Annotated in this window: 47 protein-coding genes (2 of these 47 only partly in view); 26 read left to right on the plus strand and 21 right to left on the minus strand. The window is 69.6% G+C overall.

Annotation, left to right across the window (positions count from 1 at the left end):
- Window positions 1-64: the 5' portion of a LysR family transcriptional regulator gene (locus LOZ83_RS00280; RefSeq protein WP_236787695.1), read on the minus strand. Its footprint begins 878 nt before the window's first position; only the first 64 of its 942 coding nucleotides appear in the window; its start codon is at window positions 62-64; its stop codon lies off the left edge, out of view.
- Window positions 65-160: 96 nt separating this feature from the next.
- Here LOZ83_RS00280 and LOZ83_RS00285 point away from each other — a divergent pair, with 96 nt between their 5' ends.
- Genes LOZ83_RS00285 through LOZ83_RS00315 form a run of 7 tightly spaced genes read left to right on the plus strand, consistent with a single transcriptional unit; the run spans window position 161 to window position 6973 of the window.
- The gene (locus LOZ83_RS00285) at window positions 161-1105 is read left to right on the plus strand and encodes a 3-carboxyethylcatechol 2,3-dioxygenase (RefSeq protein WP_236787697.1); all 945 of its coding nucleotides are present in this window, start codon (window positions 161-163) and stop codon (window positions 1103-1105) included.
- Window positions 1102-2001 carry an alpha/beta fold hydrolase gene (locus LOZ83_RS00290; protein ID WP_236787699.1) on the plus strand — a complete coding sequence of 300 codons (900 nt, stop codon included), beginning with the start codon at window positions 1102-1104 and terminating at the stop codon, window positions 1999-2001. Before LOZ83_RS00285 ends, LOZ83_RS00290 begins: the two co-directional genes overlap by 4 nt.
- Window positions 1998-3434, plus strand: a complete 1437-nt coding sequence (locus LOZ83_RS00295) for an aldehyde dehydrogenase family protein (protein WP_236787701.1) — start codon at window positions 1998-2000, stop codon at window positions 3432-3434. Before LOZ83_RS00290 ends, LOZ83_RS00295 begins: the two co-directional genes overlap by 4 nt.
- Window positions 3435-3448: 14 nt before the next feature.
- Window positions 3449-4378 (plus strand): 3-hydroxyacyl-CoA dehydrogenase NAD-binding domain-containing protein, encoded by a 930-nt coding sequence (locus tag LOZ83_RS00300; RefSeq protein WP_236787703.1) that lies wholly within the window; start codon window positions 3449-3451, stop codon window positions 4376-4378.
- Window positions 4379-4380: 2 nt separating this feature from the next.
- Window positions 4381-6078, plus strand: a complete 1698-nt coding sequence (locus tag LOZ83_RS00305; protein WP_236787704.1) for an AMP-binding protein — start codon at window positions 4381-4383, stop codon at window positions 6076-6078.
- Window positions 6075-6560 (plus strand): MaoC/PaaZ C-terminal domain-containing protein, encoded by a 486-nt coding sequence (locus tag LOZ83_RS00310; protein ID WP_236787705.1) that lies wholly within the window; start codon window positions 6075-6077, stop codon window positions 6558-6560. Before LOZ83_RS00305 ends, LOZ83_RS00310 begins: the two co-directional genes overlap by 4 nt.
- Window positions 6557-6973 (plus strand): PaaI family thioesterase, encoded by a 417-nt coding sequence (locus LOZ83_RS00315; RefSeq protein WP_236787706.1) that lies wholly within the window; start codon window positions 6557-6559, stop codon window positions 6971-6973. The genes LOZ83_RS00310 and LOZ83_RS00315 overlap by 4 nt, the downstream gene beginning before the upstream one ends.
- A 65-nt stretch (window positions 6974-7038) precedes the next feature.
- Here LOZ83_RS00315 and LOZ83_RS00320 read toward each other — a convergent pair whose 3' ends face one another.
- Window positions 7039-7542: a MarR family winged helix-turn-helix transcriptional regulator gene (locus tag LOZ83_RS00320; RefSeq protein ID WP_236787707.1), complete on the minus strand. Its 504-nt coding sequence runs from the start codon at window positions 7540-7542 to the stop codon at window positions 7039-7041.
- Window positions 7539-8921, minus strand: coding sequence for an MFS transporter (locus LOZ83_RS00325; RefSeq protein ID WP_236789389.1), 1383 nt, complete (start codon window positions 8919-8921; stop codon window positions 7539-7541). Before LOZ83_RS00325 ends, LOZ83_RS00320 begins: the two co-directional genes overlap by 4 nt.
- Before the next feature lie 344 nt (window positions 8922-9265).
- Between LOZ83_RS00325 and LOZ83_RS00330 the strand changes: the two genes are divergently transcribed.
- Both LOZ83_RS00330 and LOZ83_RS00335 read left to right on the plus strand, forming a co-directional pair.
- Window positions 9266-10459 (plus strand): RNA polymerase subunit sigma-70, encoded by a 1194-nt coding sequence (locus LOZ83_RS00330; RefSeq protein ID WP_236787708.1) that lies wholly within the window; start codon window positions 9266-9268, stop codon window positions 10457-10459.
- A 61-nt stretch (window positions 10460-10520) separates the two neighbouring features.
- On the plus strand, window positions 10521-11009 hold the full coding sequence (locus LOZ83_RS00335) for an SRPBCC domain-containing protein (RefSeq protein WP_236787709.1): 489 nt from the start codon (window positions 10521-10523) through the stop codon (window positions 11007-11009).
- An 18-nt stretch (window positions 11010-11027) separates the two neighbouring features.
- On the opposite strand, the gene LOZ83_RS00340 is transcribed toward LOZ83_RS00335, so the two are convergent.
- Together LOZ83_RS00340 and LOZ83_RS00345 are read right to left on the minus strand one after the other, a co-directional pair.
- A complete protein-coding gene (locus tag LOZ83_RS00340; RefSeq protein ID WP_236787711.1) occupies window positions 11028-11741 on the minus strand; it encodes an ankyrin repeat domain-containing protein in 714 nt (237 codons plus the stop codon).
- Window positions 11735-12514, minus strand: a complete 780-nt coding sequence (locus tag LOZ83_RS00345; RefSeq protein WP_374202602.1) for a hypothetical protein — start codon at window positions 12512-12514, stop codon at window positions 11735-11737. Before LOZ83_RS00345 ends, LOZ83_RS00340 begins: the two co-directional genes overlap by 7 nt.
- Before the next feature lie 376 nt (window positions 12515-12890).
- Between LOZ83_RS00345 and LOZ83_RS00350 the strand changes: the two genes are divergently transcribed.
- From LOZ83_RS00350 to LOZ83_RS00395, 10 genes are all read left to right on the plus strand, one after another.
- Window positions 12891-14519, plus strand: coding sequence for a hypothetical protein (locus tag LOZ83_RS00350; RefSeq protein ID WP_236787715.1), 1629 nt, complete (start codon window positions 12891-12893; stop codon window positions 14517-14519).
- 370 nt (window positions 14520-14889) lie between these two features.
- Window positions 14890-16665: a glycosyltransferase family 2 protein gene (locus tag LOZ83_RS00355; protein ID WP_236787717.1), complete on the plus strand. Its 1776-nt coding sequence runs from the start codon at window positions 14890-14892 to the stop codon at window positions 16663-16665.
- Window positions 16662-18596 (plus strand): galactose oxidase-like domain-containing protein, encoded by a 1935-nt coding sequence (locus LOZ83_RS00360; RefSeq protein ID WP_236787719.1) that lies wholly within the window; start codon window positions 16662-16664, stop codon window positions 18594-18596. The genes LOZ83_RS00355 and LOZ83_RS00360 overlap by 4 nt, the downstream gene beginning before the upstream one ends.
- 5 nt (window positions 18597-18601) lie before the next feature.
- A complete protein-coding gene (locus LOZ83_RS00365; protein ID WP_236787721.1) occupies window positions 18602-19573 on the plus strand; it encodes a glycoside hydrolase family 6 protein in 972 nt (323 codons plus the stop codon).
- 155 nt (window positions 19574-19728) lie between these two features.
- On the plus strand, window positions 19729-20892 hold the full coding sequence (locus LOZ83_RS00370) for an exo-alpha-sialidase (RefSeq protein WP_236787723.1): 1164 nt from the start codon (window positions 19729-19731) through the stop codon (window positions 20890-20892).
- Window positions 20893-21025: 133 nt separating this feature from the next.
- Window positions 21026-21832, plus strand: coding sequence for a ZIP family metal transporter (locus LOZ83_RS00375; RefSeq protein ID WP_236787724.1), 807 nt, complete (start codon window positions 21026-21028; stop codon window positions 21830-21832).
- Between the two features lie 692 nt (window positions 21833-22524).
- Window positions 22525-23457, plus strand: coding sequence for an ABC transporter ATP-binding protein (locus LOZ83_RS00380; protein WP_236787725.1), 933 nt, complete (start codon window positions 22525-22527; stop codon window positions 23455-23457).
- Window positions 23454-24809 (plus strand): ABC transporter permease, encoded by a 1356-nt coding sequence (locus LOZ83_RS00385; protein WP_236787726.1) that lies wholly within the window; start codon window positions 23454-23456, stop codon window positions 24807-24809. The genes LOZ83_RS00380 and LOZ83_RS00385 overlap by 4 nt, the downstream gene beginning before the upstream one ends.
- A 4-nt stretch (window positions 24810-24813) precedes the next feature.
- Window positions 24814-27573 (plus strand): bifunctional YncE family protein/alkaline phosphatase family protein, encoded by a 2760-nt coding sequence (locus LOZ83_RS00390; protein ID WP_236787727.1) that lies wholly within the window; start codon window positions 24814-24816, stop codon window positions 27571-27573.
- Between the two features lie 164 nt (window positions 27574-27737).
- Window positions 27738-28244, plus strand: a complete 507-nt coding sequence (locus tag LOZ83_RS00395; protein ID WP_236787728.1) for a hypothetical protein — start codon at window positions 27738-27740, stop codon at window positions 28242-28244.
- A gap of 54 nt (window positions 28245-28298) precedes the next feature.
- On the opposite strand, the gene LOZ83_RS00400 is transcribed toward LOZ83_RS00395, so the two are convergent.
- The 5 genes from LOZ83_RS00400 to LOZ83_RS00420 all read right to left on the minus strand — a co-directional run bounded on the left by LOZ83_RS00400 (window position 28299) and on the right by LOZ83_RS00420 (window position 33984).
- On the minus strand, window positions 28299-29237 hold the full coding sequence (locus LOZ83_RS00400) for a tetratricopeptide repeat protein (RefSeq protein WP_236787730.1): 939 nt from the start codon (window positions 29235-29237) through the stop codon (window positions 28299-28301).
- A gap of 89 nt (window positions 29238-29326) precedes the next feature.
- Complete coding sequence (locus tag LOZ83_RS00405; protein ID WP_236787732.1) at window positions 29327-30625, minus strand: amidohydrolase family protein; 1299 nt, start codon at window positions 30623-30625, stop codon at window positions 29327-29329.
- Window positions 30626-30689: 64 nt separating this feature from the next.
- On the minus strand, window positions 30690-31904 hold the full coding sequence (locus tag LOZ83_RS00410) for a cytochrome P450 (protein ID WP_236787734.1): 1215 nt from the start codon (window positions 31902-31904) through the stop codon (window positions 30690-30692).
- 129 nt (window positions 31905-32033) lie between these two features.
- Window positions 32034-32921 (minus strand): hypothetical protein, encoded by an 888-nt coding sequence (locus LOZ83_RS00415; protein WP_236787735.1) that lies wholly within the window; start codon window positions 32919-32921, stop codon window positions 32034-32036.
- Window positions 32908-33984, minus strand: a complete 1077-nt coding sequence (locus LOZ83_RS00420) for a zinc-binding dehydrogenase (RefSeq protein ID WP_236787736.1) — start codon at window positions 33982-33984, stop codon at window positions 32908-32910. Before LOZ83_RS00420 ends, LOZ83_RS00415 begins: the two co-directional genes overlap by 14 nt.
- Before the next feature lie 241 nt (window positions 33985-34225).
- On the opposite strand from LOZ83_RS00420, the gene LOZ83_RS00425 reads away from it, so the two are divergent.
- The 3 genes from LOZ83_RS00425 (at window position 34226) to LOZ83_RS00435 (ending at window position 39422) form a co-directional block, all read left to right on the plus strand.
- Window positions 34226-36841: an AAA family ATPase gene (locus tag LOZ83_RS00425; protein ID WP_236787737.1), complete on the plus strand. Its 2616-nt coding sequence runs from the start codon at window positions 34226-34228 to the stop codon at window positions 36839-36841.
- 503 nt (window positions 36842-37344) lie between these two features.
- Window positions 37345-37986 (plus strand): TetR/AcrR family transcriptional regulator, encoded by a 642-nt coding sequence (locus tag LOZ83_RS00430; protein WP_236787738.1) that lies wholly within the window; start codon window positions 37345-37347, stop codon window positions 37984-37986.
- A 167-nt stretch (window positions 37987-38153) separates the two neighbouring features.
- Window positions 38154-39422: a bifunctional 3,4-dihydroxy-2-butanone-4-phosphate synthase/GTP cyclohydrolase II gene (locus tag LOZ83_RS00435; RefSeq protein WP_255822243.1), complete on the plus strand. Its 1269-nt coding sequence runs from the start codon at window positions 38154-38156 to the stop codon at window positions 39420-39422.
- A 755-nt stretch (window positions 39423-40177) separates the two neighbouring features.
- Here the strand turns inward: LOZ83_RS00435 and LOZ83_RS00440 are convergent.
- The 3 genes from LOZ83_RS00440 to LOZ83_RS00450 are packed head-to-tail and all read right to left on the minus strand — an operon-like array spanning window position 40178 to window position 43652.
- Complete coding sequence (locus tag LOZ83_RS00440) at window positions 40178-41008, minus strand: mycofactocin-coupled SDR family oxidoreductase (RefSeq protein ID WP_236787739.1); 831 nt, start codon at window positions 41006-41008, stop codon at window positions 40178-40180.
- 12 nt (window positions 41009-41020) lie between these two features.
- Entirely contained in the window at window positions 41021-42499 is a 1479-nt protein-coding gene (locus tag LOZ83_RS00445) for an aldehyde dehydrogenase family protein (protein ID WP_236787740.1), read from the minus strand.
- A 19-nt stretch (window positions 42500-42518) separates the two neighbouring features.
- The gene (locus LOZ83_RS00450) at window positions 42519-43652 is read right to left on the minus strand and encodes a substrate-binding domain-containing protein (protein ID WP_236787743.1); all 1134 of its coding nucleotides are present in this window, start codon (window positions 43650-43652) and stop codon (window positions 42519-42521) included.
- Window positions 43653-43875: 223 nt separating this feature from the next.
- Between LOZ83_RS00450 and LOZ83_RS00455 the strand changes: the two genes are divergently transcribed.
- Entirely contained in the window at window positions 43876-45087 is a 1212-nt protein-coding gene (locus LOZ83_RS00455) for an amidohydrolase family protein (protein ID WP_236787745.1), read from the plus strand.
- A 52-nt stretch (window positions 45088-45139) separates the two neighbouring features.
- Here LOZ83_RS00455 and LOZ83_RS00460 read toward each other — a convergent pair whose 3' ends face one another.
- The 4 genes from LOZ83_RS00460 to LOZ83_RS00475 form a co-directional block, all read right to left on the minus strand.
- Window positions 45140-45952: an SDR family NAD(P)-dependent oxidoreductase gene (locus LOZ83_RS00460; RefSeq protein WP_236787747.1), complete on the minus strand. Its 813-nt coding sequence runs from the start codon at window positions 45950-45952 to the stop codon at window positions 45140-45142.
- Between the two features lie 32 nt (window positions 45953-45984).
- Entirely contained in the window at window positions 45985-47004 is a 1020-nt protein-coding gene (locus tag LOZ83_RS00465) for an ABC transporter permease (RefSeq protein WP_236787749.1), read from the minus strand.
- Entirely contained in the window at window positions 47001-48578 is a 1578-nt protein-coding gene (locus LOZ83_RS00470; protein ID WP_236787750.1) for a sugar ABC transporter ATP-binding protein, read from the minus strand. Before LOZ83_RS00470 ends, LOZ83_RS00465 begins: the two co-directional genes overlap by 4 nt.
- A 249-nt stretch (window positions 48579-48827) precedes the next feature.
- Window positions 48828-50216 (minus strand): amidohydrolase family protein, encoded by a 1389-nt coding sequence (locus LOZ83_RS00475; RefSeq protein ID WP_236787751.1) that lies wholly within the window; start codon window positions 50214-50216, stop codon window positions 48828-48830.
- Window positions 50217-50309: 93 nt separating this feature from the next.
- Here LOZ83_RS00475 and LOZ83_RS00480 point away from each other — a divergent pair, with 93 nt between their 5' ends.
- Window positions 50310-51197 (plus strand): SDR family NAD(P)-dependent oxidoreductase, encoded by an 888-nt coding sequence (locus tag LOZ83_RS00480; protein ID WP_236787752.1) that lies wholly within the window; start codon window positions 50310-50312, stop codon window positions 51195-51197.
- A 5-nt stretch (window positions 51198-51202) separates the two neighbouring features.
- Complete coding sequence (locus LOZ83_RS00485) at window positions 51203-51694, plus strand: nuclear transport factor 2 family protein (protein WP_236787753.1); 492 nt, start codon at window positions 51203-51205, stop codon at window positions 51692-51694.
- 15 nt (window positions 51695-51709) lie between these two features.
- Here LOZ83_RS00485 and LOZ83_RS00490 read toward each other — a convergent pair whose 3' ends face one another.
- Window positions 51710-52531 carry an SDR family oxidoreductase gene (locus tag LOZ83_RS00490; protein WP_236787754.1) on the minus strand — a complete coding sequence of 274 codons (822 nt, stop codon included), beginning with the start codon at window positions 52529-52531 and terminating at the stop codon, window positions 51710-51712.
- A 2-nt stretch (window positions 52532-52533) separates the two neighbouring features.
- Window positions 52534-53910 carry an MmgE/PrpD family protein gene (locus LOZ83_RS00495; protein WP_236787755.1) on the minus strand — a complete coding sequence of 459 codons (1377 nt, stop codon included), beginning with the start codon at window positions 53908-53910 and terminating at the stop codon, window positions 52534-52536.
- Between the two features lie 116 nt (window positions 53911-54026).
- Between LOZ83_RS00495 and LOZ83_RS00500 the strand changes: the two genes are divergently transcribed.
- Window positions 54027-56603 (plus strand): CoA transferase, encoded by a 2577-nt coding sequence (locus LOZ83_RS00500; RefSeq protein ID WP_236787757.1) that lies wholly within the window; start codon window positions 54027-54029, stop codon window positions 56601-56603.
- Between the two features lie 94 nt (window positions 56604-56697).
- On the opposite strand, the gene LOZ83_RS00505 is transcribed toward LOZ83_RS00500, so the two are convergent.
- Both LOZ83_RS00505 and LOZ83_RS00510 read right to left on the minus strand, forming a co-directional pair.
- Window positions 56698-57093 carry a Zn-ribbon domain-containing OB-fold protein gene (locus LOZ83_RS00505; RefSeq protein ID WP_236787759.1) on the minus strand — a complete coding sequence of 132 codons (396 nt, stop codon included), beginning with the start codon at window positions 57091-57093 and terminating at the stop codon, window positions 56698-56700.
- Window positions 57090-57671: the 3' portion of a thiolase family protein gene (locus LOZ83_RS00510; RefSeq protein WP_236787761.1), read on the minus strand. The gene runs 570 nt beyond the window's last position; the window shows 582 of its 1152 coding nt (coding positions 571-1152); the start codon falls outside the window, past its right edge; the stop codon is at window positions 57090-57092. Before LOZ83_RS00510 ends, LOZ83_RS00505 begins: the two co-directional genes overlap by 4 nt.

Consider the following 57671-nt stretch of genomic DNA (forward strand, 5'->3'; position numbering starts at 1 on the left):
CGCTGCAGAAGACCTCGAGCTTGTGCAGGGAGATCCGGTTGTCCGGCGTCGTCGACGAACTCATAGAAGAAATGCTAAGTCCTGATGCCGAACTTTCACATAGACCTATATGAGCGGGTGGTCGTAGCGTCGGTTCATCCGCACCGCCGAGGAGGTCCTCATGCCGCTGGCCGTTGTCACGGCGTCGCACTCGCCGCTCATGCACACCGTGTCGCCACGCGGCGACGCGCGGGCCGCGGTCGATTCGGCGTTCGCGCAGGCCCGCGCATTCGCCGCGGAATTCCGGCCCGATCTGGTCGTCGTGGTCGCGCCGGACCACTACAACGGCATGTTCTACGACCTGATGCCACCGTTCTGCGTCGGCACCGCGGCCGAAGCCGTCGGCGACTACGGCACCAGCCAAGGATCGCTCGCGGTCGACCGCGAAGCCGCCCGGCAGGTGGTCCAGGAGGTCCTGGCGGCGGGCATCGACCTGGCGATGTCCGAGCGGATGGTCGTCGACCACGGCTTCGCCCAGCCCCTGGAGCTGCTGTTCGGAGCCATCGACGCGGTGCCGACGGTGCCCGTCTTCATCAACTCCGTGGCGGTGCCGTTCGGCCCCGTGCGACGGACCCGCCTGCTCGGCGAAGCACTGGGCCGTGCGCTGGTCGGGCTCGACCGTCGAGTGTTGCTGGTCGGCTCGGGTGGCCTGTCGCACGATCCACCACTGCCCACGCTGGAGGACGCACCACCCGAGGTCGCCGCCCGGTTGATCGCCGGCAGGCATCCGACGCCGCAGGAGCGGGCCGAGCGCGAGGCCCGGGTTCGCACCGCCGGGCTGGCCGTCGCGGCCGGTGAGCCGGGGCCGCGACTGAACCCGGATTGGGACCACGCATTCCTGGACCTGCTGGCCGAGGGGCGGCTCATCGCCACCGAAACCTGGACGAACGACTGGATCACCGCCGAAGCCGGCAACTCAGCGCACGAGGTGCGCACCTGGCTGGCCTGCTATGCGGCCCTGGCGACCGCGGGCCCGTACACCATGCGCAGCAGCTTCTACCGGCCGATCCCGGAGTGGATCGCCGGTTTCGGCATCACCACCGCAGAAACCCGGAGGAACTCGTGACCGTGCCCATTCCCGCCCCGGTGACCGACGAGCCGACCATCTGGACCGCCCTGCTGGGGCAGGACCTGACGGTCCGGCACGTGCAGGTCGGCGAGTGGCACACCCGCGTATTGGAAGCAGGCTCGGGACCGGAGACCGTGGTACTGCTGCACGGCGTCGGCGGACACCTCGAGGCCTACGCGCGCAACATCCCCGCCCTCGCCGCGCGGTACCGCGTGATCGCCTACGACTACCCGGGGCACGGGCTGACGACCCCGGCGACCCGGCCGCTCGAACTGCCGGACTACGTCGCCCACCTGATGGGTCTTCTCGACGAACTCGGGGTGACACAAGCACATCTGAACGGGGAGTCGCTCGGCGGCTGGATCGCGGTGAAGGCCGCCTACGCCCACCCGGAGCGAGTGGGCCGGATCGTGCTGAACACCCCCGGTGGCGCACTGTCCGATCCGGCCGTCCGCGAGCGGATCCGCACGCTGTCCCAGGGCGCCGCCGACGATCCGAGCGACGAGCGGATCCGCGCGCGGGTCAGCTGGCTGATGGCCGACCCGGCGAGTGTCACCCAGGAACTGGTCGACGTCCGGCGGACCATCTACGCGCAGCCGCCGTTCGCCGGGTCGATGCGGAACATCATGTGCCTGCAGGACGGAGACATCCGGGCACGCAACATGATCACCGACGACGAGCTGGCCGCGATCACCGCACCCGCCCTTGTGGTCTGGACCAGTGACGACCCATCGGGGCCGGCCGCCGTCGGGCTGCGGATGGCGGAAAAGCTCCCCAATGGGCGGTTCGAACTGGTCGAGGGCGCCGGGCATTGGCCACAGTGGGAGCGGCATCGCCGGTTCAATGAGCTCGTCCTGGACTTCCTCGGCCAGCGAGAGGGGGCCGTCCTGTGACGTCTACCCAGCTCCCGGTCCGCAATCCCCGCACGGGGCGCGTCGACCACGTGGTCCAACCGCCGACGGCAGCCGAGCTCGCCGAGCTGTGCGCAGGACTCCGCCGGGCCCAGCCCGCGTGGGCCGCGGCGGGGATCGGCCATCGGGTCGCGGTGATGCGCCGCTGGGCGGATGCCATCGAGGCGAACGCGAAGGCGATCGGGGACGCGGAGATGACCGACACCGGCCGCAGCCGGGTGTCGCACGAGGTGCCGTACATGGTCGCGGCCTCGATCCGTGGCTGGTGTGACGCCGCACCCGGGCTCCTGGAGCGCGCCCGGCTCCACGGTGTCTCCAGCGTCTCCCCCACGGTCAGCTACGACACCGAGTTCGATCCGTACTCCCTGCTCGGCGTGATCAGCCCGTGGAACCATCCGTTCCTGCTGTCCACATTGGACGCCGTGCCCGCGCTGCTCGCGGGCTGTGCGGTGATCATCAAGCCGAGCGAGGTGACGCCCCGCTTCGTCGAACCGGTCGCCGCCACCATCGCCGAGGTGCCCGAACTGGCCGCGGTGCTGCGCTACGTGACCGGCGGACCGGACACGGGCCGGGCCATCGTCGAGGAAGTGGACGCGCTGTGCTTCACCGGCAGCGTCCCTACCGGCCGCGCATTGGCACAGACCTGCGCCCGGCGCTTCATCCCGGCATTCCTCGAACTCGGCGGCAAGGACGCGGCGATCGTGACCGCCTCGGCGGACCTGCCACAAGCCGCGGCCGCGGTCCTCAAGGGAGCCGTGCACAACGCGGGGCAGGTGTGCTTCGCGACGGAACGGGTCTACGTCGACCGGTCCGTGCACGACGCGTTCATCGAGGAGCTGACCGGTCAGGCCCGGCTGCTCGAACTCAATTACCCGGACGTCGACCGGGGCCACCTCGGCCCGTTCATCCTCGCCCGGCAGGCCGACATCGTCGACGACCATCTCGCCGACGCACTGGCCCGGGGTGCGGTGCTGCAGTGTGGTGGCCCCAGCGAGACGCTGGACGGCGGCCGGTACATGCGCGCGACCGTGCTGACCGGCGTGGACCACTCGATGAAGATCATGTGTGAGGAGACGTTCGGACCGGTTGTCCCGGTGCAGGCCTGTCACGACGTCGACGAGGCGGTCCGGCTCGCCAACGACAGCGAGTACGGCTTGTCCGCGGCGGTGATCGCCGGCGACGAGGCCGAAGCCGCGGCGATCGGACGACGTCTCAATGCCGGTGCCGTGAGCCTGATGGACACCTCGCTGACCATCACGATCATGCGGGACGTCGAGAAGACCTCGTACAACTCCTCGGGGCTGGGCGGCTCGCGTATGGGGCCCAACGGGATGCTGCGTTTCCTCCGCCGCAAGGCATTGCTCACCCGCTCCGGCCCGGTGCCGGACATGGACTCATTGCGTGAGGACGCGTGACAAGGAGGTCAATGATGCCCCACGACGAACCGATCGGCCTCGTCGGCGCCGGAACCATCGGCGGCGGCTGGGCCGCCACCTATCTCGCCCGCCGCCGGCCGGTGCTGGTGGTGGACCCGGTACCGGACGCGTTCGGGAGGCTGACGTCGTACCTCGACGCCGTATGGCCGTCGGTTCGCCGCACCGTGGCCGACACGCCCGCGACCGTGCCTCTGGACCTGCTGCGGTTGGTTCCTGTGGCGGATCTTGGCGAAGCGGTCCTGGTGCACGAGAACGTCCCGGAGTCGGTCGAGTCCAAACAGGACGCCTACCGCGGCGTCGAAGACGTGGTCGGAGCCGACGTCCCTATCCTGTCGAGCAGCGGCGGCCTGATGCCGTCGGAGCTGCAAGCTGGTATGGACCACCCAGAGCGATTCGTCGTCGCGCATCCCCAGAGCCCGGTCTACGCGCTCCCGCTCGTGGAGGTGCTGGCCGGCAAGGCGACCTCACCCGTCGTCGTCGACGCGGTGCTCGCCCATCTCACCGGTCTGGGCAAGCGCCCGGTGCTGCTGCACCGCGAAATCCCCGGCTACCTCACCAACCGACTGACGTTCGCGATGCTCCGCGAGGCGACGCACTTGCTCGCGGAGGGCGTCGTCGACGCGCGCGGGATCGAGGACGCCGTCGTGCACGGCATCACCCCGCGCTTCCTGATCGGCGGCCCGCTCACCTCGCTGGCGCTGGCCGGCGGTCCCGGCGGGATGCGCGGCGCGATGCGCTCGTTCGCGGACACCATCGAGGGCTGGTGGTCCGATCTCGGCAGGCCACATCTCGACGAGGACACCCGCGCCCGGCTGATCGCGGCCGCGGACGAGATCCTCGGCGACCGCACCATCGGCGACGTCCTCGCCGCCCGGGACGCGGCCGCGGTCGATGTACTGGCACTGCTGCAGGGCGAGGCGTGAGCATGTTCGCCACACCCGCGGTCGACTGCCGCCGGGAGCCGGACGGCCTGCTCGTGCTGCGATCCCGTGTTCCGGCGGGCACGCCTGCGCCGACCGTCCTGCATTGGTTGCGCCGCTTCGCCACCGAAACGCCGGAGGCGGCACTGCTCACAACGGCCACCGAGGCGGGCAGGACGGCCTGGTCCTACGCCGAGGCTTGGCAGGACGTACAGCGGGCCGCCACCGCGTTGGTCCACAGTGGACTTCGCAGCGGCGACCGGGTGGTCGTGCTGGGCCCGAACTCCGTCGAACACCTGACCATGTCACTGGCCACGATGCTGGCCGGTGCCGTCGCCGTGCCGGTCGCACCGCAGTACGCCGGGGCGTCGGCCGACCGCCACAAGCTGACCGAGCTCCTCGCCACACTCGACCCGGCCGTCGTCTGGGCGACCGACTCCGCTCATGCGGCGGTCCTGAAGGAGGCACTGCCCGACGGGTCGCGAGCCATTGTCCTCATTGGACAGACGGCCGTGCGGGAATTGCTGCGGACAGACCACACCGATGCCCCTGCGCTTGACGCCATCGACGCCGGAGCCGCGGCGAAGATCCTGCTCACCTCCGGTTCGACCGGCCGGCCGAAGCCCGTGGCCTACAGCCAATCGATGATGACGACCAACGTCCAGATGACGCTCGACGTCTGGCCGTTCCTAGGCGGGCATCGTCCCGTACTGGTCGACTGGCTGCCGTGGAACCACGCCTTCGGGGGCAATGCCAATGTCAACCTCGTGCTGTCACAAGGTGGCACGTTGCACATCGACGAGGCCGCGGGCAGGCCGGACCGGCTCGACGTCACGATCCGGAACCTGCGCCGCCACCGGCCCACCTTCCACGGCGCGGTCCCGGCGGGGTTCGCGGCGCTGCTGCCCGCGCTGGAAGCGGATCCGGCATTCCGCGAGGCTTTCTTCGGCCGCCTCGACGTCATGTTCAGCGCCGGCGCGGCCATGCACCCGACGGTGTTCCGGCGACTGTCCGAACTGTCGGCGACGGTGCGCGAGCGCCCGGTCCCTATCGTGACCGGCTGGGGCTCGACCGAAGTCGGCCCTGGCGCGACGATGGTGCACGCACACGGGGTGGCGCCCGACTGCATCGGGACTCCGCTGCCGGGCGTGGAAATCGGGCTGCGACCCGTCGGGGGCAAGTACGAACTCCTCGTCCGCGGGCCCTGTGTCGCCGACGGGTACTGGCACCAGCCAGGCCCCAGCCGGGCCGCGTTCACCGCCGACGGCTGGTACTACTCCGGTGACGCGGGCGAACTCATCGATGCCGATCACCCCGAGCGCGGGTTGCGCTTCGCCGGGCGGATCGCCGACGATTTCAAGCTGGCCAACGGAACCTGGGTCGACGCGGGCGGTATCCGCGCGAACCTGCTGGCCCGCGGCGGCGGCCGGTTGCGCGACATCGTCGTGGCCGGTGCCGACCAATCCGCGCCCTGTGTGCTCGTCTGGGCCGCCGGGCCGTTCGGCGAGGAAGATCTGCGACTGCTGCTGGACGCGTACAACCGGGAGAACACGAAGCCGAGCACCAGGATCCTCGACGGCGCGCTGCTGGAGCCCGAGGGCGACGAGGTGGGAAACAAGGGACAGCTCGTGCGCGGTGCCGTATTGGCGCGGCGGCGACCGCTCATCGAGCGGATGTACGACCGGCAGAAAGCAGGATCGTGAAGATCGAAAACCCGGCCAGAACACTGGCCGTCGGCAGCGCTGCCGACCTGCACGCCCATATCGGCAGCGAGATCGGGATCAGCGGTTGGGCGTCGCTCGAGCAGGACGACGTGCTCGGCTTCGCCGAACTCACCCACGACCGGCATTGGATCCATACGGACCCGGCGCGTGCCCGCGACGAAGCCGGTCTGGAAGGCCTTCTGGCACACGGATTCCTGGTGCTCTCGACCGTAACCGCGCTGGCGAACCAGTGCTACACCATCGCCGGCGCGAGCCGCTGGACGAACTACGGGCTGGAACGAATCCGTTTCACCGCACCGGTTTTCCCGGGTGACGAGTTCCGGTTGCGACTCACAGTGAACGCGGTCGAGCCGGGACCGGGCCCGACCACTCGGCTAGTTCTCGGCTGCCTGCTCGAACGTCGCGCCGGCGCCCGGCCCGCGCTGGCCGCGACCTGGATCGTCCTGGTGGAGGAAGCATGAGCGACGTTCCCGAAGGTTTCGTGCCGCTCGGGCAGGAAGGCACGTTCCTCGACCACGTCGGCGGCCTGAGGTGGCGGCGCGGCGCCGACCGGACGGAAGTGTGCGTGTCGCTGGCGCCGCATCATCTCAATCCCAATGGCACCGCACACGGCGGCTTCCTGATGACCGTCCTCGACATCACCCTGGGCGCCACCGTCGAGTCATTTCTCGGCGTGGACCCGGATCGCCATCCCGTCACACTGCAGCTGTCGTGCTCGATGCTGGCACCCGCGCGTGGTGGTGAACTGCTCTTCGGCGAGGCGACGGTCGACCAGTCGACGCGGACGGTGACATTCGTGTCCGCCCGCCTCCACAGCGAAGGACGGACCGTCCTGACGGCGAGCGCGGTGTTCCGCAACCCACCATCGCGATAACCCGCGCCGGGTTCACCTTTCCCCGGCGAACTCGGCGCGTATCGCACCGACCCTGAGGAATGCGTTCATGGCTGCTCGCTTTCCGGGTGCGCGGTCGTCGGTTCGGCGAGGGCGTCGATGGCGTGGATGAGTTCCCGCAGCGCGGGCAGGGACGCGGTGAGCAGCTGTTGCCAGGCGGGGTGCAGCTCGGTCAGGGCGCTGCGCAGGATGGCGGCGTTGGTCGTGTGCCAGTGCGCCACGGCCTGTTCACCGGTGACGGTCAGGGTGAGCGAGACGGTACGGCGATCCGGACCGCCGCCGGCGCGGGTGATCAGGTTCCGGGTTCGCAGTCCGTTGACCAGGGTGGTGACGGAGTTGGGGGCCAGGCGCAGCAGGCGGGCGAGCTGGCTGGGGCGGGCGCCGGGGTTTTCGGCCAGGCAGGACAGCAGTTCCAGTTGCGCGACGGAAAGAGCGTTGTCGGGGTCACTGGCGCGGGCGGCACGGCGCATCGCCCGCCGGAGCCGGGCGATCACGTCGGCCAGCGCCATCTCGTCCCGCGCCGGTGCCGCCTGTGCTGGGCCGGTGGTCATGGCGTCCTTTCCTGGGGCCGCGCGGCGACCGCGGTCGCGGCGGCCGCGACCCCGAACAGGAGCAGCGCGGCGACGGCGAGCCGCGGGCCGGTGCTGGGCGCGCCGCTGGTCTCGGCGACGTGCAGGGACAAGGTAACGACCGCGACGCCGAGTGCGGTACCCAGGCCGCGGGCCATGTTGACCAGGCCGCCGCCGGTGGCGGACATGCGGGCGGGGATCGCGCCCATGATGGCGGAGTTGTTGACGGGGATGAACACCCCCAGCCCGACGCCGAGGACGAGCAGCCACGCGGCCACCCACACCGTCGTGGTCGGCGCCACCGTCAGTCCCCCGGCCGCGACGACGCAGGCGATCGCACCGATGAGGCCACGCGTGCGAGCGCCCCAACTCCGGGGCATGAGCCGTTCGGCGGCGAGCGCGGAGAGGGCGAATCCGGCTGGCAGGGCGGTGAGGACGAGTCCGGCCATCCCGTGGGCGCCCAGTACCTGCGGGAACAGCGTGAGAGGCCCGAAGAGTACGAGGTAGGCGCACAACGCGCCGAGCAGCCCGATCGACACCGCCCTCGGGCGCAGCACCGACAGGTCCACGAGCGGGCTCGCCGCCTGCCGTTCCCGCAGGACGAACCCGGCGAACCCGATCGCCGACGCGGTGACGAGCCCGGCCGGGGCCCACACCGGCAGTGGCAGCCCGGAGAATCCCGAAACACCGAGCAGTAGTGTTGTCGTCGCGGCGCCCAGCAAGACGAGTCCAGGCCAGTCGAACCGGCCGAGCCGGGTGCGCTGGCGGGTCCGGGGCAGCAGGTAGCGGCCAGCGACCAGGGCCACGACGCCAACAGGGACGTTGACCCAGAACACCCACTGCCAGCCGACCGAGTCCACGAGCACCCCGCCCAGTGCCGGCCCCAGCGCCAGCCCGAGCGCCTGCGCGGCGGCCTGCACGCCGAGCGCGGCGCGCATTTTGTCCTTCGGGACGCTGGTGACGACCAGCGCGACGCTGTTGGCCTGCAGCATCGCCGCGCCGATGGCCTGGACGACCCGGAATACCACCAGCCACACCAGTCCCGGTGCGAGTGCGCACGCCGCGGACGCCGCGGTGAACACCGCGAACCCGTAGAGGTAGATCAGCTTGCGCCCGGCCGCGTCCGCGATCCGCCCGGCGGCGGCGACCAGGCCGACCAGGGCGAGCAGGTAGGACAGCGATACCCACTCCACCGCGGCCAGCGGCGCCCCGAACTGTTCCTGCAGGGCCGGGAAGGTGAGCGTGACGATGCTGGCGTCCAACTGGCCCATGAACGCGCCGAAACACACCGTCGCGACCGCCAACCAGCCCGCCCACCGATGTTCGCGCACCACCCGCGGTCGCGCCGGCTCCACCAGCATGATCACATCCGCATCCTCATCGCTCGGCTCTACTTGTTCTGTTCCAGAACATCCTATGCTCGTGGAGCTACGGGGCGACAGCGCAGTATCGAGATTTTGGTTGCTGGATACTTCTCAGGAAGAATGACTTTGTAGAGGCGTCCGCGGGTGCAATACGGTGCGGTAGGCGTTACGTAACGCGGGATGGTGTGACGATCGGGAGTCAGGTCTTGGGTGTGGGGGCATGTGGGGTCTGCGGCCGGCCGCTGCCGGCACGGAACCGTGGCCGGGGTGCGGTGTACTGCTCGGCCGCGTGCCGGCAGCGGGCGTACCGAGCGAGGCGGACCGGGGCCGGGGAGCAGGCCGTGACGGAGCTGGTCACGACCATCGAGCGGCAGGTGAAGGACCTGGCGCTCAGCCCGCCGGACACGTTCTACGCGGGCGTCAACGCCCTGTCGTCGCAGGTTGGGCGGCTGCGCCGGATCGCCCGGCTGGCGAGCGAGGCGGCGCGGGCGGAAAACGTCACGCCGGCCGGTGTGACGGAATCGCGTCCCGCGCTGGCCGTGGACGAGGGGACGTTCGCCGGGCTGGTGGAGCCGTACCGCGCGGAATTGCGGGTGCACTGCTACCGGATGGTGTCCTCATACGACGACGCCGAGGACCTGGTGCAGGAGACCCTGCTCAAGGCGTGGCGCAACCGAGAGGCATTCGAGGGCCGCGCGTCGGTGCGCACGTGGCTGTACCGGATCGCCACCAACACCTGCCTGGACTTCCTGCGCCGCCACACCCGGCGGCCCCAGCGCTACGAGCCGGTGCCCGGGATCGACTCGGGCGAGGGCACGCCACCGCCCCGGCTCGCCTGGCTGCAGCCCTACCCCGACGAACTGCTGGACCAGGTCCCCGCCGATGACGTCGGGCCGGACCTGGCGGCCGTGTCCCGCGAAACGATCGAGCTGGTCTTCCTGGCCGCGATCCAGTTCCTGCCGTCCCGGCAGCGCGCGGTCCTGATCATGCGCGACGTGCTCGGCTGGCCGGCCGAGGACACCGCGAACACCCTGGGGATGACCGTGGCAGGGGTCAACAGCGCGCTGCAACGCGCGCGGCCCACGCTGCGGGAACGGCTGCCCGAGCGGGGCACCGACTGGACGCCACAGCAGGTCAGCGCGGATGAGCGTGCGACGTTGCGGCGCTACATGGCGGCGGCCGAGGCGGCTGACGCAGCCGCGATGGTGGGGATGCTGCGTGAGGACGCGGTGCTGACCATGCCGCCCAACCCGGTGTGGTTCGTCGGCCGCGACGCGATCATGCGGCAGGTCGGGCCGGTGTTCGACCCGTCGTCGCCGAGGTACTTCGGGCAATGGCGGTACCTGCCGGTACAGGCGAACCGGATGCCGGCCGCGGCCGGCTATGTGCGGCGCCCGGGCACGGCGGTGTACCGGGCGCAATTGTTGGACGTGCTGCGCATCGAGGGCGGGCGGATCGTGGAGATCACGACGTTCGAGTCGCACCTGCTGCCGGCGTTCGGCCTGCCGCTGACCCTGCCGGGGGCCGGCCGATGAGCCCGCCGGTCCCCGTGCGTCGGTATGGGCGACACGATCGACGCAACGAACAGGAGCCGACATGACCAGCAAATCCGAGTCGCCGATCCAGATCCACCGCACCTACGCCGCGCCAGTGGAGCGGGTGTGGGAACTGTGGACGACCGGGGCGGGCATCCAGCAGTGGTGGGCGCCGGACGGCTTCACCGTCCGCGTCGACAAGCTCGACCTGCGCCCGGACGGCGAACTCATCTACACCATGACCGCCACCGCGGCGGAACAGGTCGAGTTCATGCGCACCAACGGCCTACCGCTGGAAACCCGGTCACACAAGACGTTCACCGAGGTCACACCGACCAGTCGCCTCTGCTACACAACCCTGGTCGACTTCGTACCCGACGTGGCTGCCTACGAAGTCCTCACCGAGGTCGACCTGCACCCCACCGACAACGGTACCGAAGTCACGATGACCATCGAACCCATGCACGACACGGAATGGACACAACGACTCGTCATGGGACGAAAAAACGAAATGGACAACCTGACAAAACTGGTCGACCAGACTCACTGACCAACCACAATGGACACGTCAGCCCGCGGCATCACCACTGGTGCGCAAGCCCAGTCCGCCCAGCCACTCGATCAGGTTCGCGCGCTGAGTGCCGTGGCTTGACGCCACGTCGATCAGGGTGCCGCGGCCGTATTCTGGCGTGAACGTCAGATCAGCGCCGAGCCCGACCAGACGTTCGGCTGCGCGGCGCTGTCCGCCGGCGCAGGCATGCCACAGCGCCTGATCGAGCGTGTCCTGCGCGGGTGCGCCGTGGGCAACCAGTTCCTCGAGGCGGTCGAGCAGGCCAAGGGCAGCCGCGTGCCACAACTTCTCCACACGTGCACCCCGCTCCACCAACAGGCGCGCGACATTCCAACACCCGTAGCCCACCGCGTTGTCCAGCGGTGTGCCGATCGATCCGTCGGGCGCCTCGATGTCGGCGCCGCCGTCGATCAGCACTCGCGCGACGGCGGCGTCATCACTGCTGGCCGCCCAGTGCAGCGGAGCCTCCCCACCGTCCGGGCGCGCATTGACGTCGGCCCCACTGGCGATCAGCAGCTCGGCGACGAGCGGTCCGTTCGGGAAGTAGCCCGGCCAGTCACTGACGACGTGCAGCGGCGTGCGCCCCCGGGCCGGTCCGCCCAGCCGACATTGGGCCAGCTCGGGCTGTGCCCGCAGCAACTCCGACAGTGTCTCTACGTCACCGGCCCGGATTGCGACATAGGTATTCAGCTGGTCCTCGTCCGTCAGCACCGCAACTCCTCTCCCCGCTGGACGTCTTTCCTTGTCACCGAAAGATAAACGACCAGGCCGGCGATCGCGGTCGCGAGTACCAGGCTCACCGGTCCCCCGCCGACACCGACACCGCCCTCTGGCGTCGGTTTGCCCAGCCAGTCAGCGATCGAGGCACCGAGCGGCCGGGTCACCACATAGGCGAACCAGAAGCAGAACACTCCGTTCCACCGCAACCACCGGTACCCCGCGGCGGGAATCAGGATCACCACCGCGAACACCACGATCGACAGGAAATAGCCCAAACCCAGCGTGGTCGCCGCCAGATCACCGGCCGACGTGCCGAGCGCGAACGTCGCCACGACGGCCGCCCAGTAGAACACTTCCCGCCGGCCCGAGTCGATCGCGTGGATCGACAGCGTCCCCTCGGCGCGGCGCCACACGAGGTACACCCCGGCCAGCACGACACCGAACAGCACCGTCGACGCCACATAAGGCACACCGAAGCCGACATGCAGGACATCGGCCGCCATCGTCCCGAAAACGCCGACCATCACGACCGCGCACCAATAGGCCCACGTCACGTACCGCCGTTTGGTGAACTGGACGGCGAGCGCCGCGACGAAAGCGAGAAAACCGAGAGCGACCGCCGGAATGGGCGTCAGCACCCGCACGAGATAGTCCGACGCCGACTCGCCCAAAGCGGTCGAAAGACCTTTCAGGACCCAGAAAAAAGCGGTGATCTCGGGAACTCGAAGACGCCGGGAAACCGGGGCGGAAAGGCCTTGAGACATGCCGTGCAGTCTGCCACGGCGAACGAACACCCTTTTCCTGCCCCGAATTCCGAAGTTCGTGCGAATAGTCTCGAACCAACGGACGGTAAAATCCACCGCGGTGACGCTGCCACGAACAGTTTCGAACAAGGTACACGGAAGCCATTCGACGGCCGTCGTTCGGATGGTGAGTTACCCACTGCCAACAGGTCATTCCGGACGAATTGTCCGGCATCACCTCATTCGCTCAGTGGATCTCCTGACGCTTCAGCTTCCGTTCACGAGAGGTTTCCCCGCGGGGCCAGGTGCGGGTGATGCCATTCGCAGCGGCCCCGCGATTGTGGGGATCCACTCGCGAGAAGGAGACCTGCATATGTTCGATCGTTCCCATCGCCCGATGAGCCGCAACAGACGCGGCGCGCTCGGGGTCGCGGCCTCGTTCGCGATCGGCGCCTGCGTGGTGGGCGCGTCCGGCGTCCCGGCGCAGGCCGACGCCGGGGGCAAGACCGCGCTGATTCCGGGAGACTTGCTGGTGAGCCGGGTCCACTACACGGGGACCGCCGGCCTGATCACGCCCGGTGTCACGGTGCTGCCGACCGGTGCGGTCGCGGTCGCGGACGGCTCGTTCGCGCACGTCTGGGACAACGTCTCGGTCGACGGGAACTTCGGGGTCACCGCGCCGATCTACCTCGACCAGATCACCCCGTCCGGTACCCCGGCCGGCTCGATCGCCGCGCCGGACGGCACGCCCAGTGCCTCCAGCCGCGGGCACGACCTGCTGATGGGCAGCTTCTCGTCCAAGTCGGAGCTGGCGCTCAACCTTTCCAGCGGAGGCAATGCGGTCACGTTCATGGGCTACGTCGCCCCGGCGAACACACTCGACGCGTCCAACAGCAACACCCCTGGCGTGGTGGACCCGACCAACCCCGACGCCCAGTCGGTCTACCGCGCGGTCGCCCAGCTCGACGCCAACGGCAAGTTCGAGATCACCGAGACCAACGCCTACAGCGGCGACAACGGCCGCGCGGCGATCCTCGACGAGACCACCGGCAAGTACTATCTCGCCGGAAACTCCAACAATGGCACCGGAACCTCGGTGCCGGGCTTGATCTACGGTACGGGCGCGCAGCTGGCCACCCCGGCCCACACACCCGAGCAGGCACAGAACCCTGGCCAGCCAACCCCGGTCGGCGGATTCAGCGTGACCCAGCTGCCCGGTGTCACCAAGGCCGACAAGCTCGGTAAGGACACCAACTTCGCCGGCGTCGCGCTGCACGACGGCGTTCTGTACTACACCAAGGGATCCGGCAGCAACGGCGTCAACACGGTGTACTTCGTCGACACCACCGGCACCGCGTGCCCGAACGGCGTCGGCACACCCGCCCCGGGCGCGCCGCTGCCCACCATGGCCGACACCTACAACGCCGAGACCGGGCAGCCGGCCGGCAACATGTGCGTCCTGGCAGGGTTCCCGACCGCGCTCGCCAAGTCCATCAAAACCCCGGACACGGGCGCCCCGAGCAACACCTCCAGCCTCGGCGCGATCTGGTTCGCCAACCCCACCACGATGTACGTCGCCGACTCCGGCAATGGCAACGACACCTACTCGGGCGGCACCTTCACCGCCGCCGCGGCCCAGAACCTCGCGGGCATCCAGAAATGGTCGCTGGTCAACGGAACCTGGGCCTACGACTACACCCTCAACGCGGGCCTCGGCCTCGGCGTGCCCTACACCGTCCCCGGTCTGCCCACCGGCATCAACCCGGTCACCGGCACTCCCTGGACCCCGGCCGTCGACGGCATCCGCAACTTCACCGGTAGGACCAACCCCGACGGGACCGTGACCCTCTACGGCGTCACCACCTCCATCGGTGGCGTGTCCGACTACGGCGCCGACCCCAACAAGCTCGTGACCGTCACCGACACCGTGGCGGCCACCAGCCTGCCTGCCGGCGAGAAGTACACCACCCTGGAGACCGCGTCCGCGGGCGACGTCCTGCGCGGCGTCTCCACCACCCCCCGCTGACGCACGACAAGTCGGCGGGCGCGAGCGTGTTATGGCTCCGCGCCCGCCGACAGTGCGGCACCGATCGGCGGATTGGTTTCAAGACGAAGGTAAGATTGCTGATTTTCCGACTGCCGAACCATAGTGTCGCGGGCGTCGAGCACATTTCGCCCCGGTCGCGCGTTACCGGTTTCCGTGATGGTTCTTGTCACATATTTGCTCATTGCACCCTGTCGCCCGAATGGGGGACGATCAGCGCTGCTTCCGGCGCGTAGCGACGACCCATAACCACCGAGAGTCCTTGCTGTTGCGCCGAATGGAGTATCACAACACGGCACGCGGGGGTGCCGGTAATCGTAGGTGTGGTCGAGGCTGGGGCAGGCAAGTAACGATGGGCGATTCTCGTTCCGGCGGCGGTCGTGCGCGGGAGTGGCGCGATTTCAGCGAAATCGCGGGTCCGATTTCCGAGGTCGATGATTCGGCGCCGTACCGGGTGCGCTTCACGAACCTGCAGGCGGCCGACGGCAAGGCGCGATTCGCGCGGTCCATCGTGATCGCGGTCGCCAATCTGCTGCTGGAGGTCGTGTTCTTCGCCTGGCTGCTGCAGCCGGCGCACCTGCCGCCGTTCGGCGGGAACGGCTGGATCGTGGCGGCGGACGTGTTCGTGATCAGCGCGATCGCGCTGATGGAGTTGCTGCGGCTGGTCAACGTGGTGTCGCTGTCGCTGGCGTCGATCGTGGCGCGGGACCCGGTTCCCGTTGCGCCGCAACAGGGTCTGCGGGTGGCGTTCGTGACGACCATCGTGCCGTCCAAGGAACCCATCGACATGGTGGAGCGCACGCTGGTGGCGGCGAAGCGCATCCGGTACCAGGGGCGGCTGGACGTGTGGCTGCTCGACGAGGGTGACGACCCGCAGGTGCGCGCGATGTGCGCGCGGCTGGGCGTGCACCATTTCAGCCGCAAGGGGCAGCAGGGGTTCAACCGGAAACGCGGACCGTTCAAGGCGAAGACCAAGCACGGCAACTACAACTCGTGGTTGCAGGTCCACGGGGCGCGCTATGCCGTGATGATGTCGGTCGACCCGGACCATCTGCCGTTGTCGAACTACGCGGAACGCATCCTGGGCTACTTCCGCGACCCGAATGTGGCGTACGTGGTGGGCCCGCAGTGTTACGCCAACTGCGACAACCTGGTCACGAAAGCGGCGGAGTCCCAGCAGTTCCCGTTCCACAGCGTCATCCAGCGCGCCGCGAACCGGTACGGGGTGGCGATGCTGGTGGGCACCAACAACGCGATCCGGATCAGCGCGATCCAGGGCGTGGGCGGGCTGTCGGACTCCGTCACCGAGGACATGGCGACCGGGCTGAAGATCCACACCGCGCGCAACCCGGAAACCGGGCGGCGGTGGCGTTCGGTGTACACGCCGGATGTGCTGGCCATCGGCGAGGGGCCCTCGTCGTGGAGCGACTACTTCAGCCAGCAACTGCGGTGGTCCCGCGGCACGTTCGAGGTGCTGCTCGGCGACTTCTGGCGGCGCTGCTGGCGACTTTCGCCCGGCAGGCTGCTGCACTATGCCCTGATCACCACGTTCTACCCGTCGATGGCGCTGGGGTGGATCCTCGGCGGCATCAACGCGGTGCTGTTCCTGGCTTTCGGGGTGCACGGCATCGACGTGCCGGTCCAGCTGTGGCTGGCGCTCTACACCGACGCGTCGGCGTTCCAGGTATGGCTGTACGTCCGCAACCGCCGCCACAACGTCAGCCCATCCGAACTGGAGGGCAGCAGCGGAGCTCGCGGGATGCTGATGTCGGTGCTGACCTCGCCGATGTACGCGTCGTCGCTGATCGCCGCCCTGTTGCGCCGCCCGGCGAGGTTCGTGGTGACCGCCAAGGGCAGCTCGACCAGCACCGACACGTGGCTGACCTTCCGCCGCCACCTCCAGTGGGCGGTGGTGCTCGTGGCCGCGCTGATCACCTCCCTGGTGCTGGGCTACGCCACGCTCGAGTCCTGCCTGTGGCCGGCGCTGTCGCTGCTGGTGTGCCTGGTCCCGATCGCGTTGTGGCAGTACGAGCGACGGCGGCCCACCACCGCCGAACCACAGCGCGGCACGCCGACCCGTACCGAATTGATGAGACAGGAAACCAAGATCGTGGAGGCCATCCGATGAAGCCGGCGTCTGTGTTGCGGCGCTACAAGCGCACCTTGATCACCATAGGCGCGCTGGCGTTCGTCGCGGGCGTCAATGCCGGGCCGGCGTGGACGTTCGTGGCCGAGTACGAGCACGAGCAGCTGATCAACAGCGACGACTACAAGCGCCAGTACGGACATTGGGACGTCATCGACCTGCCCGCCGACGTGCGCGTGAACGCCATCCACGCCGCGCTGCTCAAGACCGGCAAGCTGCTCATCGTCGCGGGTTCGGGCAACGACGAGACCCAGTTCAACGCCGGCACCTTCAAGACCCTGCTCTACGACCCCGCGACCGGCGGGGTCCGGCTGATCCCGACCCCGGCCGACCTGTTCTGCGGCGGGCACGCGTTCCTGCCCGACGGCAAGCTCCTCGTCGCCGGTGGCACGCTGCGCTATGAGGTGCTGCAGGACAAGGTCACGAACGCCGCCGGCACCATCACCGTCAAGAACGAGTCGCCCGACGGCGGCCCGCGGACGTTCCCCAAAGGCATCGAGTTCGTCGCGCCCAACGGACAGAAGTACCGCGCCGGAGCGGACTTCACGGTCGTGCCCGCACACAAGGTGGAGAAGGCGGGCAAGGTCACCATCACCGCCAGCGAGCAGGCGGTGTGGGTCGAAGCGGAGCAGGCCGGCCCCGGCGCGGTGACCTACCAGCCCGCGCACTACACGATCACCGGGCTGACCGGGGACGATCAGCACAACCTGTACGGCCTCGGCGGCAACATGACCCTGGACAAGCAGGACTACCACGGGATCAAGGACAGCTACGAGTTCGACCCCGTCACCGAGCGGTACGAGAAGGTGGCCGATCTCAACAACAGCCGCTGGTACCCGACCCTCACCGGGCTGCCCAATGGCGACGTGCTCGCGGTGTCCGGTTTGGACGGTAGCGGCAACGTGCTCAACGGGGACAACGAGATCTACGACCCGGCCAGCAAGACCTGGACCACCCGGCCCGACCTCAAACACTACTTCCCGACCTACCCCGCGCTGTTCCAGACCGCGAGCGCGAACACGCTGTTCTTCTCCGGCTCCAACTCCGGCTACGGCCCTGCCAACAAAGGTCGCGACCCCGGCCTGTGGGACCTGTCCACCAACCACTTCACCCCCGTGCCCGGGCTGCGCGACCCGGATCAGCTGGAGACCAGCGGTTCCGCGTGGATCGGGCCGGTGCAGGACCAGCGGATGATGGTCGTGGGCGGCGGTGGCGTCGGTGAGTCCGACAAGGCCACCTCCCGCATCGACGTGATCGACCTGAAGGACCCACACCCGCATTTCACCGCGGGCCCGGACCTGCCCGATGGCACCCGCTACCCGAGCGTGGTGAACCTGCCCGACGACACCACGCTGATCACGGGCGGATCGCGCTACTACCGCGGCCGCGACGCCAGCGATAACCACACCGCGCGGATCTACCACTCCGACAGCAACACGCTGACCGTGGCCGCCGACCCCACCGTCGGCCGCGACTACCACAGCGAAGCGCTGCTGCTCCCGGACGGCCGGGTCATCACCCTCGGCGGAAACCCGCTGTTCTCCGACGAGAAGAACACCATCAGCGCGCCATTCGAGCAGCGCATCGAGATCTACACCCCGCCCTACCTCTACCACGGCGCCCGGCCGGCGATCACCGACGGGCCCGCCGTCGTGCAACGGGGCCAGACCGCGCAGTTCACCACACCGGACGCGTCCCGCATCGCCACCGCACGCCTGATCAGGCCGAGCGCCGTCACGCACGTGACCAATGTGGAGCAACGCTCGATCGCTCTTGGACTGTCCACAACAGACGGTCAGATTTCGGTGACCGTGCCCGGCAACCCGGCGGTCGTGCCACCCGGCAACTACATGCTGTTCGTCACCGATCGCGCCGGCGTGCCGTCCGTGGCCAGGTGGGTCCAGATACCGTGACCAGGATGCGCGCCCTCGTGGCGGGTATCGCGCTGCTCCTGGCCGGGTGCGCGGCGCCGAGCCCCGTCGACGTGGACAGTGCCGCTGTGCAGAGTGCGGACGGCTTCTACCTCGACCGCGACTCACCCGCCACGCGCCAGGAAGCCGCATGGCGAGCAGCCGGCCGCTGGGCCGACGCCAACGAGATCGACAAGATCGCCCGCCGCCCGCAGGCGGTCTGGGTCAGCACCGATCTCACGCAGGTGGAAACCCAGACCCGCGACCTGATCACCCGGGCCGCCGCCGCACACCAGACCGCGATCCTGGTCGCCTACGACATCCCGCACCGCGACTGCGACGGCTATTCCGCCGGCGGCGCCCGCGACGCGACCACGTACCGCGCCTGGATCGCCGCGCTCCTGCGAGGCATCGGCGAATCACGACCGGTGGTGATCCTCGAACCGGACGCCGTGCCCGCGGCGCTCGGCCGCTGCCTCTCCGCGGCCCAGCGCACCGAACGGTTCGGGCTGCTGGCCGAGTCCGGCGCGGCCCTCGCCGGCCACGGCGCGCGGGTCTACCTCGATGCGGGCCACCCCGGCTGGATCACCGACACCACGGCGCTCGCCGACACGCTGCGGCAGGCGGGAATCGCCCAGCTGGCCGGTTTCTCCCTCAATGTGTCCAACTTCTACAGCACCGCCGACGTCACCCGCTACGGCCACGACCTGTCGGCCAGACTCGGCGGCGCCCACTTCGTCATCGACACCAGCCGCAACGGCAACGGTCCCGCACCCACCGACGGCACCCCCGCCTGGTGCAACCCGCCCGGCCGCGCCCTCGGCCAGGCACCCACCACAACCACCGGCGACCCTGCCATCGATGCCTTCCTGTGGATCAAAAACCCCGGCACCTCCGACGGCGCCTGCCGCGCCGGAGCACCCCCTGCCGGTCAGTGGTGGGCCGACTACGCCCTGCGCCTCGCACAGCAATCACCCTGAAGCGCGCCACACCGGCCTTTTTCGGTCAACCGACGGCAAATTCCCGCCCCGGAACAGCCACGTGATGCGCACCCCGGTCGTGGGTTACCATCTCCGCGCTCGCCGTGATCCGGCCGGACGCCCACAAGTTCGGGCTTCGCATCGAAGGGGTACGCATGCTTCGGGGACGAGCCGGGATCACCGCCGCCGCACTCGCCCTCGCGGTGGGCCTCGTGTTGTCGCTGCCAGTACCGTCCGGCGCGGCGAGCACGGTGGTGTACCAGGAAAAAACCGAGGGCTACGACTGTTTCCGGGTGCCCGCGGTCGTTCAGGCGCGCAACAAGGACCTGCTGGCGTTCGCCGAGGGACGCCGGGGCGGGTCGAGGTTCTGCGCGGACGCCGGGAACATCGACATCGTGGTGAAGCGCTCGACCGACGGCGGCCACACCTGGGGGCCACTCCAGGTCGTCGTCCGGGGCGACGGTGACACCCGGGGCAACCCCACGCCGATCGTGCTCCCGTCGACCGGGCGGATCGTGCTGTTGTCCACGGCGGAATGCGTCCGGCGGCACCCGTGCGGGCGGGCCCCGCAGGTCCAGGACAGCGATGACAACGGCCACAGCTGGATGACGCCGCACCCGATCACCAGTGAGCTCGGGTTCACCCGGCCGCCCGGCTGGCTCGCGACCGGCCCGGGGCACGGGATCGTGCTCGATCACGGCCCGCACGCCGGGCGGCTGCTGGCCGGGCTCAGCTACAACCTCGGCATGCGCTACACCGGTGCGGTCATCTACAGCGATGACCAGGGCGCCACCTGGCGGACAGGCGCGACTACCACCAGCGAAAGCCCGGCACTGCAACCACAAGAGCTCAGCCTCGCCGAACTGCCCGGCGACCGCGTCTACGTGGCCGCCCGCAACCAGGCCGGTTGGGCCGAGCAGTGCCTGGCCGGTGGCACCCGCAACCGAGCCGACACCGTCGCCACCGACGGCGGCACCCGGTTCGCCCGCGGTTTCGCCTTCAATCCGGGTCTGGTCACGCCGACGGTGCAGGCGCCGGTACTCGGCCTGGGAGCGGTGGTCGTGTTCGCGGGGCCGAGCGTGTGCGGAGCCCGCGCACGGCTCACCGTCCGGTCCTCCATCGACGACGGGGCACACTGGCGGACCGAAGAAATGGTGTGGCCACAGGCCGCGGCCTATTCCGACCTGGTCGCGCTCGGCCCGGATGACGTCGGCCTGCTCTACGAAGCGGGCCCGGCCGGCCGGCCCAACGCGACGATCCGGTGGTCCACAGTAGACACTCCGGAACCGGTGCCGGACGAGGACGAGCCACTGGCCTGATCGCGTCGCGGTCAGGCGGCAGCGCGACGCCCCAAGGCAAGCGGACGGTTAAAACCAAGGCTCACCTATTTGAGGTGAGCCTTACCTGAGTTAGCGTCGGGTACCAGCTCGACACATCCCGGGAGCCCGCGCCATGTCCTCCGCCCAGATCGCCCTGCTCGGTGCCATCGCCGGCATCACCATTTTCCTCGGCCTGCCGTTCGGGCGGCTGCGCACACCGATGCCGAAGCTCAAGGCCCTGCTCAACGCGACGGCGACCGGCATCCTGATTTTCCTGCTCTGGGATGTGCTCGCGCACGCCTGGGAACCGGTCGACACCGCGCTGAGCCAGAACCACCTCGGCCCGACGCTCGGGAACGGCGCTGTGCTCGCGGTGACGGTGGGCATCGGCCTGCTCGGGCTCGTCTACTTCGACCGGTCCACGCGCCCGCGCGCCCATGGCCCGGGTGCCGCCGCTGTGGGCGAGCTGGGCCCCGCGATCGTGCGAGAACCCGGACGGCGGCTGGCCCTGATGATCGCCGTCGGGATCGGGCTGCACAACTTCGCCGAGGGCCTGACCATCGGCAGTTCGGCCGCGCGTGGCGAGCTCAGCCTCGCCGTCCTGCTGGTGATCGGGTTCGGGCTGCACAACGCGACCGAGGGTTTCGGGATCGTCGCGCCGCTCACCGGCCGCCGCCCCTCGTGGGGTTACCTCGCCCTGCTCGGCGTGATCGGCGGCGGCCCCACCTTCGTGGGCACCCTCGTCGGCCAGAGCTTCACCAACGACACGGTGTCGATCGCGTTCCTCGGCCTGGCCGCCGGTTCCATCCTTTACGTCGTCATCGAACTGCTCGCCGTCGCCCGCACCGCGAACCTCAAGACGATCACCACCTGGGGCCTGTTCCTCGGACTCGTCCTCGGCTTCGCCACCGACGCGATCATCACCGCCGCCGGCGCGTAAGGCCGGAATCCGGCCATCGGCACTGGTCTCCAAGCTGTACCGAATGTCCACTGTGGACATCGCCGCCTCGCCGGTGCCACCGTCGCGCTGACGCCACTGCCGGTCAGACGCCCGGCGCACCTCAGCGGCGGCGTGCTCGTCCTAGCGTGTGGCCATCCCGCGCCACGACCGGCCACCCGCCGAGCCCTTGGCTTTCCGCGCGGTGATCTGGTCATGCTGTTCGGGGATCGGTTGATCCGGCGTCGACGCAGTTCGCCTTGTCCGCCAACAACCGGACAAACAGTGCCCGCGCGGCGGCGTATGCGACGGACGGGGCGCGCCCTCGGCTCGGGCGGCGGCACCGAAGGCCAGACGAACCAGAAGGGCGCCGCAGGCGGGCCTGGGGCAGCACCCCAACCCGATGTGTCCACTGTGGACATCTATCCGCGCGGTGACGCCCCGCTGCCGCCCGGCGCGTCCATTGGAAGCACTGTGCCTTACCTCCGTTCGCCACTACGACACGCGGATCGGCGAGCCGGGAATCCGGTCACGCCGGGCTTGTACGCGTTTCGTGGCGTATGCACGATTTTCCCTTGTCATGGCACAGAACTGCGTCCGCAGGTCGGTTCCAGTTCGCCGAACGTTCAGCGGATTCGCTCCTCCGCGTTACATGTCGTCCTTAAGTTCCTCACAGGTTGCGAAACGAGGAATTCATGGACATCACGGTCGCGGTCCGGGCCCGCGGGATCACCAAGTGTTTCGGCGATGTCGTCGCCCTCGACGGTGTCGATCTGGATGTCGCGCAGGGCCAGATCCACGGCCTGGTCGGCCCGAACGGTGCCGGGAAGACAACCCTGCTGGGCCTGTTGCTGGGGCTGGCGGTCGCCGATGAAGGCACGCTCGAAATCCTGGGTATGCCGGTCGGCCGGGCGCTCGCGGCTCCCGAGGGCGTCGGCGGTTTCGTGGACGGACCTGGTCTGTACCCCTCGCTCACCGCCCGGCAGAACCTCGCCGCGCTGGCCGCGCTTCGCGGTCAGGCCGCGGACCTCGACGACGTGCTCCACCAGGTGGGCCTGACCGACGTCGCCGACGACCGGGTCCGCGGTTTCTCCCTCGGCATGCGGCAGCGGCTCGGGCTCGCCGCGGCCCTGCTGACGACGCCCCGGCTGCTGGTGCTCGACGAGCCGTCCAACGGTCTGGACCCGGCCGGCAAGAAGCACGTGTACGGGGTCCTCAAGCGCCTCGCGGCGGACGGGACCACCGTGATCGTCTCCAGCCACCGGATGGACGACGTCGAGTCGCTGTGCAGCGAGGTCACCATCCTCGCCACCGGGCGGATCGCCTTCTCCGGGCCGCTGAGCAAACTGTCCGCCGAGAACCGCGAACTCGACTACCGGATCCGCACCTCCGACCCGGAGGCCGCCCGCACACTGGCACTCGACGCGCCCAGGGTGCGCGTCGTCGACGACCCGGGTATGCGGCAGGACAACGAAATCCTGGTCGTACGCACGCTAGTGCCCGCCCTCGACGAACTGGTGGCCCGGCTGGTGCGCGCCGGCATCGCGGTGCGCGAACTGGCGCCCGTGGTGTCGCCCCTCGAGGCCGCGTTCCTCGCCCTCACCGAGCAAGAGGAGGTCAGCCGATGACCGCGACCGTCGCCGATGCCCCGGTCACCGCGGCCCGCCCGGTCTCGGTGGGCCGCGGCTACCGCTTCGAACTGGTCAAGCTGCTCGCCCAGTGGCGCGTCCGGCTGCTGATCCTCGCCTGCTGGATCGCGCCGGCGATCTTCGTCGCGCTGGTGAGCCAGCAGAGTTCTCTGCCCACCGACACGACTTTCGGCCGCTGGATGAACGCCACCGGCTGGGCCGGTGCGCTGGTGCTGCTCGGTTTCGCCGGTAGCTACGCGTTGCCGTTGCTCACCTCGCTGGTCGCCGGGGACGTGTTCGCGTCCGAGGACCGGCTCGGCACCTGGCGCCACCTGCTGGTCGCGGTCCGGTCCTACCGGCGGATCTTCGCGGCGAAAGCGCTTGCCAGCCTCACCGTCATCCTGCTGCTCGTCGCCGGGCTCGCCGTTTCCGGCATCGTCGGTGGGCTCGCGGCTGTCGGCGACCAGCCACTGCCAGGCCTGGACGGGCATCTGCTGGGCTCGGGGGACGCAGCGGGGAAGGTCCTGCTCGCCTGGCTCTGCGTGCTCGCGCCGACGCTGTCGCTCGCCGGGATCGGGCTCCTCGGGTCCGTCGCGTTCGGCCGGTCGCCGATGGGCCTGCTGCTGCCGGTCGTGGTCGCGTTCGTACTGGAACTGGCCCAGATGCTGCCGCTGCCCGTCGCGGTGCGGCTCGCGTTGCCGAGCTACGCGTTCATCGCCTGGATCGGCCTGTTCACCAGCCCGGTGCAGGTCGGACCGCTGCTGATCAGCGTCACGGTCAGCCTGGCGTGGGCCGTGCTCGCGACCGTGCTGGCGTACGTGCTGTTCCTTCGCCGCGACTTCACCAATCTCAGCTACGACGGTTCGGGGCGGCGCGCGCTCACTCTCGGCGCCCTGCCGCTGGCCGGGCTGCTGGCCGTCACGATCGGGATCGTCGCCGTGTCGACCCCGGCCATGGGCCCGGGAATCGACCAGGACAAGGTGCAGGGCTCGCTCGCCACGGCGTTCGGGCATCTCTACCGCCTGCAGACCCGGCAACTCAACCGGCCCGACGTCACCGAGGAGCAACTGGGCTCCACGGCGGCGTGCACCAAGGGCGATGGCCTGGTCGCGCCGGAAGGCGCGGGCAACGACTGGCGGTGCGTCGTCTCGTGGCATGTGCCCGGCGTCGCGACCACCGGCCAGGCCATCTACCAGCTCGATGTCACCTCGGACGGGCGGTACGTCGCCGACGGCGACGGACCGAAGGAAGTGAACGGCTACTTCCAGGTGCGGACTCCCGCTGGAGACCAACCCAACCCCCTTTGGCAGTTCGACGGCAACGTCGATCTGCTTCCCACCACGAAGGGATAGTTCGATGCAGGTAACACGCCGCAGACGGCGTGCCGGGAAGGGCCGGTTCGTCCTTCTCAGCACACGTAGTGGCCGCAAAGTACGCCTGGCGACAGCCGGTACCGCCACGCTCGCGCTCGTCGCGACGGGCACGGGCATCGGTTTCGCCTCGACGCAGCAGTTCGGCACCGACCACGTCGGCCAGCAGACCGACAAGGGCGAGGTCGTTTCCAGCGACCAGTACCTCGACCCGATCGGTGACCGCCTGGTCGTCAACAACGGCAAGATCATGGCGTCGTCGGTCAGCCCGGACGGCAGCCACCTCGCGGCGCTCACCACCGACGGCGGGATCGCGCTCACCATCGTCGACCTGAAGAACTGGAAGGTGCAGCAGCTCGTCGGCAACTCGGCGACCGCGAACCTCAAGATCACCGGGAACGACGTGGGCCAGGAAGGCCCGACGTACTCCCCCGACGGCAAGTCGCTGTGGATGGCGCAGACCGACGGGTACACCCGGTTCTCGGTGCTCCCCGACGGCACCGTGGCCAACCCGACGTCTATCAAGATCCCCGCGGACGGGCCGAAGCACGCGCTGGTGGCACAGGCGGTGTTCACGCCGGACGGGTCCACTGTGTACTCCGCGGTCAACGGCCAGAACCGGGTCGTCGCGATCGACGCCGCGACCGGCGCCATCAAGCAGAGCTGGGCCGTCGGCAACGCCCCGCGCGACCTGGTCCGCGTCGGCAACCGGCTCTACGTCAGCAACGAGGGCGGCCGCCCGGCAGGGCCCGGTGACTCGACGCTGAACTCCTACAACACCCAGGTGCCCGCGAGCCCGGTCACCGGTGCCACCACGACCGGCACGGTCAGCGTCATCGACCTGGCGAACCCGGCCGCCGCGGTGCGGAGCATCGACGTCGGGCTGCACCCGACCGCCGTGTACGCCAAGAACGGCACGGTGTTCGTCGCCAACACCAACAGCAACGACGTGTCCGTCATCGACACGGCCCACGACAAGGTGGTCCAGACCATCGCGACCCAGCCGTGGCCGGAGGCCTCGGTCGGGTACGAGCCCGACGGCATCACCCTCACCGACGACGGGCACCTGCTGGTGACGCTGGGCCGCGCCAACGCGGTCGCCGTCTACCGCTACACCAGGCCGCAGGAGCCGGTCAGCTACGTCGGCCTGCTGCCCACGGACTACTTCCCGACGGCGATCAGCACCGTCGGCAAGGACATCGTGGTGTCCAACACCCGCGGGATCGACGCGCTGCGCCCGACGACGGCGGCCGGGCACGGCACGCACGACACGACGGCCAGCGTGCAGCGGTTCCAGCTGCCGGACGATCGCGCCATCCGCGGCTACACCGCCAAGGTCTTCCAGCAGAACGGGTGGACCCCCAACTCGGTCCAGCTGGCGCAGGACAACCGGAACAGGCCGCAGCCGGTGCCGGTCCCGCAGCGCCTCGGTGACCCGTCGACGATCAAGCACGTGTTCCTGATCGTCAAGGAGAACCGGACCTACGACCAGGTCTTCGGTGACGACTCGCGCGGCAACGGCGACCCGGCGGTGAACCAGTTCGGCGAGAACGTGACGCCGAACCAGCACGCGCTGGAGCAGCAGTTCGGGTTGTACGACAACACTTACGACATCGGCACGAACTCCGCCGAGGGGCACAACTGGCTGATGCAGGCCGACGACCCGGAGTACACCGAATCCTCGGCCGGCGAGTACCTGCGCAGCTACGACACCGAGGACGACGCGCTCGGCCACCAGAAGTCCGGCTTCATCTGGACCGGCGCCCAGGCGGCCGGCAAGTCGGTGCGCGACTTCGGTGAGTTCCAGCAGTTCCTGACCAAACCGGCCGACGCGACCTGGCAGAACCTGTACTGCGACACCAAGAACATGGCGGCGACCGGTCAGAACACCGCGTACCCGCTGGTGTCGTCCTCGCCGATCCCGTCGCTCAACAACGTGTCGGTGCCGGGCTTCCCGAAGTTCGACACCAGCGTCCCGGACATCTACCGGGAGCAGATCTGGAAGCAGGACTTCGAGAAGAACGGCCCCGCCAACCTCAACATGTTCTGGCTGTCCAGTGACCACACCGGCGGCCCGCCGAACCCGGCCGCCCAGGTCGCCGACAACGACCTCGCGACCGGCCAGATCGTCGACACCATCTCGCACAGCCCGTACTGGAAGGACTCCGCGATCTTCGTGGTCGAGGACGACTCCCAGGCTGGTCTGGACCACGTCGACGGGCACCGGGCGCCGATCCAGATCATCAGCCCCTATGCGAAGCACGGTGTGGTGGACAGCCACTACTACTCGCAGATCACGATGATCCGGACCATCGAGCAGATCCTCGGCATCCAGCCGATGAACCAGAAGGACAGCGCGGCCACGCCGATGGCCGCGGCGTTCACGCAGAGGCCCGACTTCACGCCGTACACCGCGGTGCCGAACCGGACTTCGCTGACCCTGGGCCTGACGCAGCAGCCCTCCTGCGGCCCGGATGTCGTGGCGCCGCAGTTCGCCGCAACGGCGCCGTCGACCACGGTGCCGCCGGACAAGCAGCAACTGGCGGATCAGTGGCAGGCTTGGAAGAGCCACCAGCGCCTGACCGGTCCGGACGCCGTGCCGGACTACGCCAATCCCGAGCAGATGAACCACCTCACGTGGTACGAGACGCACGGGTGGACGCAGCCCTATCCGGGTGAGGACAAGGTCGTCGCACCGGACCAGGTGCCCGGCGCGTACATCCCGTCCTCGGACCACGACGGCTGACAGCCTGACTGGGAAAGGGCCTCTGACCGGTGCCGGTCAGAGGCCCTTTTCAGCGGGTGGGATCGTGTGCCGCCGGGCGCGCACCACGCCGAGGCGAGATAGCCCCCGGAGACCGGCGTGGCTCGAAAACCTTGCCCCCCAACGGATCCTGCCGTCGGCGAGCCATGCCACCAGCCACGGCCGCGCGCACGATCACCCCGCCGCCATTCCTCATCCAGCTACTGCGTGCCTACCTCGACACCCACAACCACCCGCACATGTTCGTCACCGCCGAACACCAACTGCTACGCCGGTCCACCTTCGCCGGCTTCGGCGTGCATGATGGCCGCGTGAGTTTCGATCTTGTAGTGCTGGCGGCGGAGGATGCCGACGATGCCGCGATCCGCGAGATGGTCGATCGGTGTAGCGAACCGAACCACACCGAAGGCGAGTTGGACGAGCGGGTTGCCGGATTCTACGAGCGGCTCCGCGGCCGATTCCCCGACGACGGCGAGGTCGGCGCCGACTCGCCATGGATGTCGACGCCACTGTCGGTCGGGATCGACCACGTGTTCATGAGCATGAGCTGGTCGGAGCGCGGCTCGCCGGCGATCGAGGCGGTCGTCGCACTCGCCGGCGAGTTCGGTCTCGTGGTGTTCGATCCGCAATCCGGGCACGTAGTGCGACCGTGATCCGCGGAGCAGGGTCAGCGACTCGCCGGTTCCGCGCGCCGTGGCCAAGTCGCCTCAGGTCGCGCCGCCCAGCGCTTCGCGGCTCTTGATGGTGTCAGGGTGTTCCTCACCGAGCACGCGCGTCCGGGCGCCGAGCACGGCTCGGTGGGCGGCCATCGCGGCAGCGGAATCGCCGAGTCGGTGCCGCAGTTTGGCCGTCTCGAAGCGGATGTCCAGTGTCCGCGGGTGTTCCTCGCCATACCGTTTCACAAACTGAGGAAGCAGCTCGGTCCGCTGGTGCAGAGCGTCCTCGTGCCGCCCCCGTTCGGTCGCCGCCGCGGCCAATGTGGAGCGGAATGTCAGCGTCGCTTCCACGCCCGATTCCGCGGCTGCGTAGGCGGGCGCGATCGCGACAAGCTCGCGCTCAGCCTCGTCGAGGCGACCGGCCCTGATGAGGGTGTCGGCGAGCGCGACACGCAGATACGCGACGTGCTTGGGCCTGATCCCCACTACGCGAGCGCTGCAGTCGATCACCTGCTGCCGCAGGGTCACCGCTTCATCAACAGATCCAGCGACAGCCAGCGCTTCAGCGAGGACGAAGCGAGCGAGAAGGGTATGCGGGCTCGCGTCTCCCCACCGTTCGTGGCATTCCAACGCGATCGAGCGCAACTCGCCAACAGATTCGGTGTACTCGCCGCGATGCAGCCTCACGTGCGCTAGCTCGCGCCGAGTCTGGAGCAAGCCCACCCGAAACGGCGGGCTCGCCTGGTCGTACGCGGCGACCATGTCACAGAGCAGTCGTTCCGCGCCTGCCCAATCGCCTCGCTCGAAACGAGTGAGGTACAGCCCTGTTCCCGCGGCGAGCGCCACGCCTTGATCCGAACCGGTCGGCTTGCGCTGCTCGCGGAGCAGTGCTTGGTACGCATCCTCAGCCTCGTCGAAATGGCCCGACTGGTACCCGGCCGGCGTCCAAAGCAGACAGATAAATGGCCTGGAACCGGCAAAGTGAGACAATTCCGCCGTTTTCGGCCCGGGCGCGGCTCTTGTCCACAATAGATAAAGCGGGACGGACCCGAGGGCCCGTCCCGCTCAGTTCGCCGGAATCACCAAGCCGACAGCAGCGGCTTGTGCACATCCCCGCGCGGGAACCATTCCTTCGTCGGTTCCCGCAGCAGCGTCGAGATCGGCGTGCCGATCCGATCGGCGACCGCGCGCAGAGCCGTGCCGTCGAGGTGGAACGTCTCGAGTGCGTTCCCGCCCAGCATCTTGCGCGCGTCCTCCACCGGAACGCGAGCCGCGCCCAGGGTGGCCTGCATGTACTCCGTCGTGCCCGGGCCCGCACCCCACGTGCCTTCGTGGTGCGGGTAGTCCGAGCCGATCAGGATCTTGTGCACGCCGATGTCCGCGCGCGCCTCGGCCTCCGCCTTGGAGAACAGCGAAGAGCCCATGTGCACCTGGCGCTCGTAGTACACCGACGGCTTCTCCTTGACGACCTTCCGGACGTCGCGGCGCAGATAGCTCTGGCCCCACGAGTAGTCCCAGCCGCGCACGGCGCCGATGACCCAGCCCGAACCCTGCTCGGTCAGCACGAGGTGCAGGCCCGGGTGCCGCTCGAGGACCCCGCCCCACACCGCGTGGCCCAGGATCTGCTGCGTGAAGAAGAACGCCTGCGCGGTCATCAGCGGCGCGGCGCACGCGGGGTCCGGCACCGCTTGCAGCATCGCGGCGGGCAGATGGTCGCTGATCGACGAGATCGCGGTGTGCGTCGACACCGGCAGTTCGGTCTCCTCCAGCGCGCTCCACACCGGATCGAAGTCGCGATGGAACAGCGGGCGCGCCTCGCTGAAGGCCGGCAGGACGATGCCCTTCAGGCCGTTTTCCTTGGCCCAGTGGATTTCCTTGATCGTCTCCTCGACATCCGCGAAGGACACCACGGCCAGGCCGTGCAGCCGCTCCGGGGCGGTGCCGCAGAAGTCGACGAGCCACCGGTTGTAGGCCCGGTTCGCGGCCTCGACCTGTGCGGGCGTGCGCTGGTAGCCGAGAATGGCGGCGACCAGGGGCGGGTGCAGCTCCCACGGCAGACCGAAGTCGGGGAAGATGATCTCCGCGGAGATGCCCTCGTGGTCGAGTTCCTTGAGCCGGCGCTCCGGATCGTGCTGGCCGGCGAGCCGGCCGGTCTCGATGACCGTGTCGATCCATTCCTGGACCAACTCCGGATCGATGCGGTTGGCGAGGCTCTTGGGGTTGACCGTGGTCATGCCTTCGCGGTCGAACACATCGCAGAACGCCTCGAACTCCGCGCGCATCGCGGGATCGATGTAGGGGATGTACTCCCGCATCTGCGCCGTCGCGTGGCCGTCCGACGAGACGAGGAGCGCCCGCTCGCCACTGAGCTGCGTCATCGGTACCTCCAGGGGAGAAGAGCAGGTGTGTTCACGTTAGGTCGTGCACGGACTCTAGTCAACATCAGAGTTGACGGCCGGTCCAGACGGCCACGTTCTCCTTCTGCCCCTTGGGGAACTGGATGGGGCACTTGATGACGCCCTGCACCTGGGCGTTCGACCACTGCGCCCGCGCGCCCGGCTGCGGGGTGAACTCCGGGATGCGGCGGAGCCATTCCTCCAGCAGCACACGGAGTTCGACGCGCGCGACGTGGATGCCGAGGCACTTGTGGATGTAGTGGCCGAAGGCGAGGTGCTTGGTGCTGTTGGCCCGGTCCAGCCGGAACTCGGTGGCATTGGGGAAGGTGCGCTCGTCGCGGCCCGCCGCGCCCAGCAGCAGGAGCATCTGCTCGCCCGCCTTGATCGGGCAGCCGGCGACCTCGGTGTCCTGGGCGACCTTGCGGGTCCCGATCACCGGCGAGTACAGGCGCAGGAACTCCTCGACCGCGGCACCGGCCTGGTCGCGGTCGGCGGCGAGCCCGGCGAGCAGCCCGGGATCGTTGGCCAGGCGCCAGAACATCGAGCCGATGACCTTCTGGCTGGTGTCGATGCTGGCCAGCAGCAGGAACAGCGCGAACCCGAGCAGCTGCTCCTGGGTCAGCTTCTCGCCCTCGATCTCGGCGCGGCAGATGATCGAGATGAGGTCGTCGCCGTCGGAACCGGCGCGCTCGGCGAACAGGCCACCGAAGTAGGTGTAGATCTGCGTGACCGCTTCGATGGCGGCTTCGGGGCGGCTGGTGGTCTCGTGCACCAGGGCGTGGATCCACTGCTGCAACCGCTGGCCGTCCTCCAGCGGGACGCCGAGGAACACCGTCGCGAGCAGCGCCGGCAGTGGCACGGCCATCGACTCGAAGGCGTCGCACTCGCCGTCCTCGATGAACTCGTCAATGAGGTCGTTGACGATCTTCCGCAGCGGCTCTTCGTAGGACTGGGCGCGCTTCGGCGAGAAGGGCTCGGCCACGAGTGCCCGGTACCGCTGGTGGTCCGGCGGGTCGATCTCGACCGGGATCATCTTGTTGGGCTGCGGGAACGACGGGAAGCTCGCCGGGTAGGAGGAGAACACGGCCGGGTCGCGCATGATCTTGACCTGCTCTTCGTAGCCGGTCACGACCCACATGCCGCCGTGCGCGTCGCTGTGCCCGACCGGACACTTGTCGAGCATATCGGCCCAGTGCTCGAAAACGGTGTCGTAGGACTCGTTCAAAGCGTGGTGGTCGTAGTTCTTGTACTCCGCGGTCATTGCGGTGCCTCGATTCGTGAAGCGTGGACCCAGTCAAGTTCAGAGCGAATCAATCCGTGCGGTTTCGGTCACGAGTAGCGACTACTCCCCGCACCACCGGTGTCCACACAGGACACCGGTGGTGACTACTCAGCCGCCGCCCGGCAGCGTGCGCACGCCGTTTTCCGCCGTGGCGCCGAACTGCCGCACATCGCCGGAAACCCGTTGCCTCGGCAGCAGGGTGTCCGTGCGGCCGCGCCGGGGGACGAGCCCCAGGATGGCCGCGACGCACGCGACCGCGATCACCGTGGCGGCCGCGCCCGAGAGCCACAGCTGTGCCGTGCTCGGGTTGTCGCCCTTGAGCGCGGTGATCATCGGCCAGCTGGACCCGACCAGGTAACCGCCGATCAGGACCGGCCCGAACCCGATCAGCGGCCACACCCGCCAGCCGGTGATGCCCCGGCTGATCCGGGACGCGCCGACCGCGATCGTCAGGCAGATCGCGACGTTGGCCGCCGAGATCCAGATCGGGAAGGACGCGATCTGCCACGGCTGGTCACCGTAGTAGGCGTACAGGCCGATCCCGACCAGCACGATCTCGGTCACGATGAAGACGACGTAGATCGCCAGGCCGTACAACGCCAGCGTCAACCGGGAAGCGCCGCGCTCGATCAGGTACCAGCCGAGAATGCCCAGCCCGCCGTAGAACGGGATGTACGAGCCGGCCGCCCACGCGGGCACCTGCCTGCCCCAGCTGGTGATCAGCTCGTGCGCTCCCGGTGCGTAGTACCAGAAATTGGCCGTGGTGTTGAACAACAGCTCGACACCGCTGCCGAAGCCGGTCGCGATGACGATGACCAGGCCGAGCCAGGTGCCCCAGCGCTGCCGCACCCGCACGCCGACGTAGAGCATCAGGACGACGGCGACCGCGACGGCGATCTCCAAGACGAGCTGGCTGGTCTGGTTGGCGGGCCGGTTCGCGATATCCGGCCCGGGAAGCGGGATGCCGGGCATGACCGTCTCCTCAGGCCAGGACACCGCGGAGCACCTCGCCGGCCGCGGTGGCCCGGAAGGCCTCGTTGACGTCGTCGAGCTTGAACTCGCGCGAAACCATGTTGCGCAGGTCCAGCTGACCGGACTCGACGAGCGAGACGTACTTCGGGAAGTCGCGGCTCGGGATGGACGAGCCACCGAAGCTGCTCACGACGCTCTTCCCGCTGTAGATGAAGGAAAGCCCGTGCAGCGAGATGTTCTCGGTCGGCTTCATGACGCCGACGACGACCGCGGTGCCGGCCGAGCGCACCGAGTCAACGGTCGCGCTGACAGTCGCGGGCGAGCCGACCACCTCGAAGCCGTAGTCGGCGCCACGGCCGTCGGTGAGCTCCTTGACGACCTCCGCCACCTCGGCGTCGCCCGGGTCGACGACATCGGTCGCGCCCAGCCGCAGCGCGGCCTTCCGCTTGAGGTCGACCGGGTCGACCGCGATGATCCGCTCGGCGCCCGCGATCCGGGCCCCCTGGATGACCGACTGGCCCACGCCACCCGCACCGAACACGACGACCGACGAGCCGGGTTGCACTTTGGCGGTGTTGAGCACCGCGCCGACGCCGGTGGTGATCGCGCAGCCGATCAGCGCCAGCTGGGTGTCGGGCAGATCCGACTCGACCGGCACCACGAGCCGCTCGTCGACCGTCATCGTCTCGGCCATCGTGCCGAGGCCGCCGAGGCAGGGCAGGTGCGTGCCGTCGCCGCGCAGCGCGTGGGGCTTGGCGTGGAACTGCATGGTCTCGGCGCAGACGAACGCCATTCCGTTGCGACAATGCCAGCACTCGCCACAGGAGACGATGAACGAGCTGATCACCCGCTGGCCGGCCTTGACGGTGCTGACGTCCTCGCCGACGGCCTCGACGATGCCCGCGCCCTCGTGGCCGAGTACCGCCGGGGGCGGGAAGGGCAGGGTACCGTCCACGAGGGACAGGTCGGAGTGACACACCCCGGACGCGGTGATGCGGACGAGGATGTCACGGGGACCCAGCGGCAGCGGCTCGACCTCCTCGACCGAGATGGGCTCGTTCACTCCGACGAACAGGGCTGCTTTCATCTGCTGTCTCCCTCCACGGGCTTCATTGATCGCTCTGGCGGATTCCACCCGTCACGTGGCGTGGGGCACAGGAGTACCGACTACTTCGCTTGCGCGGCCGGCGGCACGGGGTAGACCTTGGGATTTGGTGTGACGGCGCCCACGTCCTATGATCCGAGGGTTGTCAGCACCGACGTTGACGCAAGGGAGCCGAGGCACCGTGAGTCGCGGATCGACGACCATCAGCGCTGAATGGCCGTTTGTGGGACGCAGCAGTGAACTCGACCGGATCCGGGAACTCATCGGTGACCCCGACTGCCGCGGCGCGGTGATCGCCGGGCCGCCCGGGGTCGGCAAGACCCGCCTGGCCGTCGAATGCCTGAACCTCGCCGCCGGCGAGGACTACGAGGTCGCCAGAGCGACGGCCACCGGGGCGCAGTCGCAGATCCCGCTGGCCGCGCTGTCGCACCTGCTCTCCTCCACCAGACTGAAGAGCAATCTCGGCGCCGCGCCCGACCAGCCCGAAGCCCTGCTGCGGGCCCGCCGTGCCATCGCGTCGCTCGCGGCCGGCGGGCGGCTCGTGCTGATGATCGACGACGCGCACCTGCTCGACGAGACGAGCGCGACGGTGATCTACCAGCTCATCGCCGCGAACGAGGCGTTCGTGCTGCTCACCGTCCGTGCCGAGGAACCGTCGCCGGAGGTGCTGGTCACCGCCTGGAAGGACGACCAGATCACGCGCATCGAGCTGGCCGGGCTCGCCACCGAGGCGGTCGGCGAGCTGCTCGGCGAGGTGCTCGGGCACGTCGATCCCGACGCGGTCGAGGTCTTCGCCGACCACGCCGAGCAGAACGCGCTGGTGCTGCGCGAACTTGTCCTCGGCGCGGTCCGCGACGGTGCCCTGACCTGCGCCGAAGGCATGTGGCGGCTGCGCGGCGAGCTGACCCCGTCGGCCCGGCTGATCGAGCTGATCGAGACCCGGCTGCGCACCCTCGACGACGACGACCGCGCGCTGGCCGAGGTGATCGCGGTCGGCGAACCGTTGACGCTGACCGAACTCGCCGCGCTCGGCGATCTGCGCCGCGCGGAAAAGCTGGAGCGGCAAGGAATCGTGGGCTGCGAACGGGTCGGTGCCGTCGTCATCGCGCGGCTCGCGCACCCGGTGTACGCGGAGGTGCTGCGCGCCCGGCTGCCGATGCTGCGGGTGCAGGCGATCGCGGACCAGCTCGCCGACAGCATCGGGGCCCCGACCGAACCCGCGGCGATGCTGCGGCTGGGCCGGTTGCTGCTGCTGAGCGGGCGCCGGGATCCGGAACGGCTGCTGGCGGCGGCGCGCACGGCGCGCTGGAGCTACGCGATCGGGCTCGCCGAGGAGCTCGTCAACGCCTCGCTGCAGTTCGAGCGATGTTTCGAGGCCGAACTGTTCGCGGCGGGTCTCGCGGGGCTGCGCGGCCGGTGGCAGGAGGCGGACGACCAGCTCGCCCGGCTGATGGCCGAGGCGTCCGACGACGGGCAGCGCGCCCGGGTCACCATTGCCGCGATGGACAACTGCCTGTACGCGGGACTTCCGGAGAAGCAGCTGGCGCTGGCCGAGGCCGGGCGCACCGAGGTGGCCGATCCGGTGTGGCGCGACGAGATCCTCGCCCGCAGCTCCCCCGTGCTGGTCATGTCGCGCGGCCCGGAGGCGACCTGGTCCGCGGTCGAGGACCTGCTCTACCGCGCGTCCGGCGCGACCTTCGTCTGGGCGTCGCTGACCGGCGCCCACGCCCAAGGCCGCCGCGGCGGGACCCAGCGGGCGCTCGAACTGACCTACCGCGGGCACACGGCGCAGCTCGCGCTGGCCGAGCCGATCGCCTGGTACCCGTGGTTCCACCACTACAACCGCTGCGAAATCCTGCTGATGACCGGCCGCTGCGCCGAGGCCGAGGCGCTCGCGCAAGACGAGCACCGGCGGGCCGTGCGGGTGCACTCCGCGGAGGCTCAGGCGTCGTTCGCGTCGCAGCTCGCGCTGATCCTGACGGCGCAGGGCCGGGTGCGCACGGCGGCGAAGTACGCGCGCGAGTCGATCGCGATCTTCGCCGACCTCGGGCGGCCGATGTTCCACCGGCAGAGCGCGCAGCGGCTCGCGATGGCACTGGCCCTGGGCGGTGAGGTCGCCGAGGCCGAAGAGGTGCTGGAGCAGTGCGCGGACGAGTCCGATCCGGCGTACCTCTACAACGCCTCCGACGTGCTGCACACGCACGCGTGGGTCGCCGCCGCGGGCGGGCGGCTGGCGAAGGCCCGCGCCTGGCTCGACGAGATGCTGGCGCTGACCGAAAACATCGGTGACCGGGTGGGACAGTCGGTCGCGCTGCATTCGCTGGTCCGCCTGATGGACGGGCAGCGCACCGACGAGCTGCTCGCCCGTTTCGAGGCGCTCGGCGAGCATCTGGACGGCGAGTTCTACGCGGCCCGGCTGCTGCACGTCCAGGGCCTGCACTCCGGTGACCCGGCGACACTGGAGAAGGCCGCGCACGAGTTCGCGTCGGCGGGGGCGTTCGCGCTGGCGGTCGAGGCCGCGGCGGACGCGGCGACCCGGTGGGAGAAGCACGGCGAACCGCGCCGCCGCACCGCGGTCAGTCACCTGGCGCGCAACTATCTGGCGCAGTGCGAGGGAATCACGCCGACGCTGCGGTCGATCTCCAGCCGGTCGGCGCTGACGGCGGCCGAGCGGGCGACCGCGGAACTGGCGGCACGCGGGTATTCGAACCGGGCGATCGCCGACGAGCTGGTGTTGTCCGTGCGCAGCATCGAAAACCGGCTGCAGCGCGCGTACGAGAAGCTCGCCATCAACAGGCGTGAGGAACTGGCCGAGGCGCTCAAGTTCGAGCCGACCTGATCAACGGACTCGTTGATCGACGGCCTGATCGAGTCAACTTCGGCCAGCTCGTCGAGGTCTTCGCGGGATAGAAGGCGAGGTGCGGGACGCCGGCGACCACGTGCTGGTGCTGGACGGGCGGCTCGCTGACCACGCCGCTGCGCCACGCCGACCTCATCCGGCCGTACCTGGAGCGGCTCGCGGAACGGTTCGGCTGCCGGTGCCTCGCGGGCGCGCACACCGGGGACGACGTCGTCATCGTTTCCGGTGCCGGGCGGTCCCAGGACGACACGGACACCGCGACGCTCGCCGGCCGGTGGGTGCCGTGCCTGCCGCCGAGCGGATCGGCGGTGTGACACCCGACCGGGCGAGTGCCGTCCCGACCGGCTGAGACCGGCGTGCCCCTCCGCACCGTTACCGTCCGGGCGCTACGCTTCGGTGTTAGCCTGTGATCGTCTGTCGATTCGTGCCGTTCCGGCCATTCGACCGGGACACGAAAACGTGCGAATCAACGGAGGGGTTGTATGGCCAAGAGCGGGATCGATGCCCGCCGCAAGGCGGCGTTGGAGGAGGGCAGCGCCGGCTACCTGGCACGCCGCGCCGAGATCATCAGCGTCGCGGCCGATGTGTTCCGCAAGCACGGATTCGAGTCGGCGACGCTGCTCGACGTGGCCAACGCGCTGGGCACCGACCGCGCCTCGCTGTACTACTACGTGGGCAGCAAGGAAGAGCTGCTGCAGGAGATCGTCCGGCACGCGCTGAAGAACGTCGGCGACGTCGCGGAGCGGATCAAGCGCGGCCGCAAGAGCACGCCGGACAAGATCCGGGCACTCATCGACTCGATGGTCGGCAACTACGTCGAGAACTACCCGCACATGAGCATCTACACCGAGGATCTCGGCCGGATCTCCCGCCAGGACAGCGAGTGGGCGGTCGACGTGATCGACCAGACCCGCCGGTACGAGAAGGTGGTGCGCTCGATCATCGCGAAGGGACAGCGCGACGGCACGCTGCGCACCGACGTGCCGCTGGACCTCGCGGTGCTGTCACTGTTCGGGATGATCAACTGGATGCACCGGTGGTACCGCCCCGAGCTCAAGTACGACGCCGACGAGCTTTCGGCGACGTTCGCGCGGGTCTTCCTGGAGGGCAACGCCACGCGGTAGTCGTTTTTCCTTCCCGCCCGTGGTCAACGTACGCGTTGGCCGCGGGCGTTTTCGTGTGCGCGCCGGCCGAATGTGACGCGATCGGACCGTGTTCGCCTTGCACCGGCCCGTGGCGGCGGGCTAATCTCGGAATCAACATGGACGTTGACGAGGCGAGGAAGAGGACGATGTCTACCGAGCTGGCTACCACGGACTTCACCGCATCCGGCACCCTCGCCGGCGTCGACACGCTCGACCGGGCGGTCGCGGCGCTCGCGGAGGGCCGGATGGTGGTGGTCGTCGACGACGACCAGCGGGAGAACGAATGCGATCTCGTGGTCGGGGCGGAGGACATCACCGTCGAGCAGATGGCGTTCATGGTGCGGCACGGCACGGGCATCGTGTGCGTGCCGATGGAGGGCGAGCGGCTCGACCAGCTGCGCCTGCCGCCGATGTCGCCGACGAACACCGAGGCGCATCACACCGCGTTCAGCGTTTCCGTTGACCACGCCGGCACCAGCACGGGCGTGTCGGCGGCGGACCGGGTGGCGACGGTGCGCGCGCTGGCCGACCCCGCGACCGGGCCGTCCGATCTGCGGCGGCCAGGGCACATCTTCCCGCTGCGCTACTGCGAAGGCGGCACGGTGCGCCGCGCGGGCCACACCGAGGCGGCCGTCGACCTGTTAAAGATGGCGGGCAAGTCCCCGGTCGGCGTCATCTGCGAGCTGGTGAACGACGACGGGACGATGTGCCGCCCGGGGGATCTCGCCCAGTTCGCCCGCGAGCACGACCTGCCCGTGGTGACGGTGGCGGACCTGGTGCGCTACCGGCGCGCGACGGAGCGGCTGGTGGTCGAGACCGGGACGGCGCTGCTGCCGACCACGTACGGGATCTGCCGGGCCACGGCGTTCCGTTCGCTGCTGGACGACGAAGAGCACGTGGCGCTGGTGTTCGGCGACGTCACCGCGACCGGCCCGGACGACCCGGGCGTGCTGGTCCGGGTGCACAGCGAATGCCTGACGGGGGACGCGTTCGGCTCGCTGAAGTGCGACTGCGGTACGCAGCTCGACCAGGCGATGGAGATGATCGCCGCGGAGGGGCGCGGGATCGTGGTGTACCTGCGCGGGCACGAGGGTCGCGGGATCGGGCTGGGGCACAAGCTGCGGGCGTACGCGCTGCAGGAGCGGGGCCGGGACACGGTCGACGCGAACCGGGATCTGGGGCTGCCGGTGGACAAGCGGCAGTACGGCGTGGGCGCGACGATCGTCGCCGCGCTGGGCGCCCGCAGGATCCGCCTGATCACCAACAACCCGGCGAAGTACGGCGGTTTGCAGGGCTTCGACCTGGAGATCGCGGGGCGGGTGGACATCCCGCCGGTGGTGACTTCGGAGAACCTGTCGTACCTGCGCACGAAGCGCGACCGCATGGGCCACGACATCCGCCTGACGGGAAGCTGACCTCGCGGGGGTCCGGGTGCGGCCGGGTGGGGTGGCGATGTGCTGCCTCGCCTGGCCGCGCTTCTTTGGGCCGAGAAAACGGCCACGAGGCCAAGAAAGTGCATGTGGGGATGGCCGCGGTCGGTGGCCGAGCGCATCGCGCTCCCCTGCCGAGCGCGGAGAAGCGCCGAGCGCCGGAGGAACGGCGCCCGCGGACCAGCCGCAGCCGGCGGCAAACCCGCCCCCTCACCGCCGAGCATGATCGAGGCCGGCCCCGGTTTCCGGGCGGGCCAACGGCGGCGAGGGCACCGAACTTGCCCGCTTCGCGCCGCATCCGGACGCGACCCCGTGGAATCCGAACCACCGCCGTGGCCCGGCATCGGCCCGCCCGGCATGACCGGGCCGGCCGGGCGAAAGGCATGGCCAACCGCGGCCCCGGAACGGCGTGGTCGCGTGCCGGGTGCGGCCGGGGTGATCGGACGCGGCCAAGGGCCCGAGGCACCGCCACCAACTGCCAACGGCGCGAGGCGCCCCCCGACTGCCAGGGCGTTCCACCTCGTGGTCGGGGCAGGAGCCCGAGCGGATGCCGAAATGGGTGTTCCATTCCGCGGGGTAGCCGGAGGTGATGGCGCTCGCCGGATCGACGACATCCAGATATCGCAACGGATTCACGCCCGGCCGCCCACGCAGGAGATCCAGGGCCGCGACGACGTCCGGCCTGCGGCACACCGAGAAGCGCGTGTTCGCCGGTGTAGCGCAAGCCGGTGGGTGGCCGCCTACTTCGTGTAGTTGCCGCAGTCGACGGTCAGGGTCAGGCCGGTCGTCCGCTTCGACTCGTCGGACGCGAGGAACAGCACCGCGTTCGCCACGTCCTCCGGCAGCACGTCCGGGCTCGGCAGCAGGTGCATGCCCTGGAACCGCGGCGCGACCTGTTCCCACGTCGGGTTCTCCAGGTCCGGCGCGAACAGGTGGTAGGTCGTCTCGTTGTGGATCAGGTCGGTGCGCACGTTGGACGGGTTCACCGTGTTGACCCGGATGGAGAACTCGCCGAGCTCGACCGCGGCCGTGCGCATGAGCCCGACGACGCCGTGCTTCGCCGCGACGTACGGGCTGCAGTGCGCGTACGCCTTCAGCCCGGCGACCGAGCTGGTCAGGATGATCGACCCGCCCTTGCCGCCCGCCTTGAGATGCGGCACGGCCGCGCGGACCGTGTGCCAGACGCCGGTCAGGTTGATGTCGAGGATCGTGTTCCAGGCCTCGAGCGGGATCTCCTCGACCAGTCCGTAGGACCACATACCGGCGTTGCCGACGACGATGTCCAGCCCGCCGAGCGCCGCTACGCCTTCGTCCAGGCCGGCCTTGAGCGCGGCGAAGTCGCGCACGTCGCCCTGGAAGGTGTGCACGCGGCCGCCCGCCTTTTCGACCAGCCGCGCGGTCTCGGCGAGGTCCTCCGGCGTCGCGGGCTTCGCGACGGAGGTGTCGATCGGACCGCAGATGTCCATGGCGATGATGTCCGCGCCCTCTTCGGCCAGCCGCACGGCGTGCGCGCGGCCCTGGCCCCGGGCCGCCCCGGTGATGAACGCGATCTTGCCCGCTACCCGTCCCACTTCGGTTTCTCCTTACGCGTTGGTCGTGGCCGGCGTGGAAATCGCCTTGGCCTGCAAGAACTCCAGGAACCCTTCGACGCCGCGTTCGCGGCCGATCCCGCTCGCGCCGTACCCACCGAACGGGGTGTCGGGCGCGACCCAGAACGACGGCCCGATCGCGACGCCGCCCGAACGCAGCGCGTTCGCGATCTCGCGGGCGCGCCCGGCGTCGGTGCTCTGCACGAACCCGCCGAGGCCGTACCGGGTCGCGTTGGCGATGCGCACGGCCTCCTCGTCGCGGCCGTCGTAGCGCAGCACGGTCAGCACCGGGCCGAACACCTCGGTCTGTGCGATCTCCGCGGTTTCGTCCACATCGGTCACGACGGTGGGCCGGTACCAGTGGCCCTTCTCGAAATCCGGATGGCCGCTGGTGCCACCGGTCGCGATCGTCGCGCCGGCCTCGCGGGCCCGGTCGACAAGTCCGGCCATCCGCTCGACCTGGCCGCGGCGGATGATCGGGCCGACCAGGGTCTGCTCGGCGCGCGGGTCACCCCACGGCATCGCCTCGGCAACCGCGACGACCCGTTGGAGCACCTCGTCGTAGAGGTTGCCGGGCACCAGGATCCGCGTGGGCAGCAGGCAGCCCTGGCCGCTGTTGTACATGCACATGCCGACGCTGTACGGGATCGCGGTGTCGAGGTCGGCGTCGTCGAGGATGATGTTGGCCGACTTGCCGCCCAGTTCCAGCACCACCTTGCGGAAGCCGACCGCGGCGCGGCTCGCGATGCGCTGGCCGACCGCGGTGGATCCGGTGAAGTGGAACATGTTCACGCGCGGGTCGCCGGTGAGCGCGTCGCCGCCGACGGCGTTGTCGTTCGAGGTGATCAGGTTGAACACGCCCGGCGGGATGTCGGTCTCCGCGATGACCTCGGCCAGCAGCACCGCGGACAGCGGGGTGTCCGGCGCGGGTTTGAGCACCACCGTGTTGCCCGCGGCGAGCGCGGGCGCGGTCTTGCCGACGTTCATCCCGGTCGGCGCGTTCCACGGGGTGATCGCGCCGACCACGCCGCGCGGCTCCTGCCGCACCACCCGCGAGCTGCTCATGCCGAGCATTTCGGCGGCGGGCAGGGTCACCTCCCAGCCGAACCGGTCCATCAGCCCGGCCGTCCAGGCGACCTCCTCGATGACCGAGTCGATGAGGTTCGCCTGGTTCGCCGGGATGCCCGCCTCGCGGGTCGCCATGCCGGCGAGCTCGGCCTTGACCTTGCCGAGGCCCTCTTCCAGCTGCCGCAGGCAGTGCTTGCGGAAGTCGACGTCGGTCGGCCAGGTCGTGGTGTCGAACGCGGTCCGCGCCGCGCCCACCGCGTCCGCCACGTCCCGCCCGGTCGCGTCCGCCGCCGTGCCGACGAGCGATTCGTCGAACGGGTTCCGCACCTCGAACGTGGCCCCGTTCGCGGCTTCCCGCCAGGCACCGTCGATGTAGAGGCGTCCGGTTTTGTTGGTGTCGCTCATTTCCCGCCTTCCCCGGGCCTCAGCCCGCGACCTTCCACAGCTTCTTGAACTGGCCCGCGAAATCGGCCGGCAGGTCGTAGGAGTCCCTCGGCGTGCCGATGTTGTCCTTGGTCAGCAGCGTGACCGGTGCGGCGTGGTCGCCCGCGGGGACCGGCAGGCCCATGACCTTGCGGACGGCGATGTCGACGTCCTGCCAGCCGCCCATCTCCAGCTGGCTGTTCATCGTCGCGAGCTGGGTGCCGGCGAGCACGTTCTGCTGGTCGCGCGAGATCCCGGTGCCGCTGATGAGCTTGAACTTGCCGTCGAGGCCCGCGCCCTTGAGCGCCTGCGGCAGCTGCGCGGTGAACGAGCCGTTGACGGCGACGATGTACTTGACGCCCGGGGTCCGCTTGGCCGCGGAGACGACCGCCGGCACGAGCTGGCCGCCGAGCAGCTGCGGCAGTGTCACGTTGACGTCGGTGACCTTGCACGACGGGCAGGACTTGGCGATCACGTCGTGGTAGGCCTGCGCGGTCGGGTTGAACACCGGGTAGTCCGGGACGCTCACCAGCAGCGAGTTGGCTGCCTGGCCGCCCGAATCCGCGAGCTGTGCGTTGGCCGCGACCCGGCCGACCTCCTGCGCGTGGTCGTCGTAGCCGTGCCCGGCCTCGATCCCGGCACCGCTCGGTGCCGGGATGACGTAGCTGTCCGTGATGTAGGAGCCGGCGGCGGCGTACTCGGCCTGCACGCTCGACCACACCGCCTGCGGGACGCCCGAGAAGTAGACCCCGACAGGCTTGTACTGCAGCGCCGTGCGCAGCGCCGCGACGAGGGTCGCCGGGTCGGATGCCTTGAAGTTCAGCGTCTTGAGGTCCCAGCCGATGGCCTGGGTGGCGGCCCGCATCCCTTCGCCCTCGTGGTGGCACTCCTGCTGCTCACACTGCAGGAAGACCAGGGTCTTGCCGGCCGGCGGCCGCGACGGCAGCGGTTCGGTCACCGGGATGCTGGTGGGGAAGGTCGACGCCTTGGCGACGACGTCCTTCGCCGCCGAGACCTGCGCCGCATCGACGACAGCGCCACCACCGGAATCCGTGGTGGTGGCCGACGAGGCACACGCGGCGGGTACCAGCAGCGCGGCGACGAGCGCGCCACGGACGAGCTTCTTGAGGACCACGTTGTCTCCTTGTTCCCGGTGGAATTCCCCCCGAGCCGGAACCCGCCGTCCGCCGATTCCGTTTTCAACGTCAACGTCGACGTTGTCCCGGCAACGGTAAGTCCAGGCCGAAAGGGCTGTCAAGGTGGAAATCAAGTGCCATCATCGCCAACGTTGACAGCCGGAGAGAACCATTCCCATACTGGAGAAAACACCGACGTTGACCCACTAGGGAGTGCCGACGATGCCCGCTCCGTCCCCGCTACTCGACCGCGTTCTGGACGCCGACAGCCATGAGATGGCACCGCTGCATTTCTGGGGGCGGACCTTCGGCCCGGCGGCCGGCGAGATCGCCGAGCAGGTCACCGGCTCGATGAAACTCCAGAAGGGCAACGACTTCTACGCACCCGAACTGGCCGGCGACGTCACCGAGATCAACCACGACTCGGTGTGGAACCTCAAGGGCACCAGCGCACCCGGCGCGTTCGACTTCCAGCGCCGGCTTCAGGTGATGGACGAAATGGGCGTCGCGCGGCAGCTGGTGTTCCCGAGCTTCGCCATCTTCGCGAGCATGCTCAAGATCGGCGACGAGTTCAAGGTGCACAACTTCCTCGGCATGAAGGGCACCATCGACGAGATCCGCGAACTCGGTGACACCGGCCTGAACGAGTACAACGACTGGGCCGCGGCGACCACCAGGGCGAACCCGGACCGCATCCGCTGCGTCGCCTACGTCATGGACAACGGCACCGTGGACGACCTGGTCGCGCGGACGGAATCGTTGATCCGCAAGGGAGTTCGCGCGGTCAACATCCCGCACGGCGTGCCGCCGGCCGGTGTGAGCCCGGCCGACCCGGCGATGGACGAGTTCTGGGGCCTGCTGGAGAAGCACAACGTCCCGCTGGTCACGCACGTCGGCAACGAGGACGGCCTGTTCGCGTCGTCGGTGTGGAAGAAGAACGTGCCGGCGTTCGCGCTGGGCAAGACGCGGAGCATCGAACTCGGCCTCGAGCCGTACTCGTTCGCCACCCTGCACTACACCGCGGGCCATTTCCTGGCCGTGCTGACACTCGGCGGCGTCTTCGAGCGGTTCCCGGGCCTGCGGCTCGGGATGATCGAGCAGGGCTCGTCGTGGCTCGGCCCGGCCGCGGAAAACCTCGACATGTGGGCGCGGGACGTCTACCACAACCGGCTGAAGAACCACATTTCGATGCTGCCGTCGGAGTACATCAACCGGAACGTGCGCGTCACCCCGTTCAACGACTTCGAGCCGGTCGCACAGGACTTCCGGCGCTACCCCAACGTCGCCGACAGCTACTGCTACGCGACCGACTACCCACATGTCGAGGGCGGCAAGGAGTCGAAGCAGAAGATGTACGACCAGATCGCGCCGCTCGGCGCGGAAATCGCCGAGAAGTTCTTCGTCACCAACTCGGAACTGCTGATGCCCAACTGACACCACGGAAAAGGGGCGGGCGATGCGAGATCGCCCGCCCTTTTCCGGGTCGTCAGCCCGCGACGTTCGGCGGGATATTGGGCAGTGGCAACGGGAACCGGGACGTCAGCGAGCCGTCTGCGGTCAGGTTCTGGCCGCTGATGTAGGACGCGTACGGAGACGCGAGGAACACGACCGCGGCCGCGATCTCCTCCGGCCGTCCGGGCCGTCCCGCCGGGACCCGCTCCGCTAGCCCGCCGCCGTCCGGGAAGTTCGCCTGCTGCGCCTCGGTCGCGATCACCCCGCACGACACCACGTTCATCCGGATGTCCTGCGAGCCGTACTCGACCGACACCGACTTCGCGAGGTTCGTCAGCCCCGCCTTCGCCGCCCCGTACGCGGCGCCGTACGGGCTCGCCACATTGCCCGAGATGGACCCGATGCTCACGATCGACCCGCCGGTTCCCTGGTCCAGGAACACCTTCAACGTCTCGCGCGCGAACCGCATCACGTAGGTCAGGTTCAGGTCCATGATCAGGTTCCACTGGTCGTCGGACACCTCGGCCAGCGGGGTCCACGGCGTGAACAGCGAATACCCGCCGACCACCGTGACCAGCGCGTCGATCCCGCCCATCCGGCCGGCCGCGTCGGCCACCAGACGCTCCACATCGGACTGCACCCGAACGTCGCCGACGAGCCCGTGGGCCTTGCCGCCCCGCTCGGTGATGTCGTCGACGGCCTCGGTGACCCGGTCCGGGTTGATGTCGACCAGCGCGACCTGGGCACCCGCCTCCGCGACGCCCCGCCCGATCGCGCGGCCGTTGCCCATGCCGCCGCCACCGACCACGATGACCCGCCGGTCCCGCAGCAACCGCCCTGCCTCCATGGATACTTCCTCCTCCTCGACAGTCCGGCCGGTCAGCTCCGGATCAGTTTTTCCTCCGGGTCTTCTTCGAAGTCCGCGAGTTTCTCCTCGACCGTCGCCGCTCGCAGGCGCCGGGCCTTCAGCACCGGCGAGAGCGAGGCGAACGCGACCGCCAGTACCAGCGCGACCCCGTTGAACATGTCGCCGAGCCACTGCACGCCGGTGACGTACTGCAACCCCTGGATGCCGGTGGCCAGCACGTAGACGGCGATGACCGTACCCCAGATGTTGAACCGGCCCGGTCTGATCTGGGTGGAGCCGAGGAACGCGGCGGCGTAGGCGGGCAGCAGCAGCGCGGCGCCGAAGGTCAGCGACGGGCCGGACAGCGAGCAGTACAGCACGCCCGCGACGCCGGACAGGGTCGCGGAGATGACCAGCGACAGCCACCGCCACTTGTCCACGTTGACGCCGGAAAGCCTTGCCGCGTCGGGGTTTCCGCCGGACGCGTAGAGCTGGCGGCCCATCGGCGTGTGCTCCAGCAGCCACCAGAAGAACACCGCGATCACCACCAGGTAGAGCACGACGATCTGGAACCCGCCGAGGATCGTGGTCTGCGTGAGGTTGTTCCACAGGTCCGAGTCCGGCGGCAGCGGTTGCGTCTGCTTGGACACGATGGTCTGGAAGGCGCCGATGATCGTGCCGGTGCCGAGCGTCGCGATCAGCGCCCCGACGCGCAGTTTGACCACGATGAACCCGTTGATCACGCCGATCCCGGCGCACACGCCGACCGCGACGCCGATCGACTGCCACACGCCCCAGCCGTTGCGCACCTGCAGCACGGCGACGATCACCGCGGACAGGTTGACCACCGCGCCGACCGACAGGTCGAACACGCCGGTGGCGAGCGGGACGATGACCGCGATCGCCATGATCGCGCTGATCGCCTGTGACGACGCGATCGTGTGGACGGTGGACGAGGTCAGGAACAGGTCCGGGGTCCAGATCCCGAACACGAGGATGAAGATCGCACCGAGGTAGAAGGCGCTGAACCGGTCGAAACCCAGTCTGTTCATGCCGCCTCCTCCGTTCTGGCGCCCAGCGACAGATGGGACATGTTGAGCACCGTCTTGTCCTTTCCGCTGAGCGTTCCGGCGATCCGGCCGTGGCGCATCACGAGGATGCGGTGGCAGACCGCGATGAGCTCCTCGGTGTCCGAGGAGCTGACGACCACGCCCGCGCCCGCTTCGGCCGCGGCCAGGATTTCCTTGTGCAGCAAGGCTTTCGTCGCGATGTCCACGCCCTGCGACGGTTCGTCCAGCAGCAGCACCTTCGGCGCGGTGCGCAGCCACTTGCCGAACAGGACCTTCTGCTGGTTGCCGCCGCTGAACGCGGACAGCGGGCGTTCGGCGTCGGGCGGGCGCACGGCGAGCCGGGAGAACCAGCCCGCGCACTCCGTCCGTTCGCGTTTGCGCGACAGCCGCGGCCAGCGCCAGTGCTTACGCAGGTCCGCGAGCATCAGGTTCTCCCGGGCCGTCAGGTCGATCACGGCGCCGGAGACCTTGCGGTCGGGCGGCAGGTAGGCGACACCGGCACCGATCGCGAGGTCCGGACGGCCGGGCCGCAGCGCCGCGCCGCCGACGCGCACCGTGCCGACTTCGCGCGGGACGCCGCCGAAGATCGTGGACAGCAGGGTTTCCCGGCCGGAGCCGGTGATCCCGGCGATGCCGACCACTTCGCCTTGGCGCACTTCGAGGTCGATCGCGGTCACCTCCACCGACGTGAGGTTCTCGACGCTGAGCAACACCGGCGCACCGGCGCCCGGCTGCGCGCTGTGCTCGGCGTCGACCGCGTCGAGTTCACCGCCGACGAGCAGGTCCACCAGCGCGGGCCGGTCGAGGTCGGCGACGGCGCGGGTGGCGACCTTGCGCCCGTCCCGCAGCACGGTCACCGTCTCGGCGACGGCGAACACCTCCTCGATGCGGTGCGTCACGTAGATGACCGCGACGCCGGCGCGTGCGACGGAGCGCACGATGTCCAGCAGCTGCGCGACTTCCTTCTGCGGCAGGCGCGCGGTGGGTTCGTCCAGCACGAGCAGGCGCGGCTGCCCGCTGTCGTCGGGCCGCAGCGCGCGGGCAACGGCGACCGCGGTCTGCCGCGCGGGCGACAGCGTCGAGACGACGCGCTTCGGGTCGATGTCGACGCCCGCGCGTTCGAGGTCGGCGAGCGCCGTGCGGCGGGCGGCCCGGCCGTCGATCGTGCCGAGCACCGTGCGGTACCCGCCGCCGAGGTTGAGGTTGTCGAGTACGGTCTCGGTGCCGATCAGGCCGAGGTCCTGGTGCACGAAACGGCAGCCCAGCGCGTGCGAGGACGCCGCCGAGCCCGGGGTGAGCCGCCGCCCGCCGACGTGGACCTCGCCGCCGTCGGGTTTGTGGTAGCCCGACAGGCACTTGATGAACGTCGACTTGCCGGAGCCGTTCTCGCCGAGGAGCGCGTGCACCTCGCCGGGGCGGATGTCCAGGTCGATCGGCTGAAGGGCCTTCGTGGGCCCGAAGGACTTGCTCATCCCCCGCACGGACAGCGCCGGCGCGTCGCCGGTCTCCCGCGCGGCCGCGTCGGTGACCGCGACGGTCGTTTCGCCATTCGCCACGTTCGGCCATCCTCACCGGATCTCGGCGGTCGGGGACGTGCCTCGCTGCACGCCCGCCCCGCTCTCGATGGAGTGTTACACGGCACACATGCCGAGTCAACGATTACGTTGACCAGGCACCGTTCACGTCGGCAACGCGCGCGTTGATCGAGCGCGCGGGGCGCAAACTCACCGTCGCCGCGAGCAAACTCACCGACGTGGCGCGCAAACACGGCTGTCGGACGAGAGGCGCGGCTTCGTCCGGCATAGCTAGGCGAAAGTGCCGGTTTCGCGGAAGGCGCCGTTGCGGCCGCGCGGGATCTCCGCCTCCGTCAGCGGTGTCGCGACCTCCTGCGGCGTCGGGCCGATTTGCCGCGCCACCGGCCACAGCCGGTCACGATCGAGGCCGTAGACGACGCACGCGGTTTCGCCGAGGATGAGGCGTGTCTCGTCCTCGGGCACGTCGTGGAAGGTGTGCCGGATGGACTCCGGCGTATGCGGCCAGGTGCCTTCCAGATGCGGGTAGTCCGTGCCCCACAACAGCTGGTTCAGCCCCACCTCATGCCGGTACGCGACCTCGTACGGCGCCAGGAAACTCCCCGACAGCACGCAGTTCTGCCGCCAGTAGAAGCTCGGCTTCTCCGGCAGCGCCTCGGGGCTGCGCGGGTCCTCGTCGATGTCGCTGCCCGAGTACAGGAACGGCGCCGCCGGGTACACGCCCGGCCCCTGCCGCTCGGCGCGGGTGCCCGCGTCGTAAACCGTGTCGAGGTGCGTCACGAGGTCGGGCGCGAACTCGGTGCGCTGCTCGGTGAGCACATAGGTCAGTGCCGGATGGCGGTGGAAGACCCCGCCGAAGATCAGCTGCGCGAGCGCGCGGTTGCCGAGCCAGTGGTTCTCCGCGATGTGCAGGAAACGCCCCCGCCGCGCGGCGGCACCGATCGGTTCCTCACCGCCGCCGCTGTGCGTGACCAGCACGGTGCCGGTCTCCTCGCACACCGCCCAGAGCCGGTCGTAGACGTGGTCGGTGTACGGCGTGAGGTCGTGGCGCGGCGCGGGCAGATTCAGCACGCGCAGGCCGCGCGACGCACCCCACTCAGTCTCCTTGATCGCGAGATCGACGTCCCACACGGGATTCTGCAGCACGCCGACCAGCCGGTCCGGATTCACGCTGATGTGGTCGGCGAGCCACCGGTTCCAGATCACCTGGGCGGCCGAGCGCAGTTCCGTGGAAACCCCGGCAAGCCCGGCGTTCCAGCCCTTGCCCAGGAACGGCAGCTCTTCGAAGTTCTGCCCGCCGGCGAAGACGACCTCGGCGGCCACGCCCGAGCTGTCCATGTGCGCCAGGCGGACGTGCGGATCCCAGTGCCCGGCGCATTCGACGCACTCCGCGGTACCTTCAAGGCCCAGCTCGCGCAGCGTCGCGCCGGGCTTGTTCCGCGCGCGGCCCGCGTCGACGAGTTCGCGCATCTTTTCCGCGTGCACGCGGGCCTGCGCGCAGTACTCGTCGAAATCGCGAACGTACTTTTCCGGGCAGTACGGCCGCAGGTATTTCTCCGGCGGCGGTCCCGCGTGCGAATCGCTGGAAACGATCAGATAGCGCTCGCCGCGCAACGCGGCCATTTCGCGCAGTGCCGGCCTGGCCTTCCGAGGTGGGGTCATCGACGTCCTCCGCTCGACAGCGCTCGGACCTCCGACGCTAGGGCGAGAAACAAGAGTAGTCAACCGCAACGTTGACTGGGTAGGGTTACCGGAATGGACAGTCTCGACGGCAAAGTCGCCGTGATCACCGGTGCCGGCAACGGCATCGGCCGGGCCGAAGCGGTGCTGCTCGCCGAACGCGGCGCGGCGGTCGTCGTCAACGACGTCGGCCGGGACCTCGCGGACGAAGTGGTCGCGGAAATCGTCGCGGCTGGTGGCCGCGCCGAGGCGAACTACGCGGATGTCTCGGACTGGAAATCGGGTCACGAAATGGTCCGGCAGGCGGTGGAGAATTTCGGCGGGCTCGACGTTGTGGTCACGAACGCCGGGCTGGTGCGGCGCGCACCGATCACCGAGGTCACCGAAACCGAACTCGACACCCAGATGTCGGTGCTGTTCAAGGGAACCTACGGGTTGATCCACCACGCCGCCGCGTACTGGAAGCGCGAATCGGAGGCGGGCCGGCACGCGCATCGCACGATCGTCGCGACGTCGTCCAGCGCCGGGGTTCCCGGTGGCGTGCGGGAATTCTCGGTCTACGGCGCGATGAAGGCCGGTATCGCCGCGCTCGTCCTCGGTGCGGCGCTGGAGTTCCGGCCGTTCGGCGTCACGGTCAACGCGATCCTGCCGCACGCGGCCACCCGGATGGACGCGCTCGCGAAAGGCCTCGCCGAGCCGGGACCCTACGCCCCGGACGATCCCGATCCGCTGAATCCACGGCATGTCGCGAACGTCGTCGGCTACCTCGCGTCCGCGCGCGCCGCCTGGCTGTCCGGCCAGGTTTTCGAGATCACCGGAACCCAGGTGCGCCAGTGGGTCCCGTGGAGCGTCGCGGCCGAGGTGGACGACGACGTCGCATGGACCGGCGAGGCACTCGACACCGCACTGGCCACCCGCGTCTACGGCACCCTGCCGGGCGGACGCGTCATCCCGAAGAGGTGAGCACCATGTCCGACCAGGCCGAGATCATCGCCCTGTGCCAGCGTCCACACTGGATCTACGACCACGACCTGTGGGACGAGGTCGACGACGTGTTCACCGACCCCCTCGCCATGCCGACCGCCGCCGAAGCGGCGTCCGCCGGATTCGACCAGAACACCTACCTGAGCGGCTACCGGCGCTCGCGCGACGACGTGAAGCGCGGGCTGGCGACGTTCAAGGCCGGGCTGCTCACCCAGCACCTGGTGGCCGGACACCACGTGACGCTGGACGGCGACACGGCTGTGTGCCGCGCGCATTCGATCAACATCCACCTGCCCGCCGCGAAGCCCGACGGGGACGCGCTTCTCGCGCACGGCAACGAATACCGCTTCGACTGCGTCCGCACGCCGGCCGGCTGGCGGATCCGCGGTTTCGTGGCGTGGGTGCTGTGGAGCCGCGGGGACGAGAGCACGCACGACGCGACGGCGAAGCAGGCCGCCTGGCTCGCGTCGAAGTGACCTTTGTGGACGGTCCTACTTCGTGCCGATGACCGACAGGTCCGGCATCGGGCTCTCGACGCTGACCCCGCCGTCGACGCCCAGGATCTGTCCCGTGACGTGCCGCGCCAGCGGCGAGGCGAGGAACACGACCGCGTTCGCGATGTCCTCCGGCTTTCCGCGGCGCCGCAAGGGAATCGTCGCGTTCATCGCCGCGACGGTGGCTGCCGGGAGCGCGGCCGTCGCGGCGGTTTCGGTGGCACCAGGAGAAACCATGTTCATCCGGATGCCGTCCTTGCCGTACTCGCACGCGATCGACTTGACCAGATGCGCGAGACCGGCTTTGGCGGCACCATAGGCGACCATGTTGGGCGAGCCGTGCCCGGCGGTGCCCGCGTCCGAGCCGATGCTCACGATCGCGCCGCCGGTGCCCTGCTCCACCATGATCTTCAGGGTCGCCTTCAGCGCACGGTAGACGTAGCGGATGTTGACATCGAAGACGAAGTCCCACTCGTCGTCGGTCCAGGTGTCGAGCCGGTCGAAGGGCATCCCGAACGCCATCAGTCCACCGACGACGGTCACCAGGGCGTCGATCCCGCCCAGCCCGTCGCGCGCCCGCGCCACCGCGCGCTCGATGTCCGCGCCGTCCCGGATGTCGGCGACCACCGGGACGCCGCGGCGGCCCTGCGCCGCCACGCTGTCCGCGGCGGCCTTGGCCCGTGCCTCGTCGACGTCGACCACGGCGACGTCCGCTCCCGCGGCGGCGAGGCCCGCGGTGATCGCGGCGCCGATGCCACCGCCACCACCGCCGATCACGAGCACCCGGAGTCCGGGCATGATGTCGCGCGCCGTCGGCATGGCTAGTTGGTGAGCGCGGTGATGTCGCCGACCGTGTGCTTCTCCAGGTTCAGCACCACGTCGACGACCTGGTCGGCCTTGGCGCCCAAGGACTTCGCGGTGTTGGCGAACATCGCGACGCGCTCGTCGAGCGTGTACGTGGTGTCCTCCAGGCTGGAGACGACCTTCGTGAGCACGCGGCCGTCGTCGAGGGTCATGGTGACCGTCTGGTCGGCGAACCCGCGGACGCTCTCGCCCTCGGTGACGGTCACGGTGACGCGCTCGCGCGCCGCGACGTACCGCGGGTCGCGGGCGGCCTTGTCGTCGAACGCGTGCGTGTACGGCAGCTCGGGGATTCCGCCGACCAGCAGGCCCGCCACGCCCTGACGGATGCTGAACTTGGCTTGCTCGCCGCTGACGGGGTCGCGGAAGGGCGCGATGCGGTCGGCCCACGGCGGCACGACCAGTTCGATGTGCGCGATGTCCCCGGGCTCGACACCGTGCTCCCGCATCAGCTCGATCGTGCCGTAGATGGTCTGGTGCGTCAGGCCGCACGAACCGTACCGCTTCGGCGCGATGCCCTGGCTCACCAGGAAAAGCTCGCCGCCGAGGCCCGCCGTCAGCTTGTCCGCGTCGTACGGGCGCGAACCGTCGAGGCCCGCGTACTGCATGCCCCACGAGTGGGCGCCGTCGAGGAAGTCGACGCAGCTGGTGAAGCCGCGCGCGGCCATCTGTGCGGCGAGCACGCCGGTGCGGGTGGGCACGCCCGCCTCGTGCACGTGTGCCATCGAGCCACAGCCGCGGGTGCTGCCGTTGCCGAGCGGGAGCGCGGTGCCGAGCGCGTTCCGCAGCCGGTCGGCGTCGAGTGCGAAGAGCCTGCCACCGGTCACCGCGGCGGCCGCGGGCCCGACGAGCGAGATCCCCATGAAACCGCGGTCGCACGCGCCGATCCCGGACAGGCCGAGCCTGCCCTGCATCTCGACGCCGGCCACCACGGCGGCGATGTAGTCGCGGCCGGAGGAGTTCTTGAAGTCGCCGACGGCCAGCCCCGCCGCGATGGGCGGCACCAGGCCCGAGCCGGGGACGGTCCCGTAGGACTCCAGCTCGTCGGCGTGGGCCAGCGAGCCGTTGACGTACGCGGCCTCGGCGACCGACGTCTTGAAACCGCCGCCGATGATCTGTGCCTGCGGCACCGCGCCCAGCTCGCGAGCGTACTCGACGAGCATCTTGCTGACCGGCTGGTTGTGCGCGAGCACCATGTGCCCGACGGCCTCCAGGGTGAAGATCTTGACGATCTCCACCGCCCGGTCCGGCAGATCCTCGAACCTCAGTCCGACCAGGTACTCCGACAGGGCCCGGGTGATCCCGCCCTTGTCCAGGGCGACAGTGCCAGCAGTCATATCAGCGACGTTAGCCCGGCCCCGACCAGCTAGTCAACATCCGTGTTGCACTCCGGGTGACAGCTATGCAACACGCGCGTTGACTGGACCCGGCGCCGGATTCTACTGTGGGTTCCATGCCAGACGAATCAGCTTCCGCCGGGGTTCTGCACGGTGTCCAGGTGGTCGAACTCGCCGACGAGCAGGCGGCGCACACCGGCCTCGAACTCGCCGGCCTCGGCGCGGACGTGGTCAAGGTCGAGCCGCCGCGGGGCAGCTCGACCCGCCGCATCGGCCCGTTCCACGGCGAGTCCCCCGACCCGGAGAAGTCGATCTTCTTCTGGCAGCACAACCGCGGCAAGCGCTCGCTCGTGGTCGACCCGGCGAGCGCGGACGACGTCGCGACGCTGCGCGCCCTGATCGCGCGCGCCGACGTGCTGCTGGTGTCCGGCGCCGAGGCCGCGCTGCTGGAGGCGATCCCGGGCCTGAGCAAGGACGAACTGCTACGCGACCACCCGCGGCTGGTCATCGCGCGCATGACGCCCTTCGGCGACGACGGCCCGTGGGCCGGCTACCGCGCCAACGATCTCGTTCACCTCGCGCTCGGCGGGCCGGTCATGAACTGCGGCTACGACCCGCAGCCCGACGGCCACTACGACCTGGCGCCGGTCGCGCCCGCCGCGTGGCATTCGTACATCATCGCCGGAGAGCAGCTCCTGATCGCCGTGCTCGCGGCGCTGCGCCACCAGCAGCGCACGGGCGAGGGCCAGTACGTCTCGTGCGCGGTGCACGAGGCCGTCGCCAAGAGCACCGAGCTGGACCTGATGAACTGGGTGATGCGCCGCAGCCCGCTGCACCGGCAGACCTGCCGGCACGCCGCGGAGAAGGTGTCGACGGTGCCGTCGATCGCCCAGACCAAGGACGGCCGCTACCTGATGACCACGCCGCTCGGCGCGAAGAACGAGGCGAAGATCCTCGAATACCTCGCCGGGCACGGTGTCGTGGGCGATCTCGGCGAGGGCGGCAACGACGCCGGAAAGCGCGCCATTCCGGGCAGTTCGGCGGTCAGCGAGCGCAACGCCCGGGTGTTGGAGCTGATCCAGCGGTTCGTGCGCAAGTACAGCTACGAAAACCTCCCCTGGCTCGAAATGCAGGCCGCCGGGATCGTCTGCTCGCCGGTGCGCAAACCGCACGAGAACGCGCTCGACGAGCACTGGCAGAAGCGGGACACGTTCGCCGAGGTCGAGCACCCCGAAGAGGGCCGCGAATTCACTTACGCCGTCCGGAAATGGCTCTCCACCGGGCCCGACTGGGTCACCGGGCGCCGCGCGCCGCGGCTGGGCGAGGACGGCGATGCGCTCCGGGCCGAGCTGGCGAGCGGCCCGGCCGCGCCCGCGACCACGTCGCCGCGCGCGACCGGCGCGTCGCCGGATGTGCTTTCGGCGCACGGGAAACCGATGCCGCTGGCCGGGGTCCGGGTCTTCGACTTCAGCTGGTTCCTCGCCTCGGCGGGCGGCACGCGGTTCCTGTCCGCGCTCGGCGCCGAGGTGATCAAGGTCGAGTGGAAGGCCAACCCGGACACCCGGATGGCGGCGATGGCGCCGGTCGGCGGGCGGGCGGCGCGCGCGGCCGCGACGGAGCCGCTGCCCGGGGTGACCGACCCCAACATGGGCGGGCAGTTCAACAACAAGAACCCCGGCAAGCGCGGGCTTTCGCTCAACGTCCGGCACCCGGAGGGACTGGCGATCGCGAAGGCGCTGATCGCGAAGTCCGACATCGTCGCCGAGGGCTTCTCCCCCGGCGTGCTGGACCGGTGGGGGCTCGGCTGGGACGAGCTGCGGCGGGTCAAACCGGACATCATCTACGCGCAGCAGTCGGGCATGGGCACGGCGGGCACGTACGGGCGGCTGCGCGCGGTCGGCCCGATCGCCGGGGCGCTGTCGGGGGTCACGGAGATGTCCGGGCTGCCCGACCCCGCGATGCCGGCCGGGTGGGGTTACTCCTATTTGGACTGGATCGGCGCGTACAGCTTCGCGACGGCGATGCTGGCGGCGCTGCACCACCGCGAGGTCACCGGCGAAGGCCAGTGGATCGACGCGTCGCAGACCGAGTCGGGCATCTACATCGCGGGCGGCGCGATCCTGGAATGGTCGTCGACCGGCCGCGGCTGGACGCGCACGGGGAACCACTCGCCGACCGCCGCGGCGGCGCCGCACGCGATCTACCGCACCGCGGGCGACGACCGCTGGATCGCCATCGCGTGCACGACGGACGAGCAGTGGCAGGAGCTGGCGCGGCTGATCGGCGAACCGTGGACGTCGCGGTTCGCGACCCTCGCCGACCGGTTGAGCCACCAGGAGGAACTGGACCGGCTCGTCGAGGCGTGGACGCGGTCGCGGGACGGTTACGCGCTGATGGAACTGCTGCAGTCGCACGGTATCGCGGCGGGCGTGTGCCAGACGGCGGGCGACCGGGTGGACGGCGATCCGCAGCTGGCGCACCTGAAGTGGCTGACGGAGGTGGAGGGCACGAAGATCGGCCGGTGGCCGGTGGCGGAGTTCCCGGTGAAACTGGAGTGCACCCCGGCACACGCGGGCGGCCCCATCGACCGCGGCGCGCCCTGCTATGGCGAAGACAACGAGTGGGTGCTCGGGGAGCTGCTGGGCATGAGCAAGTCGGAAATCGCCCGGCTGGCGGAGGAAGACGTCATCTGAGCGGTGGCCGACCAAGACCGCATCCGAGCGGGTGGTGGAAAGAAGCGGGCGGGCCGGAACTTCTCGGCCCGCCCGCTTCACGTCTGTGCGGCCCTCAGGCCAGGCGCCACCGCACCGTCGGGACGCCGTCGAGGTCGAGGAACTCCGCCGTCACGCGGTCGCCCACGGCGGGCTTCCGCTCCCCCTGCTCCAGGCGCCCCACCAGGTACGGGCCCTCGTCGAGCTGGACCATCGCCACCGTGTAGGGAATCTGGTCCCGCAAGGACTTCTGGAAGGCCCGGTGGTACACCACGAAACTCCAGATCGTGCCGACCGGCGTGACCTCGATCCAGGTGGTCTCCCGCCCGCGGCACTCCGGGCACGAAGGCAGCGGCGGCCACCGCAGCGCGCCGCAGCCGTCGCAGCGCTGCACGGACAACTTCCCGTCAGCGGCCGCGTCGAAGAACGGCTGCGAGAGCTGGTCCTTCACCGGGGCCTGTTTGTCGGTCATGCGCCCGCCTCCGGGTCGGTGGACAGTACGGACGCGGCGGCCTTGAAGAACCCGTGGCTCGACAGGTACGCGGCGAGCTTCGGCGAGTCGAGCTGGCGCTCGTCCGCCTGCCCGCGCAGCTGCCGCACCGCCTCGACCAGATGCATCCAGCCCCACGTGTAGCTCTCCGACAGCTGCCCGCCGTGCGTGTTCAGCGGCAGATCGCCACCCGGCAGCGTGTGCCCCTCCGCCAGGAACGGCCCGCCCTCGCCGATTCCGCAGAACCCGTAGTACTCCAGCATCTGCAGCGACCACAGCGCGGTCGGGTCCTGGATGTACAGAGCGTCCACATCGGACGGTTCGAGACCGGTGGTCCGCCAGATCGCCTGCGCGGAGTCCTTGAGCCACGGGCGCATCAGGTTCTCCGGGTTGTGCTCGCCGCGGATCCCGGCGTACTCGGACATCCCCGCGAGGTACACCGCTTTCTGCGGCAGATCCGCGGCCCGCTCGGCGGAGGTGACGACGAACGCGACGCCACCGTCGGAGATCATCGTGATGTCCGCGCGCCGCAACGGGTCGACCAGGTACGGCTCGGCGAG

Source organism: Amycolatopsis sp. GM8 (genome assembly GCF_021653975.1).
Taxonomy (GTDB): Bacteria; Actinomycetota; Actinomycetes; order Mycobacteriales; family Pseudonocardiaceae; genus Amycolatopsis_E.

What these genes read in the sequence shown, in the direction of transcription:
- LOZ83_RS00285 (WP_236787697.1), top strand. Translation starts at nt 161, where the DNA reads ATGCCGCTGGCCGTTGTCACGGCGTCGCACTCGCCGCTCATGCACACC.
- LOZ83_RS00300 (WP_236787703.1), top strand. Translation starts at nt 3,449, where the DNA reads ATGCCCCACGACGAACCGATCGGCCTCGTCGGCGCCGGAACCATCGGC.
- LOZ83_RS00305 (WP_236787704.1), top strand. Translation starts at nt 4,381, where the DNA reads ATGTTCGCCACACCCGCGGTCGACTGCCGCCGGGAGCCGGACGGCCTG.
- LOZ83_RS00315 (WP_236787706.1), top strand. Translation starts at nt 6,557, where the DNA reads ATGAGCGACGTTCCCGAAGGTTTCGTGCCGCTCGGGCAGGAAGGCACG.
- LOZ83_RS00320 (WP_236787707.1), bottom strand. Translation starts at nt 7,542, where the DNA reads ATGACCACCGGCCCAGCACAGGCGGCACCGGCGCGGGACGAGATGGCG.
- LOZ83_RS00325 (WP_236789389.1), bottom strand. Translation starts at nt 8,921, where the DNA reads ATGCTGGTGGAGCCGGCGCGACCGCGGGTGGTGCGCGAACATCGGTGG.
- LOZ83_RS00335 (WP_236787709.1), top strand. Translation starts at nt 10,521, where the DNA reads ATGACCAGCAAATCCGAGTCGCCGATCCAGATCCACCGCACCTACGCC.
- LOZ83_RS00345 (WP_374202602.1), bottom strand. Translation starts at nt 12,514, where the DNA reads ATGTCTCAAGGCCTTTCCGCCCCGGTTTCCCGGCGTCTTCGAGTTCCC.
- LOZ83_RS00350 (WP_236787715.1), top strand. Translation starts at nt 12,891, where the DNA reads ATGAGCCGCAACAGACGCGGCGCGCTCGGGGTCGCGGCCTCGTTCGCG.
- LOZ83_RS00355 (WP_236787717.1), top strand. Translation starts at nt 14,890, where the DNA reads ATGGGCGATTCTCGTTCCGGCGGCGGTCGTGCGCGGGAGTGGCGCGAT.
- LOZ83_RS00360 (WP_236787719.1), top strand. Translation starts at nt 16,662, where the DNA reads ATGAAGCCGGCGTCTGTGTTGCGGCGCTACAAGCGCACCTTGATCACC.
- LOZ83_RS00365 (WP_236787721.1), top strand. Translation starts at nt 18,602, where the DNA reads ATGCGCGCCCTCGTGGCGGGTATCGCGCTGCTCCTGGCCGGGTGCGCG.
- LOZ83_RS00370 (WP_236787723.1), top strand. Translation starts at nt 19,729, where the DNA reads ATGCTTCGGGGACGAGCCGGGATCACCGCCGCCGCACTCGCCCTCGCG.
- LOZ83_RS00375 (WP_236787724.1), top strand. Translation starts at nt 21,026, where the DNA reads ATGTCCTCCGCCCAGATCGCCCTGCTCGGTGCCATCGCCGGCATCACC.
- LOZ83_RS00380 (WP_236787725.1), top strand. Translation starts at nt 22,525, where the DNA reads ATGGACATCACGGTCGCGGTCCGGGCCCGCGGGATCACCAAGTGTTTC.
- LOZ83_RS00385 (WP_236787726.1), top strand. Translation starts at nt 23,454, where the DNA reads ATGACCGCGACCGTCGCCGATGCCCCGGTCACCGCGGCCCGCCCGGTC.
- LOZ83_RS00390 (WP_236787727.1), top strand. Translation starts at nt 24,814, where the DNA reads ATGCAGGTAACACGCCGCAGACGGCGTGCCGGGAAGGGCCGGTTCGTC.
- LOZ83_RS00395 (WP_236787728.1), top strand. Translation starts at nt 27,738, where the DNA reads ATGCCACCAGCCACGGCCGCGCGCACGATCACCCCGCCGCCATTCCTC.
- LOZ83_RS00405 (WP_236787732.1), bottom strand. Translation starts at nt 30,625, where the DNA reads ATGACGCAGCTCAGTGGCGAGCGGGCGCTCCTCGTCTCGTCGGACGGC.
- LOZ83_RS00410 (WP_236787734.1), bottom strand. Translation starts at nt 31,904, where the DNA reads ATGACCGCGGAGTACAAGAACTACGACCACCACGCTTTGAACGAGTCC.
- LOZ83_RS00420 (WP_236787736.1), bottom strand. Translation starts at nt 33,984, where the DNA reads ATGAAAGCAGCCCTGTTCGTCGGAGTGAACGAGCCCATCTCGGTCGAG.
- LOZ83_RS00430 (WP_236787738.1), top strand. Translation starts at nt 37,345, where the DNA reads ATGGCCAAGAGCGGGATCGATGCCCGCCGCAAGGCGGCGTTGGAGGAG.
- LOZ83_RS00435 (WP_255822243.1), top strand. Translation starts at nt 38,154, where the DNA reads ATGTCTACCGAGCTGGCTACCACGGACTTCACCGCATCCGGCACCCTC.
- LOZ83_RS00445 (WP_236787740.1), bottom strand. Translation starts at nt 42,499, where the DNA reads ATGAGCGACACCAACAAAACCGGACGCCTCTACATCGACGGTGCCTGG.
- LOZ83_RS00455 (WP_236787745.1), top strand. Translation starts at nt 43,876, where the DNA reads ATGCCCGCTCCGTCCCCGCTACTCGACCGCGTTCTGGACGCCGACAGC.
- LOZ83_RS00460 (WP_236787747.1), bottom strand. Translation starts at nt 45,952, where the DNA reads ATGGAGGCAGGGCGGTTGCTGCGGGACCGGCGGGTCATCGTGGTCGGT.
- LOZ83_RS00465 (WP_236787749.1), bottom strand. Translation starts at nt 47,004, where the DNA reads ATGAACAGACTGGGTTTCGACCGGTTCAGCGCCTTCTACCTCGGTGCG.
- LOZ83_RS00475 (WP_236787751.1), bottom strand. Translation starts at nt 50,216, where the DNA reads ATGACCCCACCTCGGAAGGCCAGGCCGGCACTGCGCGAAATGGCCGCG.
- LOZ83_RS00480 (WP_236787752.1), top strand. Translation starts at nt 50,310, where the DNA reads ATGGACAGTCTCGACGGCAAAGTCGCCGTGATCACCGGTGCCGGCAAC.
- LOZ83_RS00485 (WP_236787753.1), top strand. Translation starts at nt 51,203, where the DNA reads ATGTCCGACCAGGCCGAGATCATCGCCCTGTGCCAGCGTCCACACTGG.
- LOZ83_RS00490 (WP_236787754.1), bottom strand. Translation starts at nt 52,531, where the DNA reads ATGCCGACGGCGCGCGACATCATGCCCGGACTCCGGGTGCTCGTGATC.
- LOZ83_RS00495 (WP_236787755.1), bottom strand. Translation starts at nt 53,910, where the DNA reads ATGACTGCTGGCACTGTCGCCCTGGACAAGGGCGGGATCACCCGGGCC.
- LOZ83_RS00500 (WP_236787757.1), top strand. Translation starts at nt 54,027, where the DNA reads ATGCCAGACGAATCAGCTTCCGCCGGGGTTCTGCACGGTGTCCAGGTG.
- LOZ83_RS00505 (WP_236787759.1), bottom strand. Translation starts at nt 57,093, where the DNA reads ATGACCGACAAACAGGCCCCGGTGAAGGACCAGCTCTCGCAGCCGTTC.